At 34.5% G+C, this 57,671-nt stretch carries 53 protein-coding genes (2 of these 53 cut by a window edge); 29 read left to right on the top strand and 24 right to left on the bottom strand.

Features of this window, described 5'->3' with window-relative positions:
- The 5 genes from V8G61_RS12795 to V8G61_RS12775 form a co-directional block, all read right to left on the bottom strand.
- Window positions 1–305: the beginning of an acetyltransferase gene (locus V8G61_RS12795; protein ID WP_394876202.1), read on the bottom strand. It extends 334 nt beyond the left edge of the window; the window shows 305 of its 639 coding nt (coding positions 1–305); it begins with the start codon at window positions 303–305; its stop codon lies beyond the left edge, outside the window.
- A complete protein-coding gene (locus tag V8G61_RS12790; protein WP_394876200.1) occupies window positions 302–991 on the bottom strand; it encodes an acetyltransferase in 690 nt (229 codons plus the stop codon). Before V8G61_RS12790 ends, V8G61_RS12795 begins: the two co-directional genes overlap by 4 nt.
- Before the next feature lie 17 nt (window positions 992–1,008).
- Window positions 1,009–1,638: a sugar transferase gene (locus V8G61_RS12785; protein ID WP_394876197.1), complete on the bottom strand. Its 630-nt coding sequence runs from the start codon at window positions 1,636–1,638 to the stop codon at window positions 1,009–1,011.
- A 33-nt stretch (window positions 1,639–1,671) separates the two neighbouring features.
- Entirely contained in the window at window positions 1,672–2,277 is a 606-nt protein-coding gene (locus V8G61_RS12780; RefSeq protein ID WP_394876194.1) for a formyltransferase family protein, read from the bottom strand.
- Between the two features lie 65 nt (window positions 2,278–2,342).
- The gene (locus tag V8G61_RS12775; RefSeq protein ID WP_394876193.1) at window positions 2,343–3,488 is read right to left on the bottom strand and encodes a glycosyltransferase family 4 protein; all 1,146 of its coding nucleotides are present in this window, start codon (window positions 3,486–3,488) and stop codon (window positions 2,343–2,345) included.
- 405 nt (window positions 3,489–3,893) lie between these two features.
- On the opposite strand from V8G61_RS12775, the gene V8G61_RS12770 reads away from it, so the two are divergent.
- Window positions 3,894–5,759, top strand: a complete 1,866-nt coding sequence (locus V8G61_RS12770; protein ID WP_394876192.1) for a hypothetical protein — start codon at window positions 3,894–3,896, stop codon at window positions 5,757–5,759.
- A 158-nt stretch (window positions 5,760–5,917) separates the two neighbouring features.
- Here the strand turns inward: V8G61_RS12770 and asnB are convergent, their stop codons facing one another.
- The 13 genes from asnB to V8G61_RS12705 form a co-directional block, all read right to left on the bottom strand.
- Window positions 5,918–7,825 carry an asparagine synthase (glutamine-hydrolyzing) gene (gene asnB / locus V8G61_RS12765; RefSeq protein ID WP_394876190.1) on the bottom strand — a complete coding sequence of 636 codons (1,908 nt, stop codon included), beginning with the start codon at window positions 7,823–7,825 and terminating at the stop codon, window positions 5,918–5,920.
- Window positions 7,826–7,861: 36 nt separating this feature from the next.
- Window positions 7,862–8,845 carry a polysaccharide deacetylase gene (locus V8G61_RS12760; protein WP_394876189.1) on the bottom strand — a complete coding sequence of 328 codons (984 nt, stop codon included), beginning with the start codon at window positions 8,843–8,845 and terminating at the stop codon, window positions 7,862–7,864.
- Window positions 8,846–8,858: 13 nt separating this feature from the next.
- The gene (locus V8G61_RS12755) at window positions 8,859–10,019 is read right to left on the bottom strand and encodes an EpsG family protein (RefSeq protein ID WP_394876187.1); all 1,161 of its coding nucleotides are present in this window, start codon (window positions 10,017–10,019) and stop codon (window positions 8,859–8,861) included.
- Between the two features lie 2 nt (window positions 10,020–10,021).
- Entirely contained in the window at window positions 10,022–10,918 is an 897-nt protein-coding gene (locus tag V8G61_RS12750; protein ID WP_394876186.1) for a glycosyltransferase family 2 protein, read from the bottom strand.
- Window positions 10,902–12,017, bottom strand: coding sequence for a glycosyltransferase (locus V8G61_RS12745; RefSeq protein WP_394876185.1), 1,116 nt, complete (start codon window positions 12,015–12,017; stop codon window positions 10,902–10,904). The genes V8G61_RS12750 and V8G61_RS12745 overlap by 17 nt, the downstream gene beginning before the upstream one ends.
- The gene (locus V8G61_RS12740; protein ID WP_394876183.1) at window positions 12,014–12,997 is read right to left on the bottom strand and encodes a glycosyltransferase; all 984 of its coding nucleotides are present in this window, start codon (window positions 12,995–12,997) and stop codon (window positions 12,014–12,016) included. The genes V8G61_RS12745 and V8G61_RS12740 overlap by 4 nt, the downstream gene beginning before the upstream one ends.
- A gap of 2 nt (window positions 12,998–12,999) precedes the next feature.
- A complete protein-coding gene (locus tag V8G61_RS12735; RefSeq protein ID WP_394876181.1) occupies window positions 13,000–14,073 on the bottom strand; it encodes a polysaccharide pyruvyl transferase family protein in 1,074 nt (357 codons plus the stop codon).
- A gap of 26 nt (window positions 14,074–14,099) precedes the next feature.
- Window positions 14,100–14,864 carry a formyl transferase gene (locus V8G61_RS12730; protein WP_394876179.1) on the bottom strand — a complete coding sequence of 255 codons (765 nt, stop codon included), beginning with the start codon at window positions 14,862–14,864 and terminating at the stop codon, window positions 14,100–14,102.
- The gene (locus V8G61_RS12725; RefSeq protein ID WP_394876177.1) at window positions 14,857–15,900 is read right to left on the bottom strand and encodes a glycosyltransferase family 2 protein; all 1,044 of its coding nucleotides are present in this window, start codon (window positions 15,898–15,900) and stop codon (window positions 14,857–14,859) included. The genes V8G61_RS12730 and V8G61_RS12725 overlap by 8 nt, the downstream gene beginning before the upstream one ends.
- Window positions 15,901–15,993: 93 nt before the next feature.
- Window positions 15,994–17,007 carry a glycosyltransferase family 2 protein gene (locus V8G61_RS12720; RefSeq protein ID WP_394876176.1) on the bottom strand — a complete coding sequence of 338 codons (1,014 nt, stop codon included), beginning with the start codon at window positions 17,005–17,007 and terminating at the stop codon, window positions 15,994–15,996.
- A gap of 34 nt (window positions 17,008–17,041) precedes the next feature.
- The gene (locus tag V8G61_RS12715) at window positions 17,042–18,577 is read right to left on the bottom strand and encodes a lipopolysaccharide biosynthesis protein (protein WP_394876174.1); all 1,536 of its coding nucleotides are present in this window, start codon (window positions 18,575–18,577) and stop codon (window positions 17,042–17,044) included.
- Window positions 18,578–18,610: 33 nt separating this feature from the next.
- Window positions 18,611–19,891 carry a nucleotide sugar dehydrogenase gene (locus tag V8G61_RS12710; protein ID WP_394876173.1) on the bottom strand — a complete coding sequence of 427 codons (1,281 nt, stop codon included), beginning with the start codon at window positions 19,889–19,891 and terminating at the stop codon, window positions 18,611–18,613.
- 21 nt (window positions 19,892–19,912) lie between these two features.
- Window positions 19,913–20,911 carry an SDR family oxidoreductase gene (locus V8G61_RS12705; protein WP_394876172.1) on the bottom strand — a complete coding sequence of 333 codons (999 nt, stop codon included), beginning with the start codon at window positions 20,909–20,911 and terminating at the stop codon, window positions 19,913–19,915.
- Window positions 20,912–21,596: 685 nt separating this feature from the next.
- Here V8G61_RS12705 and V8G61_RS12700 point away from each other — a divergent pair.
- From V8G61_RS12700 to V8G61_RS12685, 4 genes are read left to right on the top strand one after another with little or no spacing between them, the layout of a single operon-like run.
- Window positions 21,597–22,685, top strand: coding sequence for a DegT/DnrJ/EryC1/StrS family aminotransferase (locus V8G61_RS12700; protein ID WP_394876171.1), 1,089 nt, complete (start codon window positions 21,597–21,599; stop codon window positions 22,683–22,685).
- Complete coding sequence (locus V8G61_RS12695) at window positions 22,682–24,625, top strand: polysaccharide biosynthesis protein (protein ID WP_394876170.1); 1,944 nt, start codon at window positions 22,682–22,684, stop codon at window positions 24,623–24,625. The genes V8G61_RS12700 and V8G61_RS12695 overlap by 4 nt, the downstream gene beginning before the upstream one ends.
- 47 nt (window positions 24,626–24,672) lie before the next feature.
- Window positions 24,673–25,443: a polysaccharide biosynthesis/export family protein gene (locus V8G61_RS12690; RefSeq protein WP_394876169.1), complete on the top strand. Its 771-nt coding sequence runs from the start codon at window positions 24,673–24,675 to the stop codon at window positions 25,441–25,443.
- Window positions 25,444–25,452: 9 nt separating this feature from the next.
- Window positions 25,453–27,825, top strand: a complete 2,373-nt coding sequence (locus tag V8G61_RS12685; RefSeq protein WP_394876167.1) for a GumC family protein — start codon at window positions 25,453–25,455, stop codon at window positions 27,823–27,825.
- A gap of 15 nt (window positions 27,826–27,840) precedes the next feature.
- On the opposite strand, the gene aroB is transcribed toward V8G61_RS12685, so the two are convergent.
- Window positions 27,841–28,908 (bottom strand): 3-dehydroquinate synthase, encoded by a 1,068-nt coding sequence (aroB, locus tag V8G61_RS12680; protein ID WP_394876164.1) that lies wholly within the window; start codon window positions 28,906–28,908, stop codon window positions 27,841–27,843.
- A gap of 96 nt (window positions 28,909–29,004) precedes the next feature.
- Between aroB and V8G61_RS12675 the strand changes: the two genes are divergently transcribed.
- Complete coding sequence (locus tag V8G61_RS12675) at window positions 29,005–30,201, top strand: proline dehydrogenase family protein (RefSeq protein ID WP_394876162.1); 1,197 nt, start codon at window positions 29,005–29,007, stop codon at window positions 30,199–30,201.
- Here V8G61_RS12675 and V8G61_RS12670 read toward each other — a convergent pair.
- Together V8G61_RS12670 and V8G61_RS12665 are read right to left on the bottom strand one after the other, a co-directional pair.
- Entirely contained in the window at window positions 30,198–30,575 is a 378-nt protein-coding gene (locus tag V8G61_RS12670) for a hypothetical protein (protein WP_394876159.1), read from the bottom strand. The two genes, V8G61_RS12675 and V8G61_RS12670, sit on opposite strands and share 4 nt — an antisense overlap.
- Window positions 30,576–30,603: 28 nt before the next feature.
- On the bottom strand, window positions 30,604–31,803 hold the full coding sequence (locus tag V8G61_RS12665; RefSeq protein WP_394876157.1) for an alanine dehydrogenase: 1,200 nt from the start codon (window positions 31,801–31,803) through the stop codon (window positions 30,604–30,606).
- Window positions 31,804–31,962: 159 nt separating this feature from the next.
- Between V8G61_RS12665 and V8G61_RS12660 the strand changes: the two genes are divergently transcribed.
- Window positions 31,963–34,392, top strand: a complete 2,430-nt coding sequence (locus V8G61_RS12660) for an outer membrane beta-barrel protein (protein WP_394876156.1) — start codon at window positions 31,963–31,965, stop codon at window positions 34,390–34,392.
- Here the strand turns inward: V8G61_RS12660 and V8G61_RS12655 are convergent.
- The 3 genes from V8G61_RS12655 to V8G61_RS12645 all read right to left on the bottom strand — a co-directional run bounded on the left by V8G61_RS12655 (window position 34,389) and on the right by V8G61_RS12645 (window position 37,247).
- Window positions 34,389–34,931: a hypothetical protein gene (locus tag V8G61_RS12655; protein ID WP_394876155.1), complete on the bottom strand. Its 543-nt coding sequence runs from the start codon at window positions 34,929–34,931 to the stop codon at window positions 34,389–34,391. The genes V8G61_RS12660 and V8G61_RS12655 overlap by 4 nt on opposite strands.
- Before the next feature lie 275 nt (window positions 34,932–35,206).
- Window positions 35,207–35,626 carry a tRNA (adenosine(37)-N6)-threonylcarbamoyltransferase complex ATPase subunit type 1 TsaE gene (gene tsaE / locus V8G61_RS12650; RefSeq protein WP_394876153.1) on the bottom strand — a complete coding sequence of 140 codons (420 nt, stop codon included), beginning with the start codon at window positions 35,624–35,626 and terminating at the stop codon, window positions 35,207–35,209.
- A gap of 70 nt (window positions 35,627–35,696) precedes the next feature.
- Window positions 35,697–37,247, bottom strand: coding sequence for a PglZ domain-containing protein (locus V8G61_RS12645; protein ID WP_394876152.1), 1,551 nt, complete (start codon window positions 37,245–37,247; stop codon window positions 35,697–35,699).
- A 105-nt stretch (window positions 37,248–37,352) separates the two neighbouring features.
- Between V8G61_RS12645 and V8G61_RS12640 the strand changes: the two genes are divergently transcribed.
- From V8G61_RS12640 to V8G61_RS12535, 22 genes are all read left to right on the top strand, one after another.
- Window positions 37,353–38,591 carry an HD domain-containing protein gene (locus tag V8G61_RS12640; protein ID WP_394876149.1) on the top strand — a complete coding sequence of 413 codons (1,239 nt, stop codon included), beginning with the start codon at window positions 37,353–37,355 and terminating at the stop codon, window positions 38,589–38,591.
- 97 nt (window positions 38,592–38,688) lie between these two features.
- A complete protein-coding gene (gene lpxD, locus V8G61_RS12635) occupies window positions 38,689–39,714 on the top strand; it encodes a UDP-3-O-(3-hydroxymyristoyl)glucosamine N-acyltransferase (RefSeq protein ID WP_394876147.1) in 1,026 nt (341 codons plus the stop codon).
- Window positions 39,701–41,107 carry a bifunctional UDP-3-O-[3-hydroxymyristoyl] N-acetylglucosamine deacetylase/3-hydroxyacyl-ACP dehydratase gene (locus V8G61_RS12630; RefSeq protein WP_394876146.1) on the top strand — a complete coding sequence of 469 codons (1,407 nt, stop codon included), beginning with the start codon at window positions 39,701–39,703 and terminating at the stop codon, window positions 41,105–41,107. Before lpxD ends, V8G61_RS12630 begins: the two co-directional genes overlap by 14 nt.
- Window positions 41,108–41,109: 2 nt before the next feature.
- A complete protein-coding gene (gene lpxA, locus V8G61_RS12625; RefSeq protein WP_394876145.1) occupies window positions 41,110–41,895 on the top strand; it encodes an acyl-ACP--UDP-N-acetylglucosamine O-acyltransferase in 786 nt (261 codons plus the stop codon).
- A 3-nt stretch (window positions 41,896–41,898) separates the two neighbouring features.
- A complete protein-coding gene (gene efp, locus V8G61_RS12620) occupies window positions 41,899–42,465 on the top strand; it encodes an elongation factor P (RefSeq protein WP_394876144.1) in 567 nt (188 codons plus the stop codon).
- The gene (locus V8G61_RS12615; protein WP_394876142.1) at window positions 42,466–43,404 is read left to right on the top strand and encodes a UDP-3-O-(3-hydroxymyristoyl)glucosamine N-acyltransferase; all 939 of its coding nucleotides are present in this window, start codon (window positions 42,466–42,468) and stop codon (window positions 43,402–43,404) included. It abuts the gene before it with no gap.
- Between the two features lie 73 nt (window positions 43,405–43,477).
- Window positions 43,478–44,350: a succinate--CoA ligase subunit alpha gene (gene sucD, locus V8G61_RS12610; protein ID WP_394876140.1), complete on the top strand. Its 873-nt coding sequence runs from the start codon at window positions 43,478–43,480 to the stop codon at window positions 44,348–44,350.
- Between the two features lie 117 nt (window positions 44,351–44,467).
- Window positions 44,468–45,214, top strand: a complete 747-nt coding sequence (gene fabG / locus V8G61_RS12605; RefSeq protein ID WP_394876138.1) for a 3-oxoacyl-[acyl-carrier-protein] reductase — start codon at window positions 44,468–44,470, stop codon at window positions 45,212–45,214.
- A 21-nt stretch (window positions 45,215–45,235) separates the two neighbouring features.
- Window positions 45,236–47,269, top strand: a complete 2,034-nt coding sequence (locus V8G61_RS12600) for a VWA domain-containing protein (RefSeq protein WP_394876137.1) — start codon at window positions 45,236–45,238, stop codon at window positions 47,267–47,269.
- Window positions 47,270–47,290: 21 nt separating this feature from the next.
- Window positions 47,291–48,106 (top strand): prohibitin family protein, encoded by an 816-nt coding sequence (locus V8G61_RS12595; protein WP_394876136.1) that lies wholly within the window; start codon window positions 47,291–47,293, stop codon window positions 48,104–48,106.
- 312 nt (window positions 48,107–48,418) lie between these two features.
- A complete protein-coding gene (hisG, locus tag V8G61_RS12590; protein ID WP_394876135.1) occupies window positions 48,419–49,276 on the top strand; it encodes an ATP phosphoribosyltransferase in 858 nt (285 codons plus the stop codon).
- Between the two features lie 10 nt (window positions 49,277–49,286).
- Window positions 49,287–50,570 (top strand): histidinol dehydrogenase, encoded by a 1,284-nt coding sequence (gene hisD, locus V8G61_RS12585; RefSeq protein ID WP_394876133.1) that lies wholly within the window; start codon window positions 49,287–49,289, stop codon window positions 50,568–50,570.
- Between the two features lies 1 nt (window position 50,571).
- A complete protein-coding gene (gene hisC / locus V8G61_RS12580; protein ID WP_394876131.1) occupies window positions 50,572–51,621 on the top strand; it encodes a histidinol-phosphate transaminase in 1,050 nt (349 codons plus the stop codon).
- Between the two features lie 17 nt (window positions 51,622–51,638).
- A complete protein-coding gene (gene hisB / locus V8G61_RS12575) occupies window positions 51,639–52,772 on the top strand; it encodes a bifunctional histidinol-phosphatase/imidazoleglycerol-phosphate dehydratase HisB (protein WP_394876128.1) in 1,134 nt (377 codons plus the stop codon).
- 4 nt (window positions 52,773–52,776) lie between these two features.
- Window positions 52,777–53,358: an imidazole glycerol phosphate synthase subunit HisH gene (gene hisH / locus V8G61_RS12570; RefSeq protein ID WP_394876125.1), complete on the top strand. Its 582-nt coding sequence runs from the start codon at window positions 52,777–52,779 to the stop codon at window positions 53,356–53,358.
- Window position 53,359: 1 nt separating this feature from the next.
- On the top strand, window positions 53,360–54,094 hold the full coding sequence (gene hisA, locus V8G61_RS12565) for a 1-(5-phosphoribosyl)-5-[(5-phosphoribosylamino)methylideneamino]imidazole-4-carboxamide isomerase (RefSeq protein ID WP_394876124.1): 735 nt from the start codon (window positions 53,360–53,362) through the stop codon (window positions 54,092–54,094).
- Between the two features lie 2 nt (window positions 54,095–54,096).
- Window positions 54,097–54,852 (top strand): imidazole glycerol phosphate synthase subunit HisF, encoded by a 756-nt coding sequence (gene hisF / locus V8G61_RS12560; RefSeq protein ID WP_394876122.1) that lies wholly within the window; start codon window positions 54,097–54,099, stop codon window positions 54,850–54,852.
- Window positions 54,849–55,442 (top strand): bifunctional phosphoribosyl-AMP cyclohydrolase/phosphoribosyl-ATP diphosphatase HisIE, encoded by a 594-nt coding sequence (gene hisIE, locus V8G61_RS12555; protein WP_394876120.1) that lies wholly within the window; start codon window positions 54,849–54,851, stop codon window positions 55,440–55,442. The genes hisF and hisIE overlap by 4 nt, the downstream gene beginning before the upstream one ends.
- Before the next feature lie 2 nt (window positions 55,443–55,444).
- Window positions 55,445–55,855, top strand: a complete 411-nt coding sequence (locus tag V8G61_RS12550) for an acyl-CoA thioesterase (RefSeq protein WP_394876118.1) — start codon at window positions 55,445–55,447, stop codon at window positions 55,853–55,855.
- A 19-nt stretch (window positions 55,856–55,874) separates the two neighbouring features.
- On the top strand, window positions 55,875–56,654 hold the full coding sequence (locus V8G61_RS12545) for a tRNA pseudouridine synthase A (protein ID WP_394876117.1): 780 nt from the start codon (window positions 55,875–55,877) through the stop codon (window positions 56,652–56,654).
- Window positions 56,655–56,813: 159 nt separating this feature from the next.
- Window positions 56,814–57,332, top strand: coding sequence for a Dps family protein (locus tag V8G61_RS12540; protein ID WP_394876115.1), 519 nt, complete (start codon window positions 56,814–56,816; stop codon window positions 57,330–57,332).
- Window positions 57,333–57,457: 125 nt separating this feature from the next.
- Window positions 57,458–57,671: the 5' end (the start) of a DUF2461 domain-containing protein gene (locus tag V8G61_RS12535; protein ID WP_394876114.1), read on the top strand. The gene runs 464 nt beyond the window's last position; only the first 214 of its 678 coding nucleotides appear in the window; it begins with the start codon at window positions 57,458–57,460; its stop codon lies off the right edge, out of view.

Genomic DNA, 57,671 nt, shown 5'->3' with positions numbered 1-57,671 from the left:
TCAGCTATTATAGCTGATGGGTGAATGGCCGTTTCAAAATCGCTTTGTAAAAAATCTGCAATTTCTTTACGTTCTGCATTTATGCCTACTGCGATGATAACGGGGTCGCCGTGGTGCGGAAATTTTTCAATGTTTTTTCGTGCTCCACCGGAAACATGTTTCGAAGCATAATGAACTTGCTCGGGCTTATCATCAAAAGTATCAGTGATCTCATAGCCGTTCATTCGCATGACATCCTTTATAACATGGGAATGGCCTCCTGCACCATAAACACGTACCTTTTTAATTGATTGTTCTGTTTTCATTTTAAATTGTATTTGTAAATGCCCCCTAAATAGGGTTCATTTTCTTCCCTTGTTCGAATGATTCTAGCAGGTACTCCGTAGGCAATTTTATGATCCCCAATAGGTTTATTTACTAAAGCTCCGGCGCCAATAACTGTATGTGCACCAATTTCAATGGTTTCAATAATATTAGCCCCTAAACATATGGCGGAACAATAACCAATTTTTGTGCTACCACCAAGGGTTACACCCGGTGCTAAACTTGAAAAATCAGCTAGAAGACTCTCATGACCTACCGAACTATTTGTATTGATAATACATAATTTACCAATATGGGCATCACTGTTAATAATAACTCCCGCAAGTGTTACAGTACCTTCTTCAATGGTGACATTCTTCCCTATAATAGTATTTGGGTGGATGGCTGATAAAAAATTAAAATGAGGTAGTCTAAACGTAATTTTATCATATAAATATTTTCTGCTAAAATTATCGCCAATAGCGATAATACCACCATATAGATCATATTTTTTAATTAAATCCGGCAGATCATTTTCTGAACCCAAAACCTGATAACCGAAAAGGGTATGGGTATCATCCTTATAGGAATCGACAAGACCAACAATATTGTAAGTCCCCTTGTGCTCAATAATGTCAATGACCACTTTGGCGTGTCCTGATGCTCCAATGATTACAATGTTTTTCATAACTTATTTTTTTTAAGTTAGGAGATAATATTAAGTTTTTTTCTAACATCACTTAATTTTTTCTCAATACCGGTATTATCTGAAGCTACGTCTTTTGAAGCGATAACTTTAAAAACGGTTTTAATTAATATTTGAAAATCTAATTTAAAAGATAAATGCTCAACGTAATAAGCGTCTAACTTTAATTTAGTGTCCCAATCGATATGATTTCTCCCATTTACCTGAGCATAACCGGTAATACCGGGATGTACATGGTGTCGCTTTTGTTCCTTTATCGAATAGAAGGGTAAATATTCTGGTAATAGAGGACGTGGACCAATAATCGACATATCACCCTTTAGAACATTAAACAGCTGGGGCAATTCGTCAATTGAGGATTTACGGATCATTTTTCCTAAAGGAAATAAACGGTAGGTGTCTAGTAACAATTGACCGTTTTGATCGGTCTTATCCGTCATCGTTTTAAACTTGATGATCCTAAAAGGTTTTTCGTTCTTTCCAATCCGATCCTGAAAAAAAAACACCTGACCATGATTCATTATGAATAACAAAACCGATACCATAATAATTACAGGTGACAGCACAATGACTGCGAATAATGCGATCGTTAGATCCATCAGTTTTTTAAAATGTTTATAGCGTATCATATGAGGTTTGTTTCAATACTTCGTTTAAGTCATTTAATGTCCAAAATGTCGATTTTCTATAACTTTTATGGTTTTTAAAATAATTTTTTCGCCATGTCTAGAAAATCTGGGGTAAAGGGTCTCAAAAGTGTCATGAGCTTTTACCTTTATAGCTTTCTGACATAATATTTCCCCTTCATCTACTTGATCATCTATAATATGGGTGGTTATCCCGGTTACCTTAACCCCGTATTCCAAAGCTTCCTGTATTGCTGTTCTTGTTCTTAAAAAACTAGGAAATAAAGAGGGGTGTATATTGATAATTCTATTTCTAAACGCATTTAAAATTTTTTGACGGATTATATATTCATAACTCAACAAAAGGATATAATCAACATTAAAGTACTTTAATTTAGAAAGCAAATAATCATAATACGAGTTAGTATCGGTAAAATCACCTTTTTTAATCTTAATGGCTTCTATTCCTTTTTCAATTGCCATATCTTTGGCGACACAAGGTTCAGATTCATAGATCAAACAGGCTATTTCTGAATCTTTTACTTTGCCTTCTGAAACATTTTTAATGGTATCGCAAGCGTTTCTTCCTAAGCCTGTTGTTAGTATGGCCCAGCGTAATTTCTTATCTTTTTTTAAGGTCATAAACTATAATTAATGTTTTAAATATTTAAATATCGATAATGAATTCTTTTTTGTTAATCCATTGTCTATAACTGTTGATATTCCTGTAATAGGGCATCCCAAACGACTTGGCGCTCGTAACGAGAGGTTATCATGTCTCGGCACAAAGCAGATTCAAATTTTAATTCGCCCTTTAATAACTGTGCCATTTTATGATAAATGGCCTCGCTATCCTTAGTCGGGATTATTGTGCCGTTTTCACCTTCAACAATGATCTCATTACATCCATTGATGTCGGTAACGATAGATGGTAAGCCCATGGCACCAGCTTGCATCACCACATTAGGAAAACCTTCCCGGTAACTTGGAAAAATTAAAATATCAGCTATAGAAAAATAAGGCCGCACATCTGTAACCCAACCCGTATTCAAAATATTTGGATTATTTTTCATGATGTTTAAAGTCTCTTCTTTAAGAGGGTCTAATTCAGTTTCAAAATCACCAACCAATAATAACTTTGCATTTATATTTTCTTTACTGATCTTGTCAAAAGCAACTATAAGCTCATTAATGCCTTTGTCCGCTACTAAACGACCCACAAAAACAAATATAGTGTCTGATCCTGAAAAACGGAATACATCTTTTAGCCTTTGTTTTTCTTCATCGCTAACCTTTTCCGGACTAAAGTGTGCAGTATTAATGCCATTGGAACTGCCATTGGCGATAACCTTTAATTTATCCTTAGAGGTAAATTTATGTTTTAAGATGATTTCAGTTAAGCCATGTGCATTCGGGTATATTTTTGTCGCACAAGCATAGGTGATTTTCTCAACGGTATTTAAAAGGATCCGTTTCAAACCTGTCGCTTCTACTAAAGGTAATCCTGCGATGGTATGCAGGCGATGAGGCACACCGGCTAATTTGGCAGCTAACATCCCTAAAGTTCCCGCTTTAGGCGTATGGGAATGCACAATAAATGGCTTTTCCTTTTTGAATAAGGTATAGAGTTGCTTTAGAGCAATCAGATCTTGGATTGGCGTAATTTTACGCGTCATGTGAATAGGGTAGGTGGGCACACCTTCTTTTTGTTGGATCGCCTCAAGATCATCATTGCTCCCAGGAGAAGACACTGCTAAAACCTGAAAGTATTTTGACATAAATTGCAGCTGCCCCTCAAGTAAACCACTTAAGGAAAGGGGTACTGTCGTTATACGAATCAATTTGGGCTTCATAATTTATAAGGTAGGTTATTACTAGCATTCAAATATAGAAAAGTAATTAATTCGCTCCGCATTTATTCCGTTTAATGCAAACAAATAAGATGAACCGTCAAAATGACTGTTTAGGCTTGTTAAATTACCGTTAATGTTGCTAGAAGTTATTAACATGACATACTATTAATCGGAGATTCCTGTTATTTTAGCGATGTTTAATATGAAATAATCCAAAATAGAACTCTATTCGTATATGTAGGCAGTTAATTTTTCTATGATATTTACACTTTAACGATAATAATTGCATTTAATCGAATAATTGAATTGTATTTTATCGAAATAAAATGCATTTTATCGTGTTTTTTTAATAAATATCTTAGTATTGTTTTGAAAATAGCCCCTAACCTATACAAGACCCTAACCATGAAAAGAAGAATATTGATAGCCTCGATTTTACTAAGTATTTTTTCCCTGAACGTAGCCTGTAGTAATGAACCATTAACGGAAGATCCTGCAGCCATTTCCACGGAACCCACCCAAAAGGAACCTATTCTGATAAACGGTGAAACACCTTGCGACTTTACCTTAAACAATTTGGACCCCAACAGTACGGTTATTATTGATTGTTTAATAGACCTGCAAGGCCAAACAATTAATATTCCTGCCGGTGTAACCTTAGAACACCAATCCGGAGGCGATATTATTAATGGGGCCTTGAATTTTTCTGAGGGTTCGATCATTTCCGGTGAGTTATTAAATGCTAGTTTAGAATTATCTGGTAATACGGCCCAGTTAAAAAGTCCTAATTTTAATTTTATTCCTGAACGTTGGGAAATTGTTCAAGGCGTAGTTTCGGATGATTTGGCACTTGGTAATAGACATATTATAAATAAAGCTATTTCTATGACCAAAAGTATGGGTATGACTGTTTTTCAAATTGATAAATTAGACGCTTATTTTGATTGTCAATTATATTGGGTTAACGCTAAAGAACAAGCGGAAAACGCCATTAGAGTTCCATCAAATACTGAATTAAAAATGTCTAATAACACCTATTTACGAGTGCAACCTAGTAATGCCCCCGCCTATACACTTTTGGCAATTTATGATGTTGTAAATGTTAAAATTACTGGAGGAAATTTATATGGTGATCGATGGGACCATGATTATTCGCCTGTAAATGATAGAAATGGAAATAACAGAGATGGTCATGAATGGGGCTTTGTCATACAAGTATCAGGAGGTAAAAATGTTACCATAGATGGTGTTAATATTCAGGATGCCACTGGTGACGGTTTTATTGTAAACTCAACTAATATAAGAAATGAAAACGGCGAACCTGGTAATACCGTTATTTCGGAAAATGTGATACTTAAAAATAGTATTGTTAATAAAAGTAGAAGAAATGGTATAGGAATAGTAGATGGAGATGGAATTTTAATTGAAAATTCTGAAATAACTAATACTGGTTTAGGCGAAAATCCTTCAGGTGTTAATTATAGTTCTGCAGGCACTTGGCCAAAATATGGTGTTGATCTTGAAGCTTGGAGAGTTCGTGAAGCAGATGGTACATTAAAAGAATACGAAAGGGTAGAAAATGTAACTTTTAGAGGTAATTCATTTAGCAACAATAAAGCTGGAGATATTGATTTGTACACTTGTTCATTTATTACTATAGAAAATAATACGTTTGATGGTATGATTGCAAACATAGCAGCTCATGATATAATTATTAAAAATAACATTTTCCAGGCTAGGGTTTTAGCTGATGGGACTTCTTTTCAAAATGCAATATTATTGAAGTCTAATGTGAACCAATGGGATGGTGAGTTTACTAAAAACTATATTATCTCTGGAAACACGATTAAAGGTTATCAAAATGGAATACTAGTAAGTGGCGAAAATTTTAATATTTTCAATAATGAAATAAACGACTGTAAAAATAGTTTCGTTTTTGGAGGTTTAAAAAATAGTGTATCACATGACAATATAATTAATAGTGGTGTGAGTGATAGTTTTGGATATTATTCAAGAGGTGGGGCAGCTAATAATTTCAAAATTTATAATGAAAAAATAACTGTTATGCGTCGTGCTCTGAACCTCTATGATTTAACAATTGACCCTAGTCAGTTATTGGAATTTGATAATTGCGAATTTATTTCAATTGACAATACAAATAATGAAATTAACAATTGTAAAAATATTCTGATTAAGAATAGTGCGTTTAATAGAGAAACAAATATCATTAATTCCACAAACATTATTTTTGAAAATGTACAATTAAATTAATAATTTTAAGAGATTGAATGTATTTTTGATAATTAAAAGCGGAAGTTATTCCGCTTTTTTTATATAACAACATATTGCTAAATTTTCACTATTGATTTAAATATTAACACTCCATATTTTTAATATTAAGATTGAAAAAGTTTGATATTCTAATTATTTTAAATTTTTGAATAGGTATTATAATACCATTTTTGAAAACAGTAAAAAGTCCAGACTTTAAATGAATTATCATCTTTTCCGTTCAAATGATTTAAAACTAATTCTTTAGTTGTTTGCACATTAAATATATCTTGTTCAATAAGAGTTGGTTCGTTTATATAACTTAAAAGTTCTAATTTTAATGAGGTTTTAAGCCAATCACCTACAGGTACGCCAAAACCACTTTTACTTTTATTTAAAAAGTCTTTAGGAAATTGGCTTTTAAAAGCTTCTTTTAGGATGTACTTTTTGTTCCAACCTTTTAAAAGAAAATTTTCGGGTATAGAATTTGTAAACTCCCATATTTTTTTATTTAAAAAGGGAGCTCTACATTCCAGAGAATTTAACATACTTGTTCTATCCACTTTTACCAACATATCCCCCTCTAAACTTATAAGCTTATCTATATTTCTAAAATCAGTTAAGTTGTCAGGATTCTGAATATTAGTTTTTTTAATATAATAATCAAACACTTTTTTAGAGTCCAAATGATCATTTTTTAAAATATTTTTCAAATGATTATTGGTAAAGCCTAGTGAAATAATGTCGTAATAAAATTGGCCATTATAATCAAAAGAGTTTAACAGTCGTTTCGTTTTGAATTTTAATCCTCTGTTATCGCTTGATACTTTCAGTAGGGGTTTTGTAACTTCCTTTAAAAAATTATGAACTTTTCGAGGGACTACATTTGTATACGTTTTGTTAAATTTACCCATATAATATTTATTATATCCGCCAAATACTTCATCACCACCATCCCCAGTTAAAGCTACGGTAACATGCTCTTTAGTTTTTTTGGACACTAAAAAAGTTGGAAGAGCAGAAGAATCTGCAAAGGGCTCGTCAAAATTTGTCAATATATTATGAACGTCTTCTTCCAGATCTTTTTCATCAATAATAAATTCATGATGATCACTACCTATTATATTTGCAACAGTTCTGGATTTTTCAGATTCATCATAAACCTTATTTTTAAATCCAATGGAAAAGGTGTTTATTGGAGTCGATTTGGACTGCGCTAAACATAATGAAACTACAGAAGAGTCGACACCTCCCGATAGAAATGTTCCTAGCGGAACATCTGAAATTGATCGACTCTCTACACTTTGGTAAATTAAATCTTTAACGTTATAAACGGCTTCTTTGAACGATATTTTCTTATTCAAACCAGTTTCCTTTGTATTCGAAATAGGATAAATTTCAAAACTATGATCATCAATATCATAACTTAAGTAGTGATTCGCTTCTAGTTTGTGACAGTCCTCGTAAATTGTATACGGTGCCGGTATATAAGTTAATCTTAAAAACAAATTAAGACCATCAATAGAAATATCTGGTTTGGTATCAATGGTGTTAATTATAGATTTTAGTTCTGAGCCCCAAATAAAATTGTTTGAAGTAGATGTGTAATACAAAGGTTTTTCTCCAAAAAAATCTCTTACTATAAATACCTTATTGATATTTTTATCATATATACTGAAGGCAAACATACCATCGAGCTTTTTAAAAGAAGACACACCTTCGGTTTCATATAATTTAAGAATGACCTCAGTATCACTTTTTGTATTAAATTTAACACCCTTTGAAACAAGATATTGCCTAAGTTGAATGAAATTATAGATTTCACCATTAAAAACAATTGTAATGTTTTTATCTTCAGAATTCATAGGTTGGTTTCCTGACTCGATATCTATTATAGAAAGCCTTCGCATACCAAGAGCTATTGAAGCATTTGGGTTGGTTTCTGCAAAAACACCATTATCATCGGGGCCCCTATGAATAATTAAATTATTCATGCCTTGTATGATTTTAATTAACTCTTGACGACTTAATTTGCGTTTGCTTATTACCCCGTTAATTCCACACATATATTGTTTTATTAATTTTGTATTATACTTTTTGGTTTAATTAGAATTATTGAATATTTCACTTGAAAGGGACTCCATTGTTTCGCTCTTAAAATTATATTTGGATTTTAAAAAATCAAAATGATTATATATCATTTCTAAATTTCTCATGTTTTCTCTAAAGTTAACACCAAAATTATGAGGGTGCCACCACAAATGATACAAATGACCATTTTTTGCTGCATGGGTCATGGCTTTTTTAATTCGCATTATTTTTAAAGATTCTAAAAACTTTAAAGATATATTATAAGGTCTTAAAAATCTTGATGAAGGAAGGTTTACACAATTATCCTGAAATGACTTTAAATCTTTTAATGGGTAGGTGAAATATCCAAAAAGATTTATATAACTATCCATTAATCTTAGACCTCTACCCATTATTACTGGAAGATAACTATTGGATTTATAAATAGTGCTATTTTCTGTTCCGCGATAAGAAGTAATACCATAAGAATACAGAATATTTAAATAGTTTTGATTTACTTGATTCCTTGGAAACACAATACTTTTTAATACAACGCCTTTACTTTTTGCAATATTTACTGCAGATTTAAGATCAGCTTCAAATTCGTTAATAGTTTGGTCTGGTTCATTACAATAATAGTGACAGAAGGTATGTGTTCCTATTTCATGACGCTTATCTTTCTTTAATTGTTCTAATAGAGAATTGGCATAGTGATAGGGATCATCTTTCTCATCGAATCCTATTTGCTCAAAAAGGGAATATGCGTTTAAAATTCCATTAGAGTATGAAGGTTTTAAATTGGGGGTATAAAAAGTTAATTCTTTTTTATTTTTCGCAAATAAAAATCCTACTGTTGCAACGGTCAATCTTATATTATATTGATTACTTAAATCAACAATAGACTTCAAAGCTTTTGGTGTATTTTCCAGATTTTCTTGGTACTGGCTTACAGTTTTTAAATCAAAAAGTCCCCAATGCAATTCAAAATCTAAGGATATTACAAATTTGCCATTCATGTCTAAGGTGGTTTTAATTAGTTTGTCGACTTTCGATGTTATCACTACTTCCAGAAGAAGAAAGCGCTGGTATTACCATAAAATTGAGAGCAAAATAACCAATTGTAATAAGTGTTAAATAATGAAGTGATTTATTAGGATATGTATAATTTATTGTACTGTAAAATAAAAGAGGAATAGCAATCCAACTGTAAACTCCAATTCTGTCTGAAAATGGAATATTAAAATTAAAATAGAAAATAATAGATGATAAAATAAAATATTTAATTAAAAACAGATTACTTCTATTTTTTAAATCACCAAGCTTTAAAAAGAGAAATAGAAATAAGGAATTGTATACAACAAAATCTGGTCTAAAACCAATTCTGTAATTTGTTTCACCTTGAAATACTAATCTTTGAAAATCCTCGCCACCGATAGATGATAAAAACCATATTTTATCAAAACCAAAACCTATAAACGCTAGACCAATTGCAGTAAAATAAAGAATGAAAAAGTATTTTAACTTTATGTTTTTAGCAATTTGAGCAAAAATAATACAGGCGATTGGTATTAACGCTGTGCCATGACAGAGAAATGCAATAAATAAAAAAGAAAAGCACAACTTGTAATTTTTTTCTATCATATAGTATACACCGAAAAGAACGAAAGGAATAGCTAAGCCATTTCTTATAGTATTTACCTGATGAGAAAAGAAAACAAATGAACTCGCTATTAAAAAAAATAATAATAAACTACTACCGGATTTCCCATAATTCGTATAAAGCCTCACGAATTTATACATGCTCAAATTTATAATTATTGATATAGTTAAAATAAAAAACGTGAAACTTTTAAAAGGAAAAGTTACATACATGATAACTTCAAATATTAGATCAGTATCAAAATAGTTGAAAAAGTCAATTAAATTGGTTCTTTGAATTCCTTGTAAGTAGTAAAAATAGTAATAATTCCAGGTATCAGTTCCAATTTTCAGTCCTCTTGTTCCAAAAAGAAGAATAACTAAGATTACAAATATTATTAAAATATTTCTATCTGTTCTTTTGTATTTAATTTTATCAATTGAAGCTAAATATCGGATAATTAGTGAACCAAAAATGACAAATCCAAATAATATCCAAGAATAAATATTATAATAATCTTCAGTATCAAAATGGTCGAAAAGATAGTACATAGCTAATATTGTTCGATTTTGTAAACCATAATTTTATTAATTATTTTATTATGACTTTTAATGGCTGTTTTACTTATGGAATCCGATCTTCTTTTTACAATAATTTCCATCAATCCAGAATATTCAAAAAATAAATAAATTAACATTTTAAATAATTTTTCTATTGAATAATATATACTTTTAGATATCCCAATTATTTTCCTGTTTTTCCAAAATAATTTTAAAGATTGTCGTGTTGATGTTATATATTTCTTTAAAGAGAGCTCACTTTCTTCCCGATAATATAAACCTAAGAAATCAATTTTTGAAAATTTACTATTATCTATAGTCCTTATCCATAGATCAAAATCTTCGGTCCTGGTCAAATTTACATCATATTTATTTTTTTTAAACCAGTCTGACTTACCCATAATTGTAGGGTGAACACACCAATTTCCTGACAATATCTCTTTTTTAGTAAAATTAGCACTAGTATACCCCTTTCTAATTCCAATTATTCTATTAGCCCCATCAATCGATACAAGACCAGTTCCTACTAAGTCTATTTCAGGGTTTGAAATTAAATAATTTATTTGTGTTTCTATTCTCTCTGGATGCATCATGTCATCCGCATCCATTCTTGCATAAAACTTACCCTTTGCAAGATTCGATAATTGATTTAGGCGGAATGGTAATTTACTGTTATTACCATCACTATAAACTTTTATTCTTCTATCCTTTTTTTCAAAACTTTTTGCTATATTAAGTGAGTTATCAGAACTTCCATCATCCATAAGCAACAGTTCCCAATTTGTATATGATTGCAATAAAACGGAGTTTATAGCATAGGTTAAATACTTTTCAGAATTATAAAAGGGAATACCAATAGTAACTAAATAGGAGTTATTTTCTTTTTTCATAAAACATTTCTAAATTTTTTACGCTAAGGTTTATGTTATATCCATGTTTAGAAAGAACCTCTTTTCGTGTTTTTATACTTACTTTGGAATTATTTAAAGCCTCTTTCAATTTATTAAACCAAATATTAAAGTCATCATCCAAACTGCAAAAATGGATTAAGCCCATCCCTAAGTCTACCTCATTGGAGATATTTGTAGATATTATAGAAGGCGTACTGCATGCCTGAGATTCAACAAGAACAACAGGAAACCCTTCATGAAATGAAGGCATAATCATTATATCTGAATTGTTCAAAACTATATTTATATCAGATCTTACACCACAAAAAGTAACATAGTTTTCAATATCTAGCTTATTTGCTAATACCTTTAATTCACTTTCTAAAATTCCCCCGCCAACTATTGCTAAATGAAATTTAAAATTATGTTCCTTTAAAAATTTAGCAAAATTCAATGTAAAATTATGATTTTTAACAGGGCTTAAACGCCCTATTTGAGTGATAATTATGGTGTCTTTATTCAAAGATTTAGTTTTTAAAACTAAATTTCGTTGTTTATCATTTTCATTAATGAAATTATCCAAATCTATGGCATTTGGCAAAAAAGTAACTTTATCGCTTTTTGGAAATAAATATTTTGCGGCTTTTTCACCACATGCAATATAATCAGTAGCATACATGGAAATAATAACTTTTGAAACAGAATGATAAATTTTCCCAATAATTTTATTACTGTTAGCATCACTGGTATTATGTGAATGTGCAATCCTCATTTTTAAACCACCATAATAACCCGCTATTAAATGAAGTGCATTACTAAACATTTGATGACAATGGATTGCATGAAAAGGAGACTCCTTTTTTATTAATTTGTATAAAGCAATAGTTCGGCTAATCGGATTTTTATATTGTATGGGAGAAATTTTAAAAATTCGTCCGCCTAGCTTTATAATTTCTTTATCATAATCGCATTCTTCTTCAGTAAAATAAACAAAATCAAATTGAAATTTTTCTCTATCTAATTTTCTATATAAATTCATGAGCATGGTCTCAGCACCAGCTCTATTCATTCGTCCTACTATGTGTATTACTCTTTTCACTTTATTTTTATTTTTGAAGATAGAGTGTAAATCATTTTGAAAAAAAAATGATAAATCTTTAGGTTGTTTTTAACTAAATAAAAATCAAATTTATTTGAAGTTATAACGTATTTCTCAATCTTAAATTTATTGATGAGATCAAAGGCCAAAAACGGCAGCTCTAATCTACCACGTGAACTCATTTTAATAGTTTTTATAAAAGAATCTATTATAATTTCTTTTAATTCTTTTTCAAAGTTTGAAGAAATATTATCACTCTTTGTTAAGCCACTTAATTTATCAATTATATGAAGGCGATCGTTAATACTTTTATTCTTTATATTGTTAATACTTGCTATACTTCCGCTTCTAATTAAATAATTATAAAATGATTTTGGAATTATTTGACATTTATTAGCCTCAATAAGAACTCTAGGAGTAAATTCTAAATCTTCAAATAAAATCCCCTCGTAAAACCATAATTTATTTTTAATGAGAAAATCACGTTTATAAATAAACTTCCAGATATAAAACAAATTATTTAAATGTTTGATAAATAATTCTTCACCGGTTATAAGGTTTTTAATACTGTCCGGTATATATTCTCTTTTAGGAACACCATTGACAATTACCTCATGTCCAATCCAAAATAAATCTATATCATGTAATTTGATTTGCTCAAAAAGTAGTTTTAGGCAGTTTTCTTCTATCCAGTCATCAGAATCTACAAACCAAACATATTTTCCAGTAGCATTTTTTAACCCTGTATTACGTGCCCCGCTTAACCCTTTATTATCTTGAGAGATTATTTTTAAAGATTTAAATTCTTTTTTTAAATTTTCACAAATAGCCAAACTATTATCTGTAGAACCATCGTTTACAATAATAACTTCAAAACTAGATAATGGTATATTTTGATTAAAACAACTTCTGATGCATTTTTCAACATATTGAGAAACGTTGAAAACAGGAACTACTATGCTTAATACTAAAGATTCCATTTTTAAATATTTTCTTTTATAACCTCTAAAAATTCGGAATACCTATATTCTAAATCTTCTTTAGCCCTTTTATTATTTTCTGTTTTTAAAAATTTAATAGTGTTTATTATTTCTTCATCAGAAAAAAGTTCAATTAAATTAATATAATTTGCATTTTTTATCCAATAAAATGATGATTGAATTTTGTGGTTATTATTAAGAAATACAATTGCTGGGGTATTTGTAATGTAACAAAAAATCATCCCATGTAATCTATCCGTGATCACCATTTCAGCACCTTTAAATTCATTCCAAATTTTGTTAAGAGCTTTTACTCGATTGAACAATGGTAAATGAGCACCACCAATATGTGTGTCTCGAGTTTTCTTATCTTTAAAATTATTATCAATAATTTTAAAGAGCGTGTTTTCCTGGTCTTTATTTAGTTTTTTTTCTTTATCGTTTCTTAAACAAACAATTACACCTTTTCTCTCTCTTTCAGGTTTTGTTTTATCTAAGGTCAATACGATATCCGGGACAAGTAAAATTTTATTTTTCATAAAATGGGTATTAAAAAAATCAAATGACCTTTTCTCCCGAGCTGATAATATTAAATTCTTATGATTCGAATAAACTTTAATAGCCTTTTTTAAGGCTTTTTCACCAATTATATTATTTTTAAAATCAACGGTTTGAGGAAAGCAAACAATCTTATTCATCGGAAAATTAGTAATAACAGCTTGTCGGAAATCTTCAATGAGAGGATATAAATCTCCCATATTACCGCCACCAACAATTGTAATAATATCATCTTTTGATATTATTTTTTTTACAAATGAAATGCCTTCGATAGTTTTGCTTATAGGAATTTCAGTTACTAAATAATTTGGAAAATGTTTTTGTAAAAATTTATGCTGAGCATAGGTTATAGCTACATCACCTAAATTACCGTAATCGGCGGCAAGAAAAATAAATATTCGCTTTGTTGGCTGTTTAGGCTTTTTTAAACTAAATCTCTTTAATGCCCTAAAATTATAAAAGAACAGCAAGATTGATATTTTAAAACGAGTTGAAATAAACTTTTTAATGTTGAGCATAGTTTTTTTAAAAAATTAGAATAAAATTATTTCACCCTATTAATAATCCTGCTTTTAAGATAAAACCATATGGTTGGATGTGTCCACAATTTACTTTCTAAACCATTTGTAATTGTTTTTCGTTCTCCGTTCAATAAACTGTTTACAGCTAATTTCATACATTCAATGCCTTTAGCCATTTGTAAATAAGTATAAGACACAAAATTGTCCTGTTCATTAGTTTCAATTAGGTCTTGAAATAAGATACCGCCTGTATCAATACCAGGATCAACCAAATGAACGCTCACACCACAAAAACCATCCTTATTGATCTTAGACCAATAAGCGCCGTGTATCCCTCTGTAAAGAGGCGTAAACCCAGCATGTGTATTAATAAATGTCCCATGAACAGAATTCAGTACTTTTTTTGAAATAATACGTGTCCCATTAACAATAATAATGTCTGGTGATAATTTCGTCAAAAGTTCAATACACTCATCTGAATTTACAGAGTTTACTTTAATCAATTTTTCTGAATCGAAATTCTCAAAGGACAGTTCGTTTTTTTTAACAATTTCTGAAATTCTATCTTTAGATTCCCACCGTAAAAAAGGGATCATAATCTTTTGGAAAAGTACTTGTCCAATGACTTTAAACAGACCTAACTTTTTTATCCGACGTTTAATAAAGGTTTTTTTCGATACCGAATTTTCTAAAATAATATTAGATATATTATAATCTTTCTTGAGAGCGTTATAATTGCAGTAGGATGATGGACTATCTCCTACAAGCATAACTATTTTCTTATCCATTTCTATCAAATTTTAATTTTATAGCAAATCCGTTCAATAACCAAATCAACCACAATTGGTTATATTTAAAAAGAGTAATTATTATTTTCTTTTTTAATATTTCGTTTGTTATACCATTATAGTGTTTAAAGCAGTATTTAAATATCTCAGAGGCTCTTATTTTTTTTAAGGATTTTATTTTCAAACCTTCAGTGTGATTTTTTTCATTATTAATTAATGCGAAAGGGCTATGTGACACGTAATAATTAACCATGGCATTTATGAAATTCCTATTATGGATACCATATTTTTTTTGAATTTCTATGCGTTCAAAAAATTGATTTTCTAAATCCCTAAGAAAATTCGGCTTATATTTTAACTGCGTTAAAGAATTAGGGTTATAAACATAATAGTATAAATGATGATCTAAAGAGTACAATCCTTTAGCATTAATATAACATTCTAAATTAAAGGTGGAATCTACACCTCTTTTTAGTTTTTCATTATGAATTATGTTAAAATCATCAAGTAAACTCTTTTTTATCAGATTTATCCATGTAAACCATAAAAGAGAATTTTTATCGGGGGACCATTCAGAGATAAAACTTTTAATATCATAGTTTTCTAAAACCTTGTTTTTTGGAAACTTGGTAAAACCCTTAAATTGCTGTTTATCTTTTAAATAATAATAATTAAAGTTGACAATATCTACATGATATTTTGATGCGGTTTCATGAGCGATACTTAATAAATCCTTATCGATATAATCATCACTGTCCAGAAAATATATATAATCTCCTTTAGCTTTTTTAAAACCAAAATTAACGGCAGTGCTTTTACCTTTGTTTTTCTGTTTAAAATAATTAAATCGTTCATCTTCTTTTACAAAATCTTGACAAATAATTTCAGAATCATCTGTCGATCCATCATTCACAATTATCACCTCGAAATTTTCAAAAGTTTGATTTTTTATGGAATCAAGACACTTTTTCAAAAAGGACTCAGAATTAAAAACAGGTATTATTACAGAGATTTTAGGAATATTTTCTTTTGTCATTATTATTTTAGATAATTGGTTGTTCCATTTTGATTTTTTCTACTACATCTAAATGTTTAAAATTTGATTTTAGAATTTCGAAAAAACTCCTAACTACTTCAATTTAATTTTTAAAAGTATATCCAATACTCTTAAATATTTTTTTTTAAATAAATAAATGATTGCATTTTTACCTCTTGTTAAGTACACTGATTTTTTATAATTATTACAACAAAACTCAAATAGTTTACTTTCTCTCAGCGTTTTTAAATAATCTAAACCGTTTGTGTCTAAATTTTTATTGCGGTAAAAATTTGATAAAATTTCTATTAAAGAATGTTCTAAATAATTTTGAGCAATATCAGTGGTGTAAGGATCTATAAAAATGTTGAAATCCTTGTAAACTGAAATTCGTTCTTCAAATTGCACACTAAATTTTGGCAATAAATCTTTCCTGAATGTGGATTGTGTTAATGAATTTTCATTATATACATAAAAATATAGTGGATCACTGATATTATAAATTTTGTTAGCAGTAAGCAATAATCTTAAATTAAAGTCAGAATCCTCACCTAATAAAACATTCTCCTTGAATAAAATATTATTCTTCATTAAGAAACTAGTTTTAATAAAATACGTCCAACTAAACCATAAAAATTTATTTTTTACTGTGTCATATTTTAGTAATTCCAGAATATCAGAATGGTTAAGAATTGTATTTTTTGGTAAAACGGATTGCCTTTTATCTTCTAATTTATCTTTCACATAAAAGTATCCAAAATTCACAATATCTGCTTGATTCTCATTTGCTGCCTTGAACAATAACTCACCCGAATTTGGTGCTATATAATCATCACTATCTAAAAAAAAGATATAATCCCCTTGAGCTTTTAAAATCCCAAAGTTTCTGGCGGAGGAAAGACCTCCGTTTTCTTTAAAAAAATATTTAAATCTGGTGTTATTTTTTGTATAATTCAAACAAATTTCTTCAGAATTGTCTGAAGATCCATCATTAACCATTATGACTTCAATATTTTGAAAAGTTTGTAATAGTAAAGAGTCTAGACACTTTTTCAATGAATTTGAAGTATTATAAATTGGGACGATATAGGAAATTTTAATATTCATATTAAAATGATGTTTTATTTGAAAAATTAATGTGTCATTTAGACCAATTAATTTTCGTTAAGATTTTCGTTATTAAACTTTTAATAAATGTTTTTTCGAAATCGGTAATAAAATATTTAGTCAAGGAAAAAAATAGAATTGTGTAAATCATCGAATTTACAATAAAAACATATATGTTTTTTTCTGGTAAAAAAGACCTAATTATTAATCCTACACCAGTTGCGATAATTACGTGTAAAAATAGAGGACTAATTTCTTTGTAATATCTTTTCATATCCAAATTAGCTTTTTTTACATAATAAGGGATCATTAAAATTCTTTCTAATAATAAAAAAAACACAGTGACTAAAATCATTGAAATAATGCCATAGCTTTTAACTATTAAAATACTTATTACTGTTCCTATAACTGTTAAGAGAAGGAGTAAAAGTCCTCTGTATTTAAGCAATTGTTTAGCCTCTAATATGTTATTAGCAAATCCTTGGCTTAATATTGGCGTAAGTCCTACCATTATAATAATGGCATAGTAATAGGCCATCTCATATTCTTTACCAACCCAAAAGAACACAAAATCTTTACCAACAATAACAAATCCTCCCAAAATAAAAAGAAGCACTAAAAGAATTATTCTGGAAATTTTAATAAAAGTATCTGTTAATTGCTTTTTTGGAATATTTCCAACGGTCATTTGAATGGCTTTTGGTAAAAAAACACCGGAAATAGCTCCGGAAAATGCTCCGTAGTAATTCCCTAAAGTAATACCAACCGCATAAATAGCCACAAAAGTCGTTGAATAAAACGCGCCAATAATTAGTTGGCCGAATTGCCACCTTAATTGGTGTACAATTGCAAATACAAATAACCAAAGAGAGAAGCCTAATATATTATAAAATAGACTTTTATCATATTTGTGCAATTTTATTTTAACTCCAAGAATTTTGAATACGATATAAATATTGGCCACTATTATAATAAGATTCATTATGGTATCTAAAATCACCAAACCAATAGAATCACCACCATATAATAAAACTACTACAACAAGTAAACTTCTGACTATATATCGTATTATATTTACTGTTTTTGGTAAAATAAATTCCTCATAACCAGAGCAAATTCCTTGAAAAGCTCCTCCCGGAAGAGAAATCGCCAAATTGAAAATTAAAATAACCATCATTATTTTTGCCTTTTCAAATTGATCAGGAGTCAGGGTTTCGCCGTAAAGGTTTTCTAAATTAAAATAGATACTAAATCCGACAATAACCACTATTAAGGAAATACATGTGTACATTATAAAGCTATGTGCTAAGAAATTCTCTTCTCCCTTCTTGTCTTTTTCCGCTTTAAATTTAGCAACGAATTGTACTACAGTATTGTTAAGGCCAAAATCTAAAACACTCATGTAACCAATTAAAGCCCCGATCATGGTATATAATCCATATTCAGCACTCCCAAGCGATCGAATAATAAAAGGTGTTAAAAGAAGACCAACTATATTTGTAAGAAATATGGTAACATACGATAAGGCTGCACCTCCTTTAAGTTGATTTATTTTCTGAAATGCAAACATTTTAATGTTGAATCATTTTTTTCTTGTTAAGAGTTATAATCTCCCATTAACTTTCCCCTTCAAAACACCTTTAACATCATACAGTACGCCATCAGGTTTTAAAAGACTTTTGAAATCCATATCCAAATATTCCTGATGAGCTACGGTGAGGACGACAGCATCATAAGTTCCCTTGGGTTCTTCTTTTATGGTATCTAAATTATATTCGTGTTTTACTTCTTTTGGATTGGCCCAGGGGTCATAAATGGTGATGTCAGTGCCATAGGCTTTCAACTCTTTGATAACATCGACAACCTTGGTATTCCGTACATCCGGGCAGTTTTCTTTAAATGTGATACCTAACATCAAAACTTTGGCCCCTTTAATGTGAATGTTACTTTGTACCATCAATTTCACGATCTCCGAAGCTACATAATGGCCCATCGTATCGTTCACGCGGCGCCCGGCCAAAATGATCTCAGGATGGTAACCGACTTCCTGGGCTTTTTGCGCCAGATAATAGGGGTCAACACCTATACAATGGCCACCAACTAAGCCCGGTTTAAAAGGTAAAAAGTTCCATTTGGTGCCAGCAGCTTCCAAAACAGCATGTGTGTCGATGCCTAAAAGATTAAATATTTTAGCCAACTCGTTTACAAAAGCAATATTTATGTCACGTTGTGAGTTTTCAATAACCTTGGCAGCCTCAGCAACTTTAATGCATGGCGCCAAATGTGTACCGGCAGTGATCACACTGGCATAAAGCGCATTAACCTTTTCACCGATCTCCGGGGTGGAACCGGCCGTTACTTTCAATATTTTATCAACAGTATGTAATTTATCTCCGGGGTTGATCCGTTCCGGTGAATAACCGGCATAAAAATCCTCATTGAATTTCAGACCACTGATCCGTTCCAGAACAGGGACACATTCTTCTTCCGTAACACCGGGATAAACGGTAGATTCATAAATAACAATGTCATCTTTTTTCAGAACCTTAGCAACGGTTTCGCTGGATCTGTACAGCGGATTGAGATCCGGGCGATTATTTTTATCAATAGGGGTTGGTACGGTTACAATATAATAATTGCATACCGCTATGTCATCGCTATTTGATGAACACATTAGGCCTATGCCCGGACGCCTTTCTTTTTTCAAAACCCTTAGAAGATCGTCAGCAGAAACCTCAAGCGTATCATCAACACCTTTCGATAGGGCATTGATACGATCTTGATTGATATCAAAGCCAACCACATCATATTTTGTGGCAAATAAACGGGCAAGTGGCAAGCCAACATAGCCTAAACCGATCACGGCAATTTTAATGTCTTTCATGTTTTTAAATTAAAACGCTGTTTATTTTAAATGTTCCCAATACCAACTTACCGCTTCCTTTAAACCGGAATCGATATCGTACTTGGGATCATATCCTAATAGTTTTTTAGCTTTCTCAATAGAGGCTAGAGAGTGAGGGATATCTCCGGCCCGATTGTCGCGATGTTTGATCGCGATCTTGCTGATGTCTTTATCGAATTTTGATAAGTGTTTTTTTAATAGCTCAGTTAACTCCAGGAGCGTGGTTCGTTGGCCATAAGCCGTATTATAAACCGTGTTCAGAGCAGCCTGGTTTTGCGTACAAAGGGCTAAAATGTTCATTTGAACCACATTGTCGATATACGTAAAATCCCGTGAATAACTACCATCACCATTAATGAAGGGTGATTCGTGACTCATAAACTGAAGCACAAATTTTGGGATCACGGCTGCATACGCTCCATTAGGATCCTGTCTTCGCCCAAAAACATTAAAATAACGCAGACCAATGGTGTTTAGACCATAGGTACCCGAAAATATATCGGCATATAATTCATTAACGTATTTGGTGATAGCGTAGGGGGAGAGGGGTTTTCCAATGGTGTCTTCTACTTTAGGCAGTGCTTCGTGGTCTCCATAGGTGGATGAACTGGCCGCATAGATAAACCGTTTAACATCAGCATCCCTGGACGCTACCAACATGTTTAAAAATCCGGTTACATTAACGTCATTACTGGTAATGGGGTCTTTGATAGACCGTGGTACAGAACCTAAAGCGGCTTGATGTAACACAAAATCGATACCTTTACAAGCTGCCTTGCAGGTGTCTAAATCGCGAATATCACCTTCTATAAGTGTAAATTTCGGGTGACTTAAAAAGCTTTGGATATTTTCCCGTTTTCCGGTAGCAAAATTATCCAAACACACCACGTGAACCTCATTATTAAGAAGTTCTTCACATAGATTAGATCCTATAAAACCTGCACCACCTGTAATTAGGACATGCCTTCCTTTAAGATAATCCGTTTGATCTTGGGTCATTTGATTTGGGATTGATTAATAGCTACACAAAGATTAGAAAAAGATTGGAATATCGAATGATTATTATACTAAGTCCGCTATTTTAACGATGAAATTCAAATACATCTGAAGACATCGATAAAAAAAGCCATTTTAACGAGCTTCAGGAGAATTAGGCAGAAGTTTCAATTATTCATAAGGAAGCGATGAGATTCATATAGAATTGTAAGCAAAAATTATGATTTTTAATAAAATCGACAATGTGTCATTTTTATCTTTTAACGCCCTCATTAATGGTCGTTAACCGAATAAAATTATAGTTTTGGCGAAATTACATTTTTGGGTGTTTTGTTAATGGAAACTATTACTACATTTACACTATTAAAACACAAAAATTGAATTGATTAATAGCAAGTTGATTTAATTGTGATGTGGGATTTAAGATAAACTTTTAGTGTTTTGTTTATTGAAAGGATCCATTTAAAGAAAGCATACAATTATATCGAAAAATAACTAAATATTAAAGCTATTAATACGACTAATTTAATTTTGTTTTTTATGTACCTCGAGATAATTTTCTCTTCCGTTTATCCCTCATTTTTAGTAGTGGTAGCCACAGGTATTCTCTGGTTGTATTTTAATAGTAAAATACAATTGAAAGAGATCCATGTTGACTAAAACTAAAATATACCTTTCTTCGCCTCACATGGGAGGATTAGAGCAACACTATGTTAACGAAGCCTTTAAAACGAATTGGATCGCGCCATTAGGACCTAATGTTAATGGTTTTGAAAGTGATATTCAAGAATTTATAGGTGGAGACAAACATGTTGCGGCCCTAAGTTCCGGAACGGCTTCCATTCATTTAGCTTTAGAATTATTAGGTGTCTCCAAAGATGACGAGGTGTTGTGCCAAAGTTTTACATTTTCTGCATCTGCAAACCCAATAATCTATCTGGGAGCAACACCCGTGTTTATAGACAGCGAGCCGGATACCTGGAACATGTCTCCGGAATTATTGGAGATCGCTATTCAGGATCGTATAGAAAAATATAAAAAACCCAAGGCTATTATAGCCGTGCATTTATATGGTATGCCCTACAAGGCCAATGAGATCAATGCGATCTCGAAGAAATACGATATTCCGGTTATTGAAGATAGTGCTGAAGCTTTGGGAAGTACTTATTTTGGGCAAGCTTGTAGTACACTTTCCGATCTCGGGATACTATCTTTTAATGGTAATAAGATAATCACGACCTCCGGTGGTGGTGCTTTAATTACTGGTTCGAAAAAATTAAAAGATCGTGCCGTTTTTTTATCGACACAGGCCCGTGATGATGCCCCTCATTATGAACATTCTTCTATCGGATATAATTATCGGTTAAGTAATGTTCTTGCAGGTATTGGTCGCGGACAAATGCGTGTTCTTGATGATCGTGTCGCAGCGCGCCGCCGTAATTACGAATTTTATAAATCACATTTAGATGATTTTGATACCATCTCGTTTCTAGAAGAACCTCAGGGTGTTTTCTGCAACAGATGGATCACCTGTATTAACACCCCTTCCTTTGAGATGCGTGAGCATATTCGCTTAACGCTTTTAGAAGATGATATAGAAACCCGTCCACTTTGGAAACCAATGCATTTACAACCTGTTTTTAAGGATTATTTGCATTTTACCAATGGCGTATCTGAACAATTATTCTATTCCGGTTTATGCTTGCCCAGTGGATCAAATTTGACTGATAGCGATTTAGACCGAATACTAAAAAAATTATTAAAATCCCTCACATGATTATTAAAAACTACTTAAGCGTTTTATCTGAAAAATATGCCTCCAAATGGTTGGTGTTTGCCATCGATCTTGGGATCGTTATGGTGACCTTCTTTATGGCATATTTTATACGATTTAACTTTACTCTTAACTTTGATGTGGTTCAGTTTTTAACGCAACTTCCCTTCATACTTGCCATAAGTGCCATCAGTTTTCTGATCGTTGGATCCTTTAAAAGTGTGATCCGGCACACCGGGTTGTTAGATCTGATCAATTTGTTCAAAGCAACCTTGCTTATTTCAGCTTTTTCGGTGGCTTTGGTCTTATTTAATAGATCTACGAACTTTATTGAAGGGTTTACTATCCCCCGAGCACTGATTGCCATGCATGCCTTATTGAGCTTTATGTTCCTGTCAGCAAGCAGATTAGCGTTTAAAGTACTTTATAAGCGTATTAAATGTCATTTTATGACCTCGAAACGTGTTTTGATCTATGGTGCCGGAGATGCGGGGATTCTTACAAGTAACGCCTTGCAAAACAATACATCGTCCCGATTTATTATTGTTGGTTTTATTGATGACAACGCAAATAAGAATGGAAAATCCATCAATGGGATTCCTATTTTTTCTAAGGAACGTTTAAACCGTGGTTATTTAGAGCTAAATCGTATTGATGAAATTATCGTAGCCTCACCTAAAATTGATCACAACAACATCATACCATTAATTGATCTACAGGTAAAAGTAACCAAGGTTCCTCCTGTAGAACAATGGATCAATGGGGAATTGAATGTGAAGCAGATCAAGCAGGTTCAAATTGAAGATCTTTTAGGTCGACCACCTATTCAAATAAATAACCCGAACTTACAAAATGAATTCCGTGGCGAAACGGTTTTAGTAACCGGAGCAGCCGGTTCTATTGGTAGTGAGTTGGTGTACCAGTTGTCCAATTATGATGTCAACCAGATCATCATGGTAGACCAAGCTGAATCGGCGCTTTATGATGTGGAGCAGGATTTAAAACGCAACGGAAAAACGAATTATAAGGCCATAGTGGCCGATATACGTGACGGCTTGCGCATGGATAGTATTTTTCAGAATTACAATCCAACGATGGTGTTTCACGCTGCGGCCTATAAACATGTGCCCTTAATGGAGCAATCGCCTTATGAAGCCATTAAGATCAATGTTAACGGAACCAAATTATTGGCTGATACAGCATCGCGTTATAATATCAAAAAGTTTGTATTCATTTCTACAGATAAGGCTGTGAACCCAACAAGTGTGATGGGGGCTACCAAGCGCTTAGCGGAAATGTATATCAGTTGTTTACAGAAAGAAAGTAAGACCAAATTTATTACCACACGATTTGGTAATGTTTTAGGATCCAACGGTTCTGTGATTCCATTATTCAAGAAACAAATAGAAAATAATCAGGCCTTAACGCTTACCCACAGAGAGATCACACGTTATTTTATGACCATCCCGGAAGCTTCACAATTAGTTTTGGAAGCGGGAACTATGGGTAAAGGTGGTGAGATCTTTATTTTTGATATGGGTGAATGCGTGAAGATCTTCGATCTGGCTAAAAACATGATCAAGTTAAGTGGTCTGCGTTATCCTGAAGATATTGATATCAAAATTACCGGTTTACGACCCGGAGAAAAATTGTATGAAGAATTATTGGCCAATGGCGAAAATACCATTGCAACCTATCATAAGAAAATCATGATCAGTAAAACCAGAGCCATTGACTTTGATCGTGTAAAACCGGAAATTGAAGAATTGTGTATTACCAACCGTTTTCAAAATAATAATATTGTAATGAAAATGAAACAATTAATTCCGGAGTATAAATCAAATAACTCTGACTTTGAACGTTTCGACAAGCGGGTTCAAATTTATAAAAAAGCGAAAGCGCTGGTGTCTGATAAAAAGGACAGCCATTTTAAAAGCTTGTAATTCTAACATTATATAAAATTTATTACCTTCCCCAAATATTGCGTACCATGATGAAAACGACCACAGTATCCAAGAGTATACTTATCATCTTACTCCTTTTGTTTCTTACGTCATGTAAAACACGAAAGGATGTGGTTTATTTTCAAAATGTCAAGAATTTTGAAACCATGGTAGATACCGATACCTTTAATGCGAAATTAAAGATCGGTGATATATTAAGTATTTATGTGTCTACGCTGGTGCCATCCGCCTCAGCACCATATAACATTATGAGATCGACGGGAAATCAATCCGAATTAATAAATTATTTGATTGACGTAGACGGCAATATTGATTATCCGGTATTGGGAAAAATAAAGTTAATAGGTCTGACAGTTGAAGGCGCCAAACAATTATTAAGGCAGAAATTTGAAAATGGTAATTTATTGAAAGATCCGGTTATCATTATACGGTTATTGAATTATAGAGTAACCGTGGCGGGGGAGGTTAGAAACCCTGGGGTTTATCCGGTATCCGGAGAGCGCGTTTCTATTTTAGAGGCTTTAGGCATGGCTGGTGACCTTACCATTAAGGGGCGTCGTGATAATGTATTGGTGATCCGAAATTTTAACGGCACAAAAACCTACACACGTATCGACCTGACCAGTAAAGAGGTGTTTAACTCACCCGTGTTCTACTTAACGCAAAATGATTATGTGTATGTAGAACCTAATCATTCTGCGGTAAGTGGTGCCTCAGGTGATACTCGGATCAATACCTTAATTACCATAACCTCATTTATTGTAACTACCGCACTTATTTTTGTAACACGAAATTAAATTTGATTTATGACAAATAATCATAATGAAGTATCATCAAACAACATGGATTCTAGTTTTGATTTAAAGAAAACACTTTTTTATTATTTAAATAAATGGCCTTGGTTCATATTAAGTGTTGCTTTATGTATTACATCAGCTTTTTTCATTCTTAGATATACAACTCCCCAATATTTAGTACGAGCTAAACTCATGCTTGTAGAGGATAAAGACAATAGCACTGCCGGTATACTAAAAGATATTTCTTTATTTTCTGATAAGGAAGGAGCGACCGTTGACGATGAAATAGAAGTTATTAAATCACGAAGTTTTTTGAGAAGCATTGTTGATCAACTCAATTTAAATATTTCTTTTTATACGCAAGGTAGAATTTATGAATCGGAACTTTACAGGAGCAGTCCTATTGTGGTAAATTTCATTGCACCAGATTCTATAGTTAATAAAACGCGGTCTAGTTTTTATATTGATATCGAATCAAAAACGAATTTTAAGTACTACCTTAATGTAGATTCTCAACCGAAATCCTATACGTTTGGTGAAACCATTCCAACTGATTTTGGCGGGATCATAATTACTCCTAAAAACGAGGGAATAGCTGCTTCAATTGGTAGAACAATTCGTGTCGCTTTGACACCCGTAGAAAGTTTAGCTGAAGAATTAAAAAATAATTTATCAATAATCCCTGCCGATAAGTCATCAAAAGTACTTTTGTTGAGCCTGAAATATCCTGTGATATCCAAAGCTGAAGATATTCTTAATACCTTAATGGATGAGTACAACAAATTCACAATTGAAAATAAAAATGAAATTTCAAGAAATACAGCTGATTTTATTAACAAGCGTGTCGAGCTTATTGCCGAAGATCTGGTAAATGTTGATGACAGTATTGTGAAATTTAAAACCGGTAATAAAATTACGGATGTAAGTTCTGAAGCGGGACAGTTCTTAAACTCCAGTGCTCTAAACCAGCAACAGTTAGATGTTGCTAAAACTCAATTAAATCAGTTATCTTATATGGATCAGTCGCTGGATGTCGATCAATACGACTTTATTCCATCTAATTTAGGGATGGGAGATCCTTCAATAACACAATTGTCTTCAAAATACAATGAACTTCTAGAACGCCGAAAAACTTTGATGAAAAGTGCCGGAGAACAAAATCCGGTAGTTTTGGAATTGGATCAAACGCTGAATAGCATACGGTCTAATTTACAGCAAACCATAGACAATTCCGCACAATCTTTAAGTATTCAAATTTCGAGTTTGGAGAATCAGTCGAATCGTATCAATTCTAAAATATACCAAGTCCCTGGTCAGGAACGCCGTTTACGGTCCATCGAACGAAAGCAAGGTATTAAAGAATCGTTGTATTTGTACCTTTTGGAAAAAAGGGAGGAAGCGACTATTTCCTTAACTGCTACCTCGCCCAATGCCAAGGTGATCGATTATGCTTATAACAGTAATGGAGGTCCTGTATCGCCTAAAAAACCAGTTATTTATATTGGCGCTTTATTTATCGGACTTTTCATTCCTTTTTCGATCTTTTATGTGAAAGATCTCCTAGACACCAAAATTCATAATAAAGAAGACCTTGAACAAGTCATTAAAAACATAGCTATATTAGGTGAAATACCGCGTGTTAAAGAAGGGGAGACCTTAATCGAGAAGAATGACCGCTCTATTTTATCAGAATCTTTCAGAATTATACGAACCAATTTTGATTATATCGAACGTCGCCATAAAAAAGACACGCCTTACAATAATGTGATCTTTGTGACCTCGACCATAAATGGGGAAGGAAAGTCCTTTGTGAGTTTAAACACCGCTCTAACATTTGCCAATACCAATAAAAAGGTTTTAGTTATCGGTGCGGATATCAGAAACCCACAGATATTTGCAGCCATAAAACGTCAACGAAATAACACAGGTGATGGAAAATTAGGCCTTAGCGAATTTTTAGCAGATGAGAGCATCCGTGTTGAAGATACTATTAACCCGTATGTGATCAATGATATCGCCATTGACGTTTTGCTTTCAGGTAACGTGCCACCAAACCCGGCAGAATTGCTAATGGGCGACCGCATTAAAACATTGTTCGATACCGTTTCTGAGCAGTATGATTACGTTATTGTTGATACCGCACCATCTATGCTTGTTACCGACACACTTTTAATAAGTATTTACGCCGGCCATACCATTTACTTAACACGTGCCGAATACACCGAGAAACGTATTCTAAACTTCGCGAAAGAACTCCATGCTGATAAGAAATTGAATGGTATGATGCTCGTAGTAAACGATGTAAAAGAATCAAACTTTGGATATGGTGCAAAGTATGGTTATTACGGTACGAAGAAAAAGAAAGGTTTATTCCGCAGTTAAACCACGGTAAAACATTTAATTACTGTAAAACTTAAAAGCCTCGATGATCAGGTCTTCAGACACCTGGCAATCTAGTTTGCAGGACCCTATCGACTCTAATAATACGAAATTGATATGTCCGTGGGTGTTTTTCTTATCGTATTTCAAGAGTTCCATGATCGGTTGGTAATCACTTTCAGGAATAGAAACCTTTCCATAGTAATTTAATAAACGCTTTTTTACCTCTAACATATCATCTTCAGGAAATCCCGTTAATTTATTGGATAAATAGGCCGCCAATATCATCCCAATAACAATAGCTTCGCCGTGTAATAGTGTCTCTTTATTGGAGTCATTCAAATAATAAGATTCTATAGCATGCCCAAGTGTATGTCCAAAATTTAAGGTTTTACGCAAGCCATTTTCGTAGGGGTCAACATTTACAACATCTCTTTTTATCTGCACGGACTCATGAATTAGGGTATCCAGATCGTCCAAAGAAAGTTTCGATAGATCTTCAAACTTATTCCAATAAGAAGTTCCTGTAATTAATCCGTGTTTTAGCATTTCTGCCAATCCGGAACGCATCTGATTTTTAGGTAAGGTTTTTAAAAATAAGGTGTCTATTAAAACCAGGTCAGGATTACTAATAACCCCAATTTGATTTTTTAAATGCCCGAGGTCTACTCCAGTCTTTCCACCTACAGAGGCATCCACCATAGCTAAAAGTGAGGTTGGTACATTAATGTAAGCTATACCACGTTTAAAGGTGCAGGCTACAAAACCACCAAGGTCTGTAATAACGCCGCCACCTATGTTGATGAGTAAACTCTTTCTATCGGCATCTAGCTCTGATAAAGCATTCCAAACACCTGCACAGGTCTCAATTGTTTTATGGATCTCACCGGATTCAATTTCAATGATTTCAATCGCTACTTCTGTTTCCAGTTTGCTTAAAAAAAGAGGCAAACAATGTTCATGCGTATTCTCATCAACCAGGATAAATATTTTTGAAAAATTATTATCCTTAAGATGTTTATTTACAGCGGTGTAACAATTTTCATTAAACTGAATAGTGCAGTTGTTTGTTGTAATAGATTCCATAATATTTTCAACACGATTTCAGGGGGTGAAATTAAACAGTTTTTATATCAAATGATAATTTTTGCATCATTATCTTTGTGCAAAGTTTTAGTTTGAATGAATACAGATTTAATATTTGATAATACTGAAGTCGCGTTCGCTCTAAAAAGTGATGCTGATCTAGAACGGGCTTATTATTTGTTTAAAATGATCTCCATAGAGCCTTTGGTGAAAATTGGAAGTATAGCGACCAATTTAGCCATTAAAGCACACCTTCCCATTGAAGGGATAATTCGAAGTACGGTTTTTGATCATTTTTGTGGTGGCGTGAATGAGGATGATTGCCTTCCTGTCATTAAAAGCATGTATAAAAAAGGAGTGAGCTCCGTTTTGGATTTTTCGGTAGAAGGAAAAGAGATAGATGCTGAATTTGATGGTGCAGTCCGGACCACACTTAAGACAATTGATTTTGCAGAAGACATTAAAGCGATGCCGATCGCTGTGTTTAAACCTACCGGTTTTGGTCGTTTTAAATTATATGAAAAAGTAAGTGCCGGTAAACCTTTATCTCCAAAAGAGCATGAAGAATGGAATCGGGTAATTGCCCGTTTTGACACTGTTTGCGCCTATGGTAAAAAGAAAGATGTTGCTATTTTAATAGATGCTGAAGAAAGTTGGATGCAAAAGGCTGCTGATGATTTGGTGACCGATATGATGAAAAAATACAATACCGAAAAACCTATTGTATTCAATACCTTACAGATGTACCGACACGACAGGATGGCTTTTTTAAGACAATCGCACGACCATGCGAAAGCTCATGGCTATTATCTAGGATACAAGATTGTTCGAGGTGCCTACATGGAAAAGGAAAATGACAGGGCGCTCGATAAAGGGTATCCCACACCAATTTGTACTAGTAAATTGGCTACAGATGAAAACTTTAATGCTGCTTTGCGTTATATTCTTGATAATTTGGATAGCATTTCACTATTCTCGGGTACCCACAATGAGGACAGTTGTTATTTGGCCATGCGCATAATGGAAGAAAAAGGAATTGCGAATAATGATAAACGGGTGTGGTTTGGACAGCTTTATGGTATGAGTGATCATATCAGTTTCAATTTAGCTGATCATAACTATAACGTGGCTAAATATGTACCATTTGGTCCAGTAAAGGATGTGATGCCTTATTTAATTCGTAGGGCTGAGGAAAACACCTCTGTTGCTGGACAAACCGGGCGCGAGTTGGCCTTAATTTCAAAAGAAAAAGAGCGTCGTAAAAAAGCCAGAAAAGAAAAGCTAGCGTCTTAATTAGTTTCTTTTGCAATTTGTATAATCGTTGCTAAACTGTCACAGTTTTTTACTGTAAAGGCCATTTCTTTATTCTCAACCAAGCTTGTTATATAGTAAATACCACAGGGTTTTTTGCGCTGTTCACTAGCTCCAAAATCTACATCTCCGCGCTTTAGGATGTCTCTTATTTGTGTTGTGTCCAAGCGGAATTCTACCGCCTGTTGGGCTGTCTCTGAATTAAAAATGATTTTTTTGGTACTAATGTTTTTGACCACTCGGGCATTAGGGAAATAACTGCAAGAGGCTTTTTTTCCGTTCAGGAAGAAAATAAGCATGACCAATCCAATTGAAAATCCGGTTAAGTAATAACCAACTCGCTGAATAAGCTTCATCGAAAATAAACTATTATAAAATTAGGGTTTAGAATATGAGCAGGTTAACATCACTGTAATCGAGGTCGAACCATTCGCCTACAGATTTACTGGTTAAAATGCCGTGGTAAAAGTACAACCCATTTTTTAATCCACGATCAAATCGGATAGAATTTTCTAATCCTCCGTCTTCACCTATTTTTAATAAGTAAGGCGTAAAAATATTGCTGATGGATACCGAGGCGGATTTAGAATAACGCGCGGGAATGTTGGGTACGCAATAATGAACCACACCATGTTTTACAAAGGTTGGTTTTTTATGACTGGTCACTTCACTGGTTTCAAAACAACCGCCCATATCAATACTCACATCAATGATGATTGCACCTGGTTTCATACCCTGAACCATGGTCTCGGTAACAATGATGGGGGAGCGGTTATTTCCGCGAACTGCCCCGATCACCACATCACAACGTTTTAAGGCCTTGGTGAGGTTTTTGGGCTGCACGGTCGAGGTGTACAAAGGGCGTCCTAAATGCGATTGGATCCGGCGTAATTTCGTGATTGAATTATCGAATACCTTCACGTTGGCGCCAAGTCCTAAAGCACTTCTTCCTGCAAATTCACCTACGGTACCGGCACCCAGGATAACAACTTCCACAGGCGGAACACCGCTAATATTACCAAACATTAAACCATTACCGGTATTAGTATCAGATAATAATTCCGAGGCAATTAGAACAGCGGCAGTTCCCGCTATTTCACTTAATGATTTTACCGCAGGATAGGCGCCATCAGCATCCCGAATGAATTCAAAAGCAATTGCCGTGACACGTTTTGAAGCTAAAGCCTCAAAGTATTTCTTAGATTGCGTTTTTATTTGAAGGGCCGAGATCAGTATGGTTTGCGGGTTAATAAGTTTAATTTGATCTGGTGTTGGAGGCTCCACCTTCAAGATCATGGGACAGGCAAAAACCTTCGCAGTATCATTAGTCACTTTTGCACCGGCCTCACTGTAGTCCTTGTCCGAAAAATTGGCGCCTTCTCCCGCTCCGGCTTCAATTAAAACCCGATGGCCATTACTCGTTAGCGCATATACGGCATCCGGCGTTAGACATACCCGTTTTTCCTGAAAGGCTGTTTCCTTGGGAATACCTATAAAAAGTTCTCCTTTTTGTTTGTAAATTTCAAGCTTTTCTTCCTGAGGTAATAACTGTTGTTTCGTGAAGGGAGAAATAGGATTGGCCATATTTTTAATTTAAATATGAAACAAATTACAAATAAAATTCTAATTCCATAAAAAAAATAATATTGTTGAAAAAGCCTCTTCCAAATAACTATAAATACGTATTTACCTCAAGTATATTTCAATTAAATATTTTATGTTTGTAAACCCAAGATTTTTTTTATGCTTAAAGCCTTTATTCAATCTTTAATTTTATTACTTCCGCTATATCATTTTGCTCAAAACTATAATTTGACGGGGACCGCTAAAGATACGCAGGGTTCTCCGGTGGCTTTTGCAAATGTGGTGCTTTACAGTCAAGATAAATCTGAAATTATCAAAGGCGCAGTTACTAATGAGGAAGGTTTTTTTGAGTTTGATAATCTTCGTGAGTCCACTTATGTTTTAGTCATTAAATACTTGGGGTTCGAAGATTCCGAAATAACCATTGAGCTGTTGAAAAACACAGCTTTGAAACCCATTACATTAGTTGAAAAAACCGAGGCTTTGGAGGGCGTTACAGTGGTTTACAAAAAACCAACGGTAAAACGTTTGGTAGACCGTTTGGTATTCAATGTTGAAAACACAACCTTGTCAAACAGTTCTGTGCTGGATGTGTTAAAACAAACGCCCGGCGTCCTTTATAATAATGGAATTCTGACTGTTAGAAATGCTAAACCGGTCATTTATATTAATGATCGACGGGTGTATTTGTCGGCTACTGAAGTGAATCAATTACTTCAGGGTACACCGGCATCTAATTTAAAATCTGTAGAGGTCATTACAAATCCGCCGGCGAAATATGATGCCGAGGGAGGATCAGTAATTAATATTGTAACAAGTAAAAATATTATCGCCGGTTATAATGGCAGTGTGTTTGGTAATTACACACAAGGAACTGAATACCCGAAATTTAGTGTTGGTACAAGTCACTATTTCAAAACAAAAAAATTAAATACTTACATTAATTATAATATAAATCCACGTCAGGATTATCGCCAAAATGATGAATTCATAAATTTTAAGGAAAATAATCAAACCGTATCGCAATGGGAAACCGACTTTGAAAGACGGCGTAAAACAGCTAATCAAAATATCAATACAAATATTGATTTCACTATCGATGAGAACAACAGTATAGGAATATCCGGGAACTTTTTAATAGCGCCGCGCAGAAATACACAAAACAAGGTGTTTTCAGAAACATTAATGTATGATGCCAATGGGGTACTGGATTCGTCGTTCGTGACGAAAAACCGATTGGTTGAGGAAACTATTAATATGGCTTTAACGCTTGATTATATTCATAATTTTAAAAAAGACGGAGAAAAATTAAGTGCCAGTTTGCACCATACTAACTATGATTTCTCAAATTTTCAGGATGTTGATACGGACTATTTATTTCCAGATCGAGCCTTGATCCGGCAAAATAAATTTCAAACCTTTTCAAGTCAGCTTACTAGAATCTATACAGGTCAGGTTGATTATGAATTACCAATTGAAAATAGAGCTCAATTTAATGCAGGTGTAAAATTTTCCAATATTGATTCAGAAAGTATTCTTGACCAATTTGAGTTCAATAATGGGTCGAAACAGAAAGACATAACAAATTCTGATATTTTCAATTATAATGAATCGAATTTTGCTGCTTATTCCAGTTTTTCTAAAGACTGGGAAGCCTGGAGTTTAAAACTGGGACTTCGTTCGGAATACACTCAAACAAGAGGAAACTCGCTTCTCCTGAACCAGGTGAACGATAACGATTATTTACAATGGTTTCCTTCATTTTATATTAAAAATAAAGTCAATTCGAATAATACGATTTATTTCAATTATAATCGTCGTATTTTCAGACCACGCTATAGTCAGCTTAATCCCTTTAAATTCTATTTGAACGATAATACTTATCTAACCGGTGATCCTAGCTTGAAACCTCAAATTGATGATATCCTGACTCTTGGGTACACCATTAAACAAGCATTTACCTTTGAATTATATTATCGCTATGAGAATGATCCTGCTATAAATATTGTATTTCAGGATAATGTAAATAATATAATTAAATATGTAAACACCAATATTGATCACAGTGTATCGTACGGCTTAGACTTTATGACCTATACACCCATTGTAAAGCGTTGGAATATATATGCCTTAACGTCTCTTTTTTATTATGATAATAAATTTTTTGCGATAGAAGATGCCAATGCTTTAGTGGCTAATAATAGATGGTCTGTATATTTACAAGCGGTGAATTACTTTAGCTTTTTAAAGGATAATAGATTAACAGTAGATGTATCGTTTTTATATATCTCACCAATTGCAGATGGAGCATCGAAAATAGGGGACCGTTCAGGCATCAATTTTAATCTTCGAAAAAACCTATGGAACGGGAAGGCATCTTTAACTTTAGGTGTAACGGATATCCTGAATACCATGAACTTCACGCAAACCACAAAATATTTGAACCAGGATTTCTATGTTGATTCAAATCTTGAGAACCGCACTTTTGTTGTTGGCTTCAATTATAAATTTGGAAATACTAAATTACAAACAAATAAGCGTGATATCGACTTAAAGGAACGAGATCGTTTAAACCTGGATATGGATTAAAAGTAGTCTCCTAGTTTATCCCAGAAATTTTTAGGTTTTATTTTCAGTTCTTCCTCTAATTCTTCAAGACTTTTAGTCTTCTCATATATACGATTAAATATTCGTGCCCTAATCAAATAAATAGAAGGTATGATTACAGCCATTAAAGGAATCAAATAGATTAGTTGATTGGTATCGATATTGAAAATATCAACTCTCGTAATAGTGAATGCTTGATAAGAATACATAGCTATTGGTACCAAAAGGGTATGATACCACCAGTGCTTGCAGGTAAAGAACCAAATAAGCAATAGATATAGGGGGATAAGCTTTCCAGTTAAGGTCCAGGCGAAAATATAAACGTTACCGTATATATTACTTTCATAGGTAAACAAAAAGGTGTCCCAAATTTTCTCTTTTGGAACACCTTCGTATAAATAAAATAAATAAGGAGTTATAGCTATCAAAGTAGCTATGATACTCCCTAAAATCAGCGCTTTTTTATCCGCAGACAGGGACAATGATGTCTCTTTTGTCGATTTTGGCTGTTGTTTGTCCATCTAAGTTATATTGAGTAGCAGCTTGTGCCAAAAACAATACACCTCCGAAGATTGCAATTGCAATTAAATACTTTTTAGTTTTCATTTTATTAAGGGATTTAATTAATTAATTAATCCAAATGTACCTAAAGAGTAATCGGTGAAATGCGCTTAAATGTTAAAAAAATGTTAAAAACATTGTTTTTCAAAAATTACGTTGCGGATTTCCCGTAAAACTGCATCTGTGGGGCGTTATTTGTTTTTCATTGCGCTTTTTTGGCTTATTTTATTATTAATTATTCTAATATTAATCTTCTTTCAAAGACGGATTCATTCGTCAATTTAATACTGTGAAATGGGTGCGGAATCATAGACTCAATAATTTGAGGCCATTCAACAAATACCCAGGCATCCGCTTCAAAATAATCTTCAATTCCAAAATTTAAGGCTTCTTCTTCATCTTCAATACGATACAAGTCAAAATGAAAAATCTTACCATCCGTTAATGCATATTCATTAACTATGGAGAAAGTAGGGCTATTAACCTCGTCCTCACAACCTAAAGCGGATATCAATTCTTTTATCAAGGTTGTTTTTCCACTTCCCATATCACCATAGAATAATACTACTTTATCTGTAAGATTCTTCAGTATTTCAGCTGCAACATACTCAATTTCAGATAATTTAAACGTGATATCCAACTTAGGTTCTCTCAAAGTTAAAAATTATTAGCTACTTTCCTAAAAATTAAAAATATTTACAAGCTTGCGTAATTTTATTTTTCGATTAACGGGGATGACAAACCACAAATGGTATGATCATCTCCTCCAAAGAGACACCGCCATGTTGATAGGTGTTTCGATAATAACTAACATAATGGTTAAAGTTATTTGGATAGGCAAAAAATAATTCGCCTTTGGCAAAAATAAAAGAACTACTCATATTTATAACCGGTAAATGAATGTCCTTTGGGTTTTTTGACTCGTAAACATCCTTTTGCTCGTAGGTTAAACTACGTCCTGTTTTATAGCGCAAATTTAAACTGGTATTTCGATCACCGATAACTTTTGACGGATTTTTAACATTTATAGTACCATGATCTGTGGTCAAAATAAGTTTAAATCCTTGCTGCTGTGCTTGTTGAATGATGGCAAGTAATGGTGAATTCTTAAACCAACTTAAGGTTAACGATCGATAGGCTTTATCGTTTGAGGCCAGTTCTTTCACAACCTCCATTTCTGTTTTAGAATGCGAAAGCATATCCACAAAATTATAAACCACTACGGTAAGGTCGTTGGACTTTAGACTGTTAAAGTTTTCTAATAATTTTTTACCTGTTCTTAAATTGGTGATTTTATGATATTCGTAGTTCAAATGCGTTAACCCGAGACGCTTCATTTGAGTATCTAAGAATTCAGCCTCAAACATATTCTTTCCTCCTTCATCAGTGTCGTTTAGCCAATACTCAGGAAATAGTTTTTCCATTTCTGACGGCATAAGACCAGAAAAAATAGCATTTCTGGCATATTGAGTGGCGGTTGGTAAAATACTTATAAAGGCATCTTCTCTGGATTTCTTGTAATATGTATTTATTATAGGCTCCAGAGCCTTCCATTGGTCGTAACGTAAATTATCAATCACCACCATTAATGTTGGTTGTTCCTGGCTGAGTTCTGAAACTACTTTTTCCTTGAATAGGGTATGAGACATCACCGGAGCATCGTTTGATTTTTCATTGAACCATTTCGTGTAATTCTTATCAATGAATTTACCGAATTGAATATTCGCCTCAACTTTTTGAGATTCCAATATCTCTACCATACCAGCATCTTCTATATCCTCTAATTGAATTTCCCAGTAGATCAATCTCTGATAAAGTTCTACCCAATCTTCATAGGTATTCACCATGGCCAGATCCAAAGATATTTTCCGAAATTCCTGCTGATAATTGGACGTTGTTTTTTCTGAGACCAGACGTGAATGATCAAGGTTCTTTTTTAAGCTCAATAAAATTTGGTTTGGATTGACAGGCTTTATGAGGTAATCGGCTATTTTATTACCAATAGCTTCCTCCATAATATATTCTTCCTCACTTTTAGTGATCATCACCACCGGTAAATTATCCTGTTTGGCCTTAATTTCATTCAAGGTTTCCAAACCAGTAAGTCCAGGCATGTTTTCATCTAAAAACACAATGTCAAAGCTGTGTTCTTCAAGAGCATCTATAGCTTCAGAACCGCTTTTGCATGTCGTTACCTGATAGTTTTTTTTCTCGAGGAACAATATGTGTGGTTTCAATAAATCAATTTCATCATCAACCCAAAGTATTTGAATCATAATATATGTCGTGTGTCGTAATTAAATAGTGTGTTTTGTTTAAATTCGCTTTTATAATAGGGCTTATCCTTATATTTGCATGTGTGAATGTTTAAAACCTGAGGCTTGAACAAACTTAAAATATTAAACGATCCAATTTACGGATTTATTACCATTCCTAATTCCCTTATCTTCGATTTAATTCAGCATCGGTACTTTCAGCGCTTACGTCGTATTACCCAAATGGGTATGTCATATTTAGTGTATCCGGGCGCGCACCATACGCGTTTCCATCATGCCATTGGTTGTGTGCATCTCATGCAACAAACGGTGAAGGTGCTTCGTTTTAAAGGGGTTAGCATTAATGATGATGAAGAAACCGCCTTATACGCCGCTATTTTATTACATGATATAGGACATGGTCCGTTCTCCCATGCCATGGAGCATAGTATCGTTAATAACATTTCACATGAGAAGATTTCAAGTCTTTTTATGGCCAAGCTGAACACCGAATTTAACGGAAATTTAACGCTGGCCATTCAAATCTTTAAAGGAGAATACCACCGAAAATTTATGAATCAACTTATTTCCGGACAATTGGACATGGATAGGGCTGATTATTTAAAACGTGATAGTTTTTATACCGGTGTAGCAGAAGGAAACATAAACAGCGAACGTTTAATAACTATGCTGAACGTTAATAATGATGAATTGGTTGTAGAGGAAAAGGGAATTTACAGCGTAGAAAAATTCCTGATCGCTCGCCGTTTAATGTATTGGCAAGTGTATTTACACAAAACGGGAATAGTCGCAGAACAACTGTTAATTCGGGTTTTAAAACGTGCCAAAGAACTACAAGCTAAAGGAGAGGCACTAGAAGCCAGTAAGGCTTTATTATATTTTTTAAAAAATGATATAGATATCTCGAATTTTGATGATAAAACACTCAATATTTTTGCACAATTAGATGATGTCGATATCATTTCGGCCATGAAACATTGGCTACATCATGACGATTTTGTGCTGAGTGAACTTTGTCAAATGATCTTAAATCGGCAATTACTGAAGATTAAGGTGAAGAAAAAGCCCATAAAAATAAAAAGCATACAAAAACACATTGATCAGGTCGCTACCAATCACAAGCTTTCGGAATCTGAAGCTGCCTATTTTGTTTTTTCAGGACAAATGTCGAATCAAGCTTATGAATTAAAAGAAAAACGGATCACAATTCAACATAAAACAGGAAAATTACAGGATATCGTAAAGGCTTCCGATCAGCTTAATTTAAAGGCACTTTCCAAGCCTGTTACCAAGTACTATATCTGTTATCCTAAGGCAGATACCAAAGAAACTTACGATTCGTAAACCACAGTGCTTTGTAATAAGGCAGCTCTAATAAAAAACTTTAGGACATTTTTCCTATTTTTGCGGAGATAAAAACTAAGTAAGTAAATACAAACAATTGAAATTTACAGCACAGCAAATAGCGGAAATATTGGAAGGTGATGTTGTTGGCGACTCTAACATTAAAGTCTCAAAGCTGTCGAAAATTGAAGAAGGGGTTGAGGAATCCTTAACGTTTTTGGCCAATCCAAAGTACACTTCGCATATCTATACCACCAAAGCGTCGGTAACTATAGTAAATAAATCTTTCACTCCAGAAAGCGCTATTAGTACCACGCTTATTAAAGTAGATGATGCTTATAAGGCATTCTCCAAACTCTTAGAGTATTATAATCAGGTAAAACTTAATAAGTCCGGTATTGAAATGCCTTCACACATATCTGAAACAGCGAAATACGGTGATAATCTGTATTTAGGAGCCTTTTCTTATCTGGGCGATAATGTGGTTATTGGTGATAATGTTAAGATATTTCCTAATACTTATATAGGGGATAATGTTACCATTGGAGATAACACTGTTATTTTTGCAGGTTCAAAAATTTATTCAGAGTGTGTTGTTGGCAAGTATTGTGTTATAAATTCAGGGGTTATTATTGGTGCTGATGGTTTTGGATTTTCACCCAATGAAGACGGAGAATATAAAAAAGTGCCCCAAATAGGCAATGTAATTTTAGAAGACTTTGTTGATGTTGGTGCTGCAACCACTATTGATAGAGCAACTTTAGGCTCAACCATCATTCGAAGAGGAGTGAAATTGGATAATCAAATTCAAATAGCTCATAATGTTGAAATTGGTAAAAACACAGTAATCGCTGCTCAAACCGGAATTGCCGGTTCTACTAAAATTGGCGAAAATTGCCAAATTGGTGGGCAAGTGGGTATCGTTGGGCATATTAGTATTGGTAATAATGTAAAAATCCAGGCACAGTCTGGGATTTCAAGAAATATTAAAGATAATGAAGTATTGCAAGGCTCGCCTGCCTTGGCATATGCTGATTTCAATAAATCATACGTTCACTTTAAAAACTTACCAAAAATTGTTAAATCACTTAATGATTTAGAAAAAAATAATGGGCATAGTTAAAACAGATATAAAACAGAAAACGATAGACAAAGATGTATCGTTAAAGGGTGTTGGACTTCACACCGGAAAAAATGTGACACTCACCTTTAAGGCTGCTGATGCTAACTTTGGCATCGCTTTTAGGCGTGTCGATTTGGAAGGTAGTCCTGTAATAGAAGCAGATGCTAGTTTTGTTACTAATACACAACGAGGGACCTGTTTAGAAAAAAATGGTGTAACCATTCAAACCTGCGAGCATGTCCTGGCTTCTCTAGTTGGTTTAGATATTGATAATATTATTATTGAACTGGATGCTTCCGAGCCCCCAATAATGGATGGGTCAGCTAAATTTTTTGTGGAAGCTCTTGAAAAAGCAGGTATTGTAGAGCTCGATGCGTGTCGTGAGGTATATGAAGTTACCGAAGTGGTCTCTTATATTGATGAGGAATCGGGTAGTGAAATTTTATTGATGCCCGCGAAAGAATATCAGGTTACCACTATGGTCGATTTTGGCACCAAGGTACTTGGAACCCAAAACGCCACTTTAAATCAAATTTCTGATTTTAAAAAAGACATTTCTGACGCGCGAACTTTTAGTTTTCTCCATGAGTTAGAAATGCTCCTGGAAAACGGCCTTATCAAAGGAGGTGATCTTAATAACGCCATCGTTTATGTAGATAAACCCTTATCGAAAGAGACGATGGAAAAATTAAAAGTTGCCTTTAAAAAGGATTCCATAGCTGTAAAGCCAAATGGTATTTTAGATAATTTAACCTTGCATCACCCAAATGAAGCAGCGAGACATAAATTATTAGATGTTTTAGGTGATCTGGCCCTAGTGGGAACACCACTCCGCGGTAAGGTTATTGCCAATAAGCCAGGGCATTTTGTGAATACGCAATTTGCCAAAAAGCTTTCAAAGCTTATAAAAAATGAACGTCGTAACAACGTTCCAAACATAGATTTAAATCAACCGCCCTTACTGGACATCACTCAAATTATGGCCATGTTGCCCCACCGTCAACCATTTTTATTGATCGACAAAGTTTTCGAATTGAGTGATAAGGATGTGATCGCAACAAAAAATGTTACGATGAATGAAGAGTTCTTTAAAGGACATTTTCCGGGAGCTCCTGTGATGCCAGGTGTGCTTATTATTGAAGCCATGGCGCAAACTGGTGGTATTCTGGTATTGAATACCGTTCCTGACCCCGAGAATTATTTAACTTTTTTCATGAAAATGGATAATGTTAAATTCAAACAAAAAGTTTCTCCGGGCGACACCCTTATTTTTAAATGCTCATTAATAACCCCGATTCGTCGTGGTATTTGCCATATGCAAGGTTATGCTTATGCTAATGGTAAACTTTGTGCGGAAGCAGAATTAATGGCGCAAATTTCAAAAGTCAAATAATTATGAATCAACCACTTGCTTACGTTCATCCGGGCGCTAAAATCGCTAAAAACGTTGTTATAGAACCCTTTACCACCATTCACAATAATGTTATTATCGGCGAGGGAACCTGGATAGGAAGTAATGTGACCATCATGGAAGGTGCGCGTATCGGTAAAAACTGTAATATTTTTCCTGGGTCGGTAATTTCTGCCGTTCCACAGGATCTTAAATTTAATGATGAAGATACGACTGTTGAGATTGGTGATAATGTAACCATTCGCGAGTGTGTTACCATCAATAGAGGTACGACTGATCGTATGAAAACCGTGGTTGGAAACAATTGTTTAATCATGGCTTATTGTCATATTGCACACGATTGTGTCGTTGGAAACAACTGTATTTTTTCGAACAATAGTACTCTGGCCGGTCATATTACGGTAGGTGATTATGTGGTTCTAGCAGGAATGACTGCGGTACATCAGTTTGTTTCCATAGGAAATCATGCCTTTGTAACAGGTGGTTCTTTGGTCCGGAAGGATGTTCCACCATTTGTAAAGGCAGCACGTGAGCCTTTATCTTATGTTGGTATTAATTCCGTTGGCTTACGCCGAAGAGGATTTTCAACAGAAAAAATCAGAGAAATTCAGAATATATTCAGAATCTTATATCAAAAGAATTATAATAATACTCAGGCTGCAGACATTATTGAAGCTGAAATGGAGGCTACGCCGGAACGCGATGAAATTCTTCAGTTCATTCGAAACTCACATCGTGGTATTATGAAAGGATATTTTAAATCAAATTAATTTATGGCAAATACAAGTGATATTAGAAACGGGTTATGCATCCGCTACAACCATGATATCTATAAAATAATAGAGTTTTTACATGTGAAACCCGGAAAGGGTCCCGCTTTTGTTAGAACTAAACTTAAAAGTGTCACCACAGGAAAGGTATTGGATAATACTTTTTCTGCCGGACATAAAATTGAAGATGTTCGTGTTGAAACACATAAATTCCAGTATTTATATAACGACGGGGAGTTCTATCATTTTATGAATGAAGCCGATTATACCCAAATTCGTTTATCAGAAGCTGCGCTGGATAGGCCAGATCTTTTGAAAGAAGGTGAAGTGGTTACGGTAAGCATCAACACAGAGGATAATATGCCATTATCTGTTGATATGCCGGCGAGTGTAGTACTAGAAGTAACGCACACGGAACCCGGTGTAAAAGGGAATACAGCCACGAACGCTACAAAACCGGCCACTGTAGAAACAGGGGCAGAGGTTAATGTGCCCTTATTTATCAACGAAGGGGATAAAATCCGTATTGAAACGGAAAAAGGAACTTACAAAGAGCGTATTAAAGAGTAAATGCGATTTCCAAAACCACATACCTTAAAAGAAATTGCTACTATTATTAATAGTGATTTTATTGGTGATTCGGATTTTCCGGTGTTGGGGATGAACGAAATTCACGTTGTGGAAGCAGGAGATATTGTATTTGTTGATCATCCAAAATATTATGATAAAGCGTTAAATTCAGCAGCAACTATTATTTTGATAAATAAAGAAGTTGTCTGTCCTGAAGGAAAAGCCCTTTTAATAAGTGATGATCCGTTTAGAGATTTCAATACCCTAACACAACATTTTAAACCATTTGTGAGCGCAAATAGTCAGATTTCCGAATCTGCTGTTATTGGTGAGAACACCATTATTCAACCCAATTGTTTTATTGGGCACAATGTGAAGATCGGTAAGAACTGCAGAATACATTCCAATGTATCCATTTATGATGATTGTGTTATTGGAGATAACGTCCATATCCATGCCGGCACCGTTTTAGGCGCTAATGCCTTTTATTACAAAAAACGTTCGGAAGGTTTCGACCGTTTGCAATCCAGTGGACGCGTGGTTATTGAAGACCATGTGGATATTGGAGCGAATTGTACCATTGACCGTGGTGTGTCTGGCGATACCTTGATCAAAGAAGGATCAAAACTCGATAATATGATTCAAATTGGTCATGATACCGTTATTGGTAAAAAGTGTTTAATTGCGTCTCAGGTTGGTATTGCTGGCTGTGTGGTTGTAGAGGACGAGGTAACAATATGGGGACAGGTAGGGTGTACTAGTGGTATAACCCTAGGGACAAAAGCTGTTTTTTTAGCACAATCCGGTATCAGTAAATCCCTACCCGGTAACAAGACATATTGGGGTACGCCGGCTAAGGAGGCACGTATGGTTTTAAAGGATATGGCCAACATCAATAAGCTTCCTGAATTATTCGAAAATTTAAAGTCAAAAAAATAAGGAAAAGCACCTGTAGATACGTTCAAATGAAGTATTTTTGCAACGTTATTACAGATCAAAAAAAAATATACAAATGAGTGTTTTAGTAAATAAAGATTCAAAAATAATAGTTCAAGGATTTACAGGGAGTGAAGGAACTTTTCACGCCACCCAAATGATTGAATATGGTACTAATGTGGTAGGAGGTGTAACCCCTGGAAAAGGCGGACAAACACATCTGGATAAACCTGTTTTTAACACCGTTAAAGATGCCGTAACAGAAGTAGGGGCCGATACCAGTATTATTTTTGTGCCACCGGCTTTTGCTGCTGATGCCATTATGGAAGCTGCTGATGCCGGAATAAAAGTTATTATTACTATTACAGAAGGTATTCCTGTTGCTGATATGATTACCGCTTCAAATTATATAAAAAATAAGGGCTGTCGTTTGATCGGTCCTAACTGTCCTGGAGTTATTACGCCGGGTGAAGCGAAAGTGGGTATTATGCCTGGATTCGTATTCAAAAAAGGTAAAGTAGGGATCGTTTCAAAATCTGGAACTTTAACTTATGAAGCAGCTGATCAGGTTGTGAAACAAGGATTAGGTATTACAACGGCCATTGGAATTGGTGGTGATCCCATTATCGGAACCACGACTAAAGAAGCTGTTGAACTTTTAATTAATGACCCTGAAACCGAGGCTGTTGTTATGATCGGAGAAATTGGCGGTCAATTAGAAGCTGATGCCGCAAAATGGTATAAAGAGAGTGGCAGTAAAAAACCTATCGTTGGATTTATTGCCGGTGAAACAGCACCTGCTGGTCGTACCATGGGACATGCCGGGGCTATCGTTGGTGGTAGTGATGATACAGCTCAGGCAAAAAAGAAAATTATGAGAGCTTGCGGTATTCACGTTGTGGATTCGCCGGCAGAAATTGGTAAAAAAGTAGCTGAAGTATTTAGCTAATTTTTATGTTACAATACTTGAAAAACCTTGCAAATCTTGTGAGGTTTTTTTATTTGAAGCCATAAGGATTTCTTATATTTGGTTAATTAGAGTAAAACAAACTAACGAATATTATACATGAAATTATTAGAAGGAAAAACAGCCATTATTACAGGTGCCAGCCGTGGAATAGGCAAGGGTATCGCTGAAGTTTTTGCGAAGCAAGGTGCTAATGTAGCATTTACCTATAGTTCATCTGTAGAGGCTGCAAAGGATCTGGAAAAAGAATTAAATGCATTAGGCGTTAAGGCTAAAGGGTATCAGAGTAATGCTGCCAGTTTTGACGAAGCTCAACAATTAGCCGATGATGTTGTAAAAGAATTTGGTAGCATAGATATTTTAGTAAATAACGCCGGAATCACTAAGGATAATCTGTTGATGCGTATTTCTGAAGAAGATTTTGATACTGTAATTGAAGTGAATTTAAAATCTGTATTCAATATGACCAAAGCAGTGCAGCGGACCATGTTAAAACAACGGAAAGGCTCCATTATTAATATGAGTTCTGTGGTTGGCGTAAAGGGTAATGCAGGTCAAACAAATTATGCGGCTTCAAAAGCTGGAATTATTGGTTTCTCCAAATCCGTAGCTTTGGAACTTGGCTCTAGAAATATTCGAAGTAATGTGGTAGCACCAGGTTTTATAGAAACAGAAATGACAGCGAAACTTGATGAGAACGTGGTAAAAGGCTGGCGTGATGCTATTCCGTTAAAACGTGGTGGTACACCTGAGGATATCGCCAATGTTTGTGTTTTCCTGGCGAGTGACATGAGTGCTTACGTAACAGGTCAAACATTGAACGTTGACGGGGGTATGTTAACCTAAAATAGTATTTAGATTGTTTACATGAATTTAGAAACGCTGGTCTATATCTTATTAGTTGGAATTATCGCCGCAGGATTAGCGTTCTTTCAGTATTATAAAAAAGGTAAAAGCATGTCGAAATTAAGCATGCTTTTTTCTTTTTTAAGATTTTGTACCCTTTTTACACTCGGATTACTCCTGGTAAATCCTGAAATCGAACAGGTAGAAATAACCTCTGAAAAAGCTGATTTAATCGTCGCTGTAGATAATTCTAATTCCGTTAAACAATTGCTGCATGATAAAGAAACTACTCAATTAGTAGATAAACTTCAGAATGATGCTGATCTTAACAAACGATTTAATCTACATTTTTACAGTTTTGGAAAAAACGTATCCCCTTTAGATTCTTTGACCTTTGAGGAAAAGCAAACAAATATCAACGCCGTTTTTAGTAATTTAAAACAGGTTTACAAGGGGCAAACAGCGCCAACAATATTGATCTCAGACGGAAATCAAACCTTTGGCCCGGACTATAGTTTTGCATACCAACAGTACAAACAGCCTATATATCCTATTATTTTAGGTGATACAGTACAATATACCGACTTGCGTATAGCAAAACTTAATGTTAACAGGTTTGTGTACCTAAAGAATCGTTTCCCTGTTGAAGTCATTTTGGTTTACGATGGTACAGAAACCGTGACTTCAAACTTTCAAATTTCTTTAAAAGGTAAAATAGTATTTTCAAAACCTGTGGAATTTTCTAACTCTAAAAGTTCTCAGGTTATTAATTTAGATCTGCCTGCTGATCATGTAGGAGTGATGTCATACGTTGCACGGTTAGGTCCTTCGGAAAAGGAGAAAAATACCGTAAATAATACCAAGAATTTTGCCGTTGAAGTGATCGATCAAAAAACCAACGTTGCTATAGTCAGTACCATAACGCATCCCGACCTTGGGGCCTTGAAGTCAAGTATTGAAACTAATGAAAGGCGTTCAGCAAGCATCGTGAGGCCAAATGATATAATTAGTAAATTAAATGACTATCAATTGGTTATATTATATCAACCAAATCAACGCTTTAATGATCTTATTAAAAAATTAAAAGAACTTAAAAAGCATATTTTTACTGTCATAGGAACGAATACTGATGTAAATTTTTATAATTCCTATCAAGATTTTATTGGTTTAGAAAATACGTTTCAAGTCGAAGATTATCAACCCATTTTAAACCGGAGTTTTTTACCTTTTACTGCTGAAGATATTGATTTTGTTAATTATCCACCGCTTCGAGGGCCCTACGGAAATGTGAGTTTTCAGGGCAATTATCAAACCCTATTGTCCAAAAGTATTCTGGGTGTTATTTTAGATGAACCCTTGTTGGCAACTTATGAATTAAACGGTAGCCGTGAAGCGGTATTATTTGGAGAGAAAATATGGACTTGGCGTTCACAGGATTTTGTAAACTCAGGGTCTTTCAAAGCTTTTGATAACTTTTTAGGGAAATTGGTTCAGTATTTAGCATCCAATAAAACCAGGGATCGTTTACAGTTGGATTATCAATCTTTCTATGATGGGGAATCCGATTTTTTGATCCAAGCGCAGTTTTTTGATAAGAATTATGTGTTCGACCCCAGAGAACAACTTACCATCACTATAAAAAATATCGATACAAAAATTGAAAATACCATACCCTTTATACTCACAAATAATATATTTCAAGTAGATTTGAGCAGTTTGCCCGCTGGACCATACGATTTTATCGTGAGGACCAAGAAAGAAAACATTTCAAAGTCCGGTCATTTTCAAATTCTGGAATATAATGTAGAGCAGCAATTTTTAAATGCCGATGTAACAAACTTAGAGCGTTTGGCTACTAACAGTCAGGGAAAAGCGTATTTTAAAGAGAATATGAATACGTTAATTAGCGATCTACTTAATGACTCGCGCTATCAGGCTATTCAGAAAAGCCGTAAAAATACCGTACCTTTAATCGATTGGAAACTGCTACTGGTTATTTTAGTAAGTAGCCTATCATTAGAGTGGTTTCTGAGAAAATATAATGGATTAATTTAAATATTTAACTAAATACTAACTATGGAAAGATTACCAAAAGTGGCATTACCAGCAATAATTGTTGGAGTATTTGCCATAATTTTAATAGCAAAATCAGCCGTAACCATTGGATCTGGTGAAGCTGGCGTTTTATTCAAAACCTTTGGAGAAGGCGTTGTTACCGAAGAGCCTCCTATGAGTGAAGGCTTTCACCTTGTAGCACCCTGGAATAAAGTCTTTATTTATGAAGTACGTCAGCAAGAACTATTCGAAAAAATGAAGGTGTTATCTTCGAACGGATTAGAAATTCAAATTGATGCTTCAGCTTGGTATCAGCCTGTTACTAACGAACTGGGTAATTTACACCAAACTCTTGGTCAAAATTATTTAGAACGCGTTATACAGCCATCCATTCGTTCCGCAGCACGTAGTGTGGTTGGGCGTTATACACCTGAGCAGCTGTATTCGAGTAAACGTGATGCTATACAGGATGAGATTTTTGAAGAAACCAAAAAAATTCTGGATAAGCAATATGTGCAATTAAACGAGGTTTTGGTGCGCGATGTCACCTTACCAAATACGATTAAGGAAGCCATAGAGCGTAAATTGAAACAGGAACAGGAGTCTTTGGAGTACGAGTTCCGTTTAGTAACCGCTTCAAAAGAAGCTGAAAAAGTTCGTATTGAAGCACAAGGTAAAGCCGATGCAAACCGCATTTTGAATGCATCGTTATCGGAAAAAATTTTACAGGACAAAGGTATTGATGCCACTGTTAAATTATCGGAATCATCTAATACTAAGATCATTGTAATTGGTTCCGGAGAAAGCGGACTACCACTAATCCTAGGGAATCAATAATGAATATCTCAAAATTTAAAAGATAATTTTATTAAATATATTCTGAATTTTAAAAGAATAGAATAATTCTATAATTCAATAAACATTTACTTCTTTTAATTTGGAATTATTCTCAGAAATTTGTGATATTTGTACAACAAAAGTAAAACATGAGATTTATTCATACACATCATCATTTTCTTATTTGCTCTCAAGCGAAATGAAAATGTATTGAATAAATTCAACATATTTTTTAACCCGTTTGAGATGATCAAACGGGTTTTTATTTTTAAAACTTTGTGAGATCGTCTCAAAATTATAACGAAGATAAACATGAGTAAATTACGAATTGCTGTTCAAAAATCAGGACGTTTACACGACGATTCGATGCAGATTTTAAAAGATATTGGTATCGCCATCGACAATGGAAAGGACCAATTAAAAGCTGCTGCAAAGGATTTTCCTGTAGAAATTTTTTACCTCCGAAATGGTGATATTCCTCAATATTTAAAGGATGGGGTAGTTGATGCTGCTATTATAGGTGAAAATGTATTAATTGAAAAAGGAGAGGCCATTACCTTTGTTGAAAAGTTAGGATTTTCAAGCTGTCGCGTTTGTATAGCGGTTCCAAAAACTGTAAAATATGGTGGTGTTCAAGATCTCGAAGGTAAGCGTATCGCAACATCCTATCCAAATACCGTTCAAGACTATCTGCAAAAACAGGGTGTCACTGCGAATCTGCATATCATTAATGGTTCTGTGGAAATTGCTCCTAACATAGGGTTGGCAGATGCCATTTGCGATATCGTTTCCAGCGGAAGTACTTTGTTTAAAAATAATTTAAAGGAGGTAGAGACCATTTTAAAGTCTGAAGCTGTTCTGGCAGTATCTCCTGTAATTACTGAAGCTAAGCAAGCTATTTTAGATACCATTCAATTTAGAATAAGATCCGTTCTAAAAGGGCGTCAGTCGCGTTATATTTTATTGAATGCACCGAATGATAAGATCGAATCCATTAAGGCCATATTACCAGGTATGCGAAGCCCAACGGTTTTACCTTTGGCAGAAGAAGGCTGGAGTTCGGTGCACTCCGTGATCAGTAAAAATGAATTTTGGGCGATTATAGATCAACTTAAGGCTGCAGGAGCGGAAGGTATATTAGTTTGTCCTATTGAGAAAATGGTATTGTAATTTCAAGGTTATGCAAATTAGTAAAAATCCAAATAGATCTAATTGGGAGACCCTTTTAAAACGTCCAACACAAACCGTGAATGATATTGAAGATATCGTAGAAAAGGTGTTCCGGGAAGTTGTAGAAAGTGGCGACCAGGCTATTGAAAAATATACTCAGAAGTTTGATGGTGTCGCTTTAGAAACGACTGTCGTTTCGGAATCCGAAATAAGCACTGCCGTTGAGAATGTATCTGAAGATCTTAAAAAGGCTATATCGCGAGCCAAATCCAACATTGAAACCTTTCACGCAGCTCAAAAAACTGAGTCTGTTCAAGTAGAAACAACGCCAGGTGTTTTCTGCTGGCAAGAAAAAAGACCTATTGAAAAGGTTGGTTTATATATTCCTGGGGGTACAGCACCCTTATTCTCTACGGTTTTAATGCTCGCTATTCCGGCCAAAATTGCTGGATGTAAAGAGATCGTTTTGTGCTCACCACCAAATAAATTAGGCACTTTGGCTCCTGAAATTTTATATGCCGCGCAACTATGTGGTGTCACAAAAATTATAAAAGTGGGAGGGATCCAGGCTATTGCAGGTTTAACCTTTGGAACCAAAACGATACCACAAGTCTATAAAATTTTTGGTCCGGGGAATCAGTTTGTTACGGTGGCAAAACAATTAGCAACGAAACATGGAGTCGCAATTGATATGCCAGCCGGCCCCAGTGAATTATTGGTCGTTGCCGACGATTCCGCTAATCCGGCGTATGTGGCGTCTGATCTTTTAAGTCAGGCGGAACACGGTACCGATAGCCAGGTGATTTTAGTGAGCACCTCCATGGAACTTATTAATGCAGTTTCGGATGAAATAGAAGCACAATTAGAGATTCTTCCGCGTAAAGCGATTGCGGAGAAGGCCATAGCAAATTCCAGACTCATTTTTGTTGAGAATGATACGATCGCTTTAGAAATGATAAATGAATATGGCCCGGAACACTTTATTATTTGTGCTGAAAAAGAAGATTTTTATGTGTCTGGTATTATGAATGCAGGATCTGTATTTATTGGTAACTATACACCTGAAAGTGCCGGAGACTATGCATCGGGAACTAATCATACGCTACCAACTAATGGATTTACAAAGGCCTATTCTGGCGTAAATCTGGATAGTTTCATGAAACAAATGACCTTTCAAAAGATCACAAGTGAAGGTTTGTTGAATATCGGCGAAACCATTGAAAACATGGCTGCAGCTGAAGGTTTGCAGGCACACAAAAATGCGGTGTCGATACGTTTAAAAGATTTGAAGTAAAATGGACATTCAAAAGCTATTACGCAATAATATTAAAAACTTAAAACCTTACTCATCGGCACGTGATGAATTTCAAGGAGGCACTAATGCTATGGTGTTTTTAGATGCCAATGAGAATCCGTTTGAGAATGGAATTAATCGGTATCCCGATCCCTATCAAAATGCCTTGAAGGGTCTTCTATCGGAGTTAAAGGATGTTCCTAAAGACCAGATTCTTTTAGGGAATGGTAGTGATGAAGTTCTGGATATTATTTATCGTGCTTTCTGTGAGCCTAAGGAAGATAATATTCTGATCTTACCACCAACTTATGGTATGTATGAAGTGCTTGCGGGCATCAATGACGTTGCTGTGAAAAAAATCAATTTAACACCCGATTTTCAACTAAACGTTCCTAAAATCCTAAAAGCTGCTGATGCCCATAGTAAACTTCTGTTACTATGCTCCCCGAATAATCCAACAGGTAATAGTTTTTCTGCTAAAGACCTTGGAAAACTTATTTCTGAGTTTGAAGGTATAGTAGTATTGGATGAAGCCTATATTGATTTCTCTGAAGCTGAAAGCTGGGTAAAGCAATTGGATAAATTTCCAAATCTGATCGTTACCCAAACCTTATCCAAAGCCTTTGGCATGGCAGGTATTCGCCTTGGAATTTGTTATGCATCAAAAGAAATTATCGCCGTTCTAAATCGTATCAAACCACCTTATAATGTGAATATTCTAACACAGAAAAAAGCGATTGAACAACTTCAAAATAAAGTATTGGCTTCAAATCAGATCAGTGATATTTTGGAGCAGCGAAAACACCTTCAGATCATATTAAAAAACATACCTTTCATATCTAAAATATATCCTAGCGATGCTAACTTTATTTTAGTGAAAGTAGACGATGCTACCCAGCGTTACAATGAATTACTGAAACTAGGCATCGTTACTAGAAATAGAACACATGAGGTGGGCTGTGAAAATTGCCTGCGATTTACTGTGGGCACCGCAGAGGAAAATAAAAAATTAATTGAAGCTTTAAAGACACTTAAAGCCGTGTTGAAATAAGTAAAATAACATTACAAATGAAAAAAGTTTTGTTTATAGATCGTGATGGAACTCTTATAAAGGAGCCTGAAGACGAACAAATTGACAGCTTTGAAAAGCTTGAATTTTATCCCAAGGTCTTTCAGTATTTAAGTCGGATTGCCAAAGAACTTGATTATGAATTGGTGATGGTAACCAATCAGGATGGTCTTGGAACAGACGCCTTTCCTGAAGATACGTTCTGGCCGGTACATAACTTTATTATGTCTAGTTTTGAAAAAGAAGGTGTTACGTTTTCAGAGCAGATCATCGATCGTACCTTTGCTAAAGAAAATGCGCCAACACGTAAACCCAATACAGGCTTATTACAACACTATTTTACGGATGATTACGATCTTGAAAACTCTTATGTTATTGGCGATCGGTTAACAGATATTGAACTCGCTAAAAACCTGGGAGCCAAAGGTATTTTCATCAATAACGAAACCCATTTAGGAACGGATGAAGTAACTGTGGCACACGAGTCTTTAAATGAGTTTATAGCTTTGGAAACCGAAGATTGGTCGGAGATCTATGCTTTTTTGAAAGCAGATGAACGCTCGGGAGGTCTCATACGAAACACCAATGAAACCAAAATAGCCATTCAACTGAATCTGGATGGCACCGGTAAAAGCAAAATAGATACCGGACTTGCCTTTTTTGATCATATGCTAGACCAGTTAGCACGACACGGTCAGCTTGATCTAAATATTAAGGTTGACGGCGATCTGGAAGTTGACGAGCACCATACGATTGAAGATACAGCCATTGCCTTAGGGGAAGTCTTTAATAAGGTGTTAGGTAATAAACTGGGTATCGAACGCTATGGTTTTTGTCTTCCCATGGACGATTGCTTAGCCCAGGCGGCTATAGATTTTGGGGGAAGAAACTGGTTGGTATGGGAAGCCGATTTCAAACGTGAAATGATTGGAAAAATGCCAACGGAAATGTTTTATCACTTTTTTAAATCTTTTACTGATGGTGCCAAATGTAATTTGAATATCAAAGCAGAAGGCACCAACGAACATCACAAAATCGAAGCTATTTTTAAAGCCTTTGCAAAAGCCATAAAAATGGCGGTAAAGCGCGATATTGAAAAAATGATTTTACCATCAACAAAAGGCATGCTTTAAGACCATGAAACTCGTTATAATTAATTATGGTGCTGGCAATATTAAAAGCATTCAGTTCGCTTTTAATCGATTGGGTGTTAATGCGGAATTATCGCATGATCCCGAAGTGATCCAAAGTGCCGATAAACTTATTTTTCCCGGTGTTGGTGAAGCGAACAGCGCAATGACCATGCTGAAAAAAAGTGGTTTGGAAACCTTAATTCCGAACTTAGAACAACCCGTTTTAGGTATTTGCCTGGGGATGCAGCTTATGTGTAATTACACGGAAGAAGGCCATACCAAAGGATTGGGCATTTTTCAGACCGAAGTGAAACGGTTCTCGAACGAACTGAAAGTACCACAAATGGGATGGAACGTAATTAAGGATCTAAAATCGGATCTTTTTAAGGGCATCAAAGAGGATGAATACATGTATCTGGTACATAGCTATTATGCTGAACACTGTGCTGAAACCATTGCAGCAACAGATTACGGTATAAATTATGCTTCCGCCTTAAAACATAAAAACTTTTATGGGGTACAGTTTCACCCTGAAAAAAGCAGTGTAGCAGGATCGCGGATACTTGAAAACTTTTTAAACTTATAACATGAGAATAATACCTGCTATTGATATTATCGACGGAAAATGTGTGCGCCTGACCAAAGGCGATTATGATACCAAAAAAGTGTATAGCGAGAATCCGCTGGATATGGCCAAGGCCTTTGAAGATTCCGGTATCCAATATTTGCATGTTGTAGATTTAGACGGCGCGAAGGCCAAACATATTGTAAACTATAAAGTTTTAGAGCGCATCGCTTCAAAAACAACCCTTAAGATTGATTTTGGAGGAGGCCTAAAATCTGATGCTGACGTCCATATAGCCTTTAATTCCGGTGCCCGGCAAATTACCGGAGGCAGCATCGCGGTTAAAGACCCGGAACTGTTTGAAAGTTGGCTTGAAAAATATGGGTCGTCAAAGATTATTTTAGGAGCAGATTCAAATAATAATAAGATTGCTATTTCAGGTTGGACTGAAGAAAGCGATAAAAATGTCATTCCATTTATTAAAGCCTATCAGAGAAAAGGGGTTCAATACGTAATTTGTACCGATATTGCTAAAGATGGCATGCTGGAAGGGCCTTCAACAAACTTGTATAAAGATATTATTTCAGAGTGCTCTAATGCCAGTGAAGGTCAGTCTATCAAATTAATTGCCTCTGGTGGCATTTCATGTTTAGAGGATCTGGATAAGGTTCGTGCTATGGGTTGCGAAGGCGTTATTATTGGTAAGGCGATTTACGAAAATAGAATAACCTTGAAAGACTTAGAACGCTATAATTAGATATGTTAACAAAACGAATCATTCCTTGTTTGGATATTAAGAACGGTCGGACTGTAAAAGGCGTTAATTTTGTAGATTTACGTGATGCCGGCGATCCAGTAGCTTTAGCAAAGCAATATGCCGAAGTTGGCGCTGATGAATTGGTGTTTCTAGATATTTCTGCCACGCAGGAAAATCGAGCCACGACCTTGGACATGGTTTTACACGTGGCAGAACAGGTGAATATTCCATTTACCGTAGGTGGCGGGATATCGAGTATTGCCGATGTAGACGCCCTTTTAAAATGTGGTGCAGATAAGGTTTCTGTAAATTCGTCTGCAGTTAAACGTCCTGAACTTGTTAATGAACTGGCGGATAAATTTGGAAGCCAGTGTGTGGTTGTTGCCATTGATGCAAAACAAGTTGAAGGCACATGGAAAGTACATTTGGCCGGAGGTAGTATTCCCACAGATCTGGATTTATTTGAATGGGCTAAGGAAGTAGAGCGGCGCGGTGCAGGAGAAATTCTGTTTACCTCAATGAATCATGATGGTACAAAAAACGGCTTTGCTAATGAAGCTCTGGCGAAATTATCATCCGAATTAAATATCCCGATAATAGCCTCGGGAGGTGCAGGTACGGTCCAGCATTTTGTGGATACATTCAAACTAGGAAAATCAGATGCAGCATTAGCTGCCAGCGTTTTTCATTTTGGTGAAATACCCATTCCCGAGTTAAAGAAAGAATTAAGAAAACAGCATATAGAAGTAAGGTTATGACCATTAAATACGATAAAAACGGACTCATTCCGGCGATTATTCAAGATGCATCAACAAAGCAAGTGCTTATGTTGGGTTATATGAATGAAGACGCCTATAATAAAACTAAAGATTCTAAATTGGTGACTTTTTTTAGTCGGAGTAAACAACGTTTATGGACTAAAGGTGAAGAAAGTGGGAATGTGCTTCATTTAGTGGATATAAAAAATGATTGCGATAGCGATACACTATTAGTGCGTGTTAATCCCGAAGGTCCTACGTGCCATAAAGGAACAGATACCTGTTGGGGTGAAGACAATAAGTCGCAATATGGTTTCTTTTCGGAACTGGAAGCCATTATCGACAAACGTGTCGCATCAAAGGATACGGATAAATCATATGTGGCGCGACTGTTTTCAAAAGGCATCAACAAAGTAGCACAAAAAGTAGGTGAGGAGGCTGTAGAAACGGTTATAGAAGCTATGGACTCTAATGACAACTTGTTTCTTTATGAATCGGCCGACCTCATGTTCCATTACCTCATGTTACTCAAAGCTAAAGGGTTTTCATTGAAAGATATTGAAAACGAACTAAAATCACGTCATAAATAGATTTGAGTAAAAAGGGCGCTTCATATCAGAAAGAACTTATTGTAGAAAAAGGACATCTCGATGATCTTAACCACGTTAATAATGTGGTTTATGTGAGATGGATCAATGACATTTCTGAGGAGCACTGGGAGCAAATAACAACCCCGGAACTCGAAAATGACTATTTTTGGGTGGTTTTACGGCATGAAATTGATTATTTAGGACAAGCGCTTTTGGGTGATGCCCTAACCATTAAAACCCGGGTAGGAGAGACTGGTGGTGTAAAATCCGTTCGGGAAATTTATATCTATAAAAATCAATCACTTTTGGTAAAAGCCAAAACAACTTGGTGCCTCATAAACCGTAAAACCCTGAAACCCCAACGCATCGGAGACGACGTTTTAAAGGTGCTGTTCGTCTCAGAAAGTCTTTGAAAAGGTTTACAAGTCAAAAATGAAAAAACATTTTTATCTTATTACACTACAATATTTAGGCTACCGCTTTCATGGATGGCAGAAACAACCGGATGTTAAAACGCTACATTTGATGGTAGATAGAACCTTAAATTTTATCTTAGAAGGCCAGCCCTTTAAGAGTTTGAGTTCAGGTCGCACAGATGCCATGGTCTCTGCTGAAAAGGCAGCTTTCGAATTGTTTTTGGAAGAACCTCTTGAGGATATGAATGCATTTTTAGAGCTTTTTAATTACAATTTACCTCAGGATATTAGGGCGCTTACCATTAAGGAGGTGGATAAGAACTTCAATATCATTAACCATCCAAAAACTAAAGAATATCACTACCTATTTACTTTTGGTCAAAAATGCCACCCTTTCTGCGCACCTATCATGACTACCATTTTAGATGATTTGGATATAGAGCTCATGAAAGAAGGTGCTAAACTATTCGAAGGAGAACATTATTTCAAATCCTATTGTTTCAAACCAACGGATAATGGAATTTATAATCGGGATTTATCACTTTGTGAAATTGTTGAAAATACCGAGTATACCGCCAATTTTTTTCCGAGGCAATCTTACGTCTTAAAAGTTAAAGGTAAAGGCTTTATGCGTAATCAAATCCGTCTCATGATGGGCACGCTAATTGATCTAGGTAAAGGAAAACTCTCTTTAGACGACATCAAAGACAGCTTGCGCGACGGCCATTTTGTTAAAATGGAATATATTGCTCCGGCCTCAGGATTAATTTTGAAAGACATCGCTTTTGAAGATTAGGTAATGGACTTTTCTTAAAAGATTTTAACACCTTTCACCAACTTTAACATAAATGGTAGCCCTAAGACAACAGTTCTGTTAAATCATGTTAAAACACTTGATTTTACTGGTATTTTAACGTATATTATATATGAAAATTAATGTTAAATACTAATAAAAATGAATTATTTGAATATGAAGAATGAAGATGTGCTAAAGGTAGTAACCGAGCTTAATATTTTACTAGCCGACTACCATATATACTATCAAAAATTAAGAAGTAATCACTGGAATATTTTAGGAAAGAATTTCTTTGACTTACATGTGAAATTTGAAGAAATGTACAATGATGCTAAAATTAAGATAGATGAAATAGCAGAGCGTGTATTAACTCTGAGATACCATCCAATGAGTACCTTAAGTGACTATTTAAAATCTTCAAACATAAACGAGGTACAACCGGTGACACATGATATCGATCTGGTTAAAGAAACCTTGAATGATCACAAATTATTATTAGAACAAATGTATGTTGTGATTAAAAAAGCTGAAGAAATTGGCGATGAAGGTACTATCGATATGATGGGTGGATATATCAGAGAACTGGAAAAAACCAGTTGGATGTTAAGCGCATGGTTAAAAAAACCTTCTGAATCTTTACAATCAGAAGTCGCTGAAACCGTGGAAGCTACTTCCTAATTTATAATATACCTAGGAATTAAATTGAATCCTGTATTGATCTACATAGGTTAATACAGGATTTTCTTAGTTCATAAAGGATGGAAATAAAACCTAACTTTTTGTACATTTAAAGAAAAAATGCAATGAGTACAACAATCCCTGAGGAAGTTCTTTCTTTCTTAAAAGATCTTGAAAAAAATAATAACCGCGATTGGTTTAATGAGCGAAAATCGGAATTCAAAGCTGTAAAGAATGAGGTCAAAATATTTTGTAACGCCTTATTAACGGAATTGAATAAGCACGATAAAATTGAAAATATGAAGCTATTCAGAATTTATCGTGATGTTCGGTTTTCAA

The organism is Gaetbulibacter sp. M240, from assembly GCF_043876815.1.
GTDB lineage: Bacteria > Bacteroidota > Bacteroidia > Flavobacteriales > Flavobacteriaceae > Gaetbulibacter_A.
The sequence above is the reverse complement of the archived record's forward strand: the minus strand, read 5'-3'. Positions and strand labels throughout refer to the sequence as shown.

Bases quoted from the DNA above. Each gene is read 5' to 3' on its own strand.
- V8G61_RS12790 (WP_394876200.1), bottom strand. From the start codon at position 991: ATGAAAAACATTGTAATCATTGGAGCATCAGGACACGCCAAAGTGGTC.
- V8G61_RS12785 (WP_394876197.1), bottom strand. From the start codon at position 1,638: ATGATACGCTATAAACATTTTAAAAAACTGATGGATCTAACGATCGCA.
- V8G61_RS12780 (WP_394876194.1), bottom strand. From the start codon at position 2,277: ATGACCTTAAAAAAAGATAAGAAATTACGCTGGGCCATACTAACAACA.
- V8G61_RS12775 (WP_394876193.1), bottom strand. From the start codon at position 3,488: ATGAAGCCCAAATTGATTCGTATAACGACAGTACCCCTTTCCTTAAGT.
- V8G61_RS12770 (WP_394876192.1), top strand. From the start codon at position 3,894: ATGAAAAGAAGAATATTGATAGCCTCGATTTTACTAAGTATTTTTTCC.
- asnB (WP_394876190.1), bottom strand. From the start codon at position 7,825: ATGTGTGGAATTAACGGGGTAATAAGCAAACGCAAATTAAGTCGTCAA.
- V8G61_RS12760 (WP_394876189.1), bottom strand. From the start codon at position 8,845: ATGAATGGCAAATTTGTAATATCCTTAGATTTTGAATTGCATTGGGGA.
- V8G61_RS12755 (WP_394876187.1), bottom strand. From the start codon at position 10,019: ATGTACTATCTTTTCGACCATTTTGATACTGAAGATTATTATAATATT.
- V8G61_RS12750 (WP_394876186.1), bottom strand. From the start codon at position 10,918: ATGAAAAAAGAAAATAACTCCTATTTAGTTACTATTGGTATTCCCTTT.
- V8G61_RS12740 (WP_394876183.1), bottom strand. From the start codon at position 12,997: ATGGAATCTTTAGTATTAAGCATAGTAGTTCCTGTTTTCAACGTTTCT.
- V8G61_RS12735 (WP_394876181.1), bottom strand. From the start codon at position 14,073: ATGCTCAACATTAAAAAGTTTATTTCAACTCGTTTTAAAATATCAATC.
- V8G61_RS12730 (WP_394876179.1), bottom strand. From the start codon at position 14,864: ATGGATAAGAAAATAGTTATGCTTGTAGGAGATAGTCCATCATCCTAC.
- V8G61_RS12725 (WP_394876177.1), bottom strand. From the start codon at position 15,900: ATGACAAAAGAAAATATTCCTAAAATCTCTGTAATAATACCTGTTTTT.
- V8G61_RS12720 (WP_394876176.1), bottom strand. From the start codon at position 17,007: ATGAATATTAAAATTTCCTATATCGTCCCAATTTATAATACTTCAAAT.
- V8G61_RS12715 (WP_394876174.1), bottom strand. From the start codon at position 18,577: ATGTTTGCATTTCAGAAAATAAATCAACTTAAAGGAGGTGCAGCCTTA.
- V8G61_RS12710 (WP_394876173.1), bottom strand. From the start codon at position 19,891: ATGAAAGACATTAAAATTGCCGTGATCGGTTTAGGCTATGTTGGCTTG.
- V8G61_RS12705 (WP_394876172.1), bottom strand. From the start codon at position 20,911: ATGACCCAAGATCAAACGGATTATCTTAAAGGAAGGCATGTCCTAATT.
- V8G61_RS12700 (WP_394876171.1), top strand. From the start codon at position 21,597: ATGGGAGGATTAGAGCAACACTATGTTAACGAAGCCTTTAAAACGAAT.
- V8G61_RS12695 (WP_394876170.1), top strand. From the start codon at position 22,682: ATGATTATTAAAAACTACTTAAGCGTTTTATCTGAAAAATATGCCTCC.
- V8G61_RS12690 (WP_394876169.1), top strand. From the start codon at position 24,673: ATGATGAAAACGACCACAGTATCCAAGAGTATACTTATCATCTTACTC.
- V8G61_RS12685 (WP_394876167.1), top strand. From the start codon at position 25,453: ATGACAAATAATCATAATGAAGTATCATCAAACAACATGGATTCTAGT.
- aroB (WP_394876164.1), bottom strand. From the start codon at position 28,908: ATGGAATCTATTACAACAAACAACTGCACTATTCAGTTTAATGAAAAT.
- V8G61_RS12675 (WP_394876162.1), top strand. From the start codon at position 29,005: ATGAATACAGATTTAATATTTGATAATACTGAAGTCGCGTTCGCTCTA.
- V8G61_RS12670 (WP_394876159.1), bottom strand. From the start codon at position 30,575: ATGAAGCTTATTCAGCGAGTTGGTTATTACTTAACCGGATTTTCAATT.
- V8G61_RS12665 (WP_394876157.1), bottom strand. From the start codon at position 31,803: ATGGCCAATCCTATTTCTCCCTTCACGAAACAACAGTTATTACCTCAG.
- V8G61_RS12660 (WP_394876156.1), top strand. From the start codon at position 31,963: ATGCTTAAAGCCTTTATTCAATCTTTAATTTTATTACTTCCGCTATAT.
- V8G61_RS12655 (WP_394876155.1), bottom strand. From the start codon at position 34,931: ATGGACAAACAACAGCCAAAATCGACAAAAGAGACATCATTGTCCCTG.
- V8G61_RS12645 (WP_394876152.1), bottom strand. From the start codon at position 37,247: ATGATTCAAATACTTTGGGTTGATGATGAAATTGATTTATTGAAACCA.
- V8G61_RS12630 (WP_394876146.1), top strand. From the start codon at position 39,701: ATGGGCATAGTTAAAACAGATATAAAACAGAAAACGATAGACAAAGAT.
- lpxA (WP_394876145.1), top strand. From the start codon at position 41,110: ATGAATCAACCACTTGCTTACGTTCATCCGGGCGCTAAAATCGCTAAA.
- efp (WP_394876144.1), top strand. From the start codon at position 41,899: ATGGCAAATACAAGTGATATTAGAAACGGGTTATGCATCCGCTACAAC.
- V8G61_RS12615 (WP_394876142.1), top strand. From the start codon at position 42,466: ATGCGATTTCCAAAACCACATACCTTAAAAGAAATTGCTACTATTATT.
- sucD (WP_394876140.1), top strand. From the start codon at position 43,478: ATGAGTGTTTTAGTAAATAAAGATTCAAAAATAATAGTTCAAGGATTT.
- fabG (WP_394876138.1), top strand. From the start codon at position 44,468: ATGAAATTATTAGAAGGAAAAACAGCCATTATTACAGGTGCCAGCCGT.
- V8G61_RS12600 (WP_394876137.1), top strand. From the start codon at position 45,236: ATGAATTTAGAAACGCTGGTCTATATCTTATTAGTTGGAATTATCGCC.
- V8G61_RS12595 (WP_394876136.1), top strand. From the start codon at position 47,291: ATGGAAAGATTACCAAAAGTGGCATTACCAGCAATAATTGTTGGAGTA.
- hisG (WP_394876135.1), top strand. From the start codon at position 48,419: ATGAGTAAATTACGAATTGCTGTTCAAAAATCAGGACGTTTACACGAC.
- hisD (WP_394876133.1), top strand. From the start codon at position 49,287: ATGCAAATTAGTAAAAATCCAAATAGATCTAATTGGGAGACCCTTTTA.
- hisC (WP_394876131.1), top strand. From the start codon at position 50,572: ATGGACATTCAAAAGCTATTACGCAATAATATTAAAAACTTAAAACCT.
- hisB (WP_394876128.1), top strand. From the start codon at position 51,639: ATGAAAAAAGTTTTGTTTATAGATCGTGATGGAACTCTTATAAAGGAG.
- hisH (WP_394876125.1), top strand. From the start codon at position 52,777: ATGAAACTCGTTATAATTAATTATGGTGCTGGCAATATTAAAAGCATT.
- hisA (WP_394876124.1), top strand. From the start codon at position 53,360: ATGAGAATAATACCTGCTATTGATATTATCGACGGAAAATGTGTGCGC.
- hisF (WP_394876122.1), top strand. From the start codon at position 54,097: ATGTTAACAAAACGAATCATTCCTTGTTTGGATATTAAGAACGGTCGG.
- hisIE (WP_394876120.1), top strand. From the start codon at position 54,849: ATGACCATTAAATACGATAAAAACGGACTCATTCCGGCGATTATTCAA.
- V8G61_RS12545 (WP_394876117.1), top strand. From the start codon at position 55,875: ATGAAAAAACATTTTTATCTTATTACACTACAATATTTAGGCTACCGC.
- V8G61_RS12540 (WP_394876115.1), top strand. From the start codon at position 56,814: ATGAATTATTTGAATATGAAGAATGAAGATGTGCTAAAGGTAGTAACC.